This is a genomic window from Streptomyces sp. NPDC001270 (assembly GCF_042896695.1).
Taxonomy (GTDB): domain Bacteria; phylum Actinomycetota; class Actinomycetes; order Streptomycetales; family Streptomycetaceae; genus Streptomyces.
The window spans coordinates 111,777-166,983 of the sequence record NZ_JBIAXM010000006.1; the positions used below are offsets into that span (position 1 = coordinate 111,777).

Annotated in this window: 57 protein-coding genes and 3 pseudogenes (2 of these 60 only partly in view); 32 read left to right on the forward strand and 28 right to left on the reverse strand. The window is 69.2% G+C overall.

Annotated features, from left to right (window positions below):
* Window positions 1–520: the beginning of a caspase domain-containing protein gene (locus ACFY2B_RS12270; RefSeq protein WP_390763069.1), read on the reverse strand. 1,031 nt of this gene lie to the left of the window's left edge; only the first 520 of its 1,551 coding nucleotides appear in the window; it begins with the start codon at window positions 518–520; its stop codon lies off the left edge, out of view.
* A 2-nt stretch (window positions 521–522) separates the two neighbouring features.
* Window positions 523–912 carry a hypothetical protein gene (locus ACFY2B_RS12275; RefSeq protein ID WP_390763070.1) on the reverse strand — a complete coding sequence of 130 codons (390 nt, stop codon included), beginning with the start codon at window positions 910–912 and terminating at the stop codon, window positions 523–525.
* A gap of 199 nt (window positions 913–1,111) precedes the next feature.
* Between ACFY2B_RS12275 and ACFY2B_RS12280 the strand changes: the two genes are divergently transcribed.
* From ACFY2B_RS12280 to ACFY2B_RS12290, 3 genes are all read left to right on the forward strand, one after another.
* Window positions 1,112–1,381 carry a type II toxin-antitoxin system Phd/YefM family antitoxin gene (locus tag ACFY2B_RS12280; protein ID WP_389017238.1) on the forward strand — a complete coding sequence of 90 codons (270 nt, stop codon included), beginning with the start codon at window positions 1,112–1,114 and terminating at the stop codon, window positions 1,379–1,381.
* Window positions 1,374–1,637: a type II toxin-antitoxin system RelE/ParE family toxin gene (locus ACFY2B_RS12285; protein ID WP_390763071.1), complete on the forward strand. Its 264-nt coding sequence runs from the start codon at window positions 1,374–1,376 to the stop codon at window positions 1,635–1,637. The genes ACFY2B_RS12280 and ACFY2B_RS12285 overlap by 8 nt, the downstream gene beginning before the upstream one ends.
* Window positions 1,638–1,932: 295 nt before the next feature.
* The gene (locus ACFY2B_RS12290; RefSeq protein WP_390763072.1) at window positions 1,933–2,829 is read left to right on the forward strand and encodes a virginiamycin B lyase; all 897 of its coding nucleotides are present in this window, start codon (window positions 1,933–1,935) and stop codon (window positions 2,827–2,829) included.
* Between the two features lie 58 nt (window positions 2,830–2,887).
* On the opposite strand, the gene ACFY2B_RS12295 is transcribed toward ACFY2B_RS12290, so the two are convergent.
* Window positions 2,888–3,628 carry a DUF4232 domain-containing protein gene (locus ACFY2B_RS12295; protein ID WP_390763073.1) on the reverse strand — a complete coding sequence of 247 codons (741 nt, stop codon included), beginning with the start codon at window positions 3,626–3,628 and terminating at the stop codon, window positions 2,888–2,890.
* A 604-nt stretch (window positions 3,629–4,232) separates the two neighbouring features.
* Here ACFY2B_RS12295 and ACFY2B_RS12300 point away from each other — a divergent pair.
* The 6 genes and pseudogenes from ACFY2B_RS12300 to ACFY2B_RS12325 form a co-directional block, all read left to right on the forward strand.
* On the forward strand, window positions 4,233–6,521 hold the full coding sequence (locus ACFY2B_RS12300; protein ID WP_390763281.1) for a glycosyl hydrolase family 18 protein: 2,289 nt from the start codon (window positions 4,233–4,235) through the stop codon (window positions 6,519–6,521).
* Between the two features lie 446 nt (window positions 6,522–6,967).
* Window positions 6,968–7,441: a hypothetical protein gene (locus ACFY2B_RS12305; protein WP_390763074.1), complete on the forward strand. Its 474-nt coding sequence runs from the start codon at window positions 6,968–6,970 to the stop codon at window positions 7,439–7,441.
* 451 nt (window positions 7,442–7,892) lie between these two features.
* A complete protein-coding gene (locus tag ACFY2B_RS12310; protein ID WP_390763075.1) occupies window positions 7,893–8,840 on the forward strand; it encodes a hypothetical protein in 948 nt (315 codons plus the stop codon).
* Window positions 8,841–9,066: 226 nt separating this feature from the next.
* Window positions 9,067–10,011: a hypothetical protein gene (locus ACFY2B_RS12315; protein ID WP_390763076.1), complete on the forward strand. Its 945-nt coding sequence runs from the start codon at window positions 9,067–9,069 to the stop codon at window positions 10,009–10,011.
* A gap of 65 nt (window positions 10,012–10,076) precedes the next feature.
* Window positions 10,077–10,217, forward strand: a pseudogene (locus ACFY2B_RS12320) (type II toxin-antitoxin system RelE/ParE family toxin); the annotation flags it as partial.
* A 75-nt stretch (window positions 10,218–10,292) separates the two neighbouring features.
* Window positions 10,293–10,490, forward strand: a pseudogene (locus ACFY2B_RS12325) (virginiamycin B lyase); the annotation flags it as partial.
* Between the two features lie 293 nt (window positions 10,491–10,783).
* On the opposite strand, the gene ACFY2B_RS12330 reads toward ACFY2B_RS12325, so the two are convergent.
* Genes ACFY2B_RS12330 through ACFY2B_RS12340 form a run of 3 tightly spaced genes read right to left on the reverse strand, consistent with a single transcriptional unit; the run spans window position 10,784 to window position 12,020 of the window.
* A complete protein-coding gene (locus ACFY2B_RS12330; RefSeq protein ID WP_390763077.1) occupies window positions 10,784–10,963 on the reverse strand; it encodes a DUF397 domain-containing protein in 180 nt (59 codons plus the stop codon).
* On the reverse strand, window positions 10,960–11,154 hold the full coding sequence (locus tag ACFY2B_RS12335; RefSeq protein WP_390763078.1) for a DUF397 domain-containing protein: 195 nt from the start codon (window positions 11,152–11,154) through the stop codon (window positions 10,960–10,962). Before ACFY2B_RS12335 ends, ACFY2B_RS12330 begins: the two co-directional genes overlap by 4 nt.
* A complete protein-coding gene (locus ACFY2B_RS12340) occupies window positions 11,151–12,020 on the reverse strand; it encodes a helix-turn-helix domain-containing protein (RefSeq protein ID WP_390763079.1) in 870 nt (289 codons plus the stop codon). Before ACFY2B_RS12340 ends, ACFY2B_RS12335 begins: the two co-directional genes overlap by 4 nt.
* Window positions 12,021–12,208: 188 nt before the next feature.
* On the opposite strand from ACFY2B_RS12340, the gene ACFY2B_RS12345 reads away from it, so the two are divergent.
* Window positions 12,209–12,634 (forward strand): ATP-binding protein, encoded by a 426-nt coding sequence (locus ACFY2B_RS12345; RefSeq protein WP_390763080.1) that lies wholly within the window; start codon window positions 12,209–12,211, stop codon window positions 12,632–12,634.
* Window positions 12,615–12,923: a hypothetical protein gene (locus tag ACFY2B_RS12350; RefSeq protein WP_390763081.1), complete on the forward strand. Its 309-nt coding sequence runs from the start codon at window positions 12,615–12,617 to the stop codon at window positions 12,921–12,923. Before ACFY2B_RS12345 ends, ACFY2B_RS12350 begins: the two co-directional genes overlap by 20 nt.
* Window positions 12,924–13,022: 99 nt before the next feature.
* On the opposite strand, the gene ACFY2B_RS12355 is transcribed toward ACFY2B_RS12350, so the two are convergent.
* The 3 genes from ACFY2B_RS12355 to ACFY2B_RS12365 all read right to left on the reverse strand — a co-directional run bounded on the left by ACFY2B_RS12355 (window position 13,023) and on the right by ACFY2B_RS12365 (window position 15,481).
* Window positions 13,023–14,072: a hypothetical protein gene (locus ACFY2B_RS12355; RefSeq protein ID WP_390763082.1), complete on the reverse strand. Its 1,050-nt coding sequence runs from the start codon at window positions 14,070–14,072 to the stop codon at window positions 13,023–13,025.
* Between the two features lie 193 nt (window positions 14,073–14,265).
* The gene (locus ACFY2B_RS12360; RefSeq protein ID WP_390763083.1) at window positions 14,266–14,733 is read right to left on the reverse strand and encodes an NUDIX domain-containing protein; all 468 of its coding nucleotides are present in this window, start codon (window positions 14,731–14,733) and stop codon (window positions 14,266–14,268) included.
* Complete coding sequence (locus tag ACFY2B_RS12365; protein WP_390763084.1) at window positions 14,726–15,481, reverse strand: DUF5919 domain-containing protein; 756 nt, start codon at window positions 15,479–15,481, stop codon at window positions 14,726–14,728. Before ACFY2B_RS12365 ends, ACFY2B_RS12360 begins: the two co-directional genes overlap by 8 nt.
* A gap of 231 nt (window positions 15,482–15,712) precedes the next feature.
* Here ACFY2B_RS12365 and ACFY2B_RS12370 point away from each other — a divergent pair, with 231 nt between their 5' ends.
* From ACFY2B_RS12370 to ACFY2B_RS12385, 4 genes are all read left to right on the forward strand, one after another.
* Entirely contained in the window at window positions 15,713–15,907 is a 195-nt protein-coding gene (locus ACFY2B_RS12370) for a hypothetical protein (protein WP_376539134.1), read from the forward strand.
* Window positions 15,904–16,233, forward strand: a complete 330-nt coding sequence (locus ACFY2B_RS12375) for a hypothetical protein (protein WP_390763085.1) — start codon at window positions 15,904–15,906, stop codon at window positions 16,231–16,233. Before ACFY2B_RS12370 ends, ACFY2B_RS12375 begins: the two co-directional genes overlap by 4 nt.
* A 137-nt stretch (window positions 16,234–16,370) precedes the next feature.
* On the forward strand, window positions 16,371–16,676 hold the full coding sequence (locus ACFY2B_RS12380) for an ATP-binding protein (protein WP_390763086.1): 306 nt from the start codon (window positions 16,371–16,373) through the stop codon (window positions 16,674–16,676).
* A complete protein-coding gene (locus tag ACFY2B_RS12385) occupies window positions 16,657–16,965 on the forward strand; it encodes a hypothetical protein (protein ID WP_390763087.1) in 309 nt (102 codons plus the stop codon). The genes ACFY2B_RS12380 and ACFY2B_RS12385 overlap by 20 nt, the downstream gene beginning before the upstream one ends.
* Window positions 16,966–17,093: 128 nt before the next feature.
* On the opposite strand, the gene ACFY2B_RS12390 is transcribed toward ACFY2B_RS12385, so the two are convergent.
* From ACFY2B_RS12390 to ACFY2B_RS12405, 4 genes are all read right to left on the reverse strand, one after another.
* Window positions 17,094–18,536: a hypothetical protein gene (locus ACFY2B_RS12390; protein ID WP_390763088.1), complete on the reverse strand. Its 1,443-nt coding sequence runs from the start codon at window positions 18,534–18,536 to the stop codon at window positions 17,094–17,096.
* 147 nt (window positions 18,537–18,683) lie between these two features.
* Window positions 18,684–19,973, reverse strand: coding sequence for a hypothetical protein (locus ACFY2B_RS12395; protein ID WP_390763089.1), 1,290 nt, complete (start codon window positions 19,971–19,973; stop codon window positions 18,684–18,686).
* A 140-nt stretch (window positions 19,974–20,113) separates the two neighbouring features.
* Complete coding sequence (locus ACFY2B_RS12400) at window positions 20,114–20,962, reverse strand: helix-turn-helix domain-containing protein (RefSeq protein WP_390763090.1); 849 nt, start codon at window positions 20,960–20,962, stop codon at window positions 20,114–20,116.
* 18 nt (window positions 20,963–20,980) lie between these two features.
* A complete protein-coding gene (locus ACFY2B_RS12405; RefSeq protein WP_390763091.1) occupies window positions 20,981–21,733 on the reverse strand; it encodes a DUF6879 family protein in 753 nt (250 codons plus the stop codon).
* Between the two features lie 193 nt (window positions 21,734–21,926).
* On the opposite strand from ACFY2B_RS12405, the gene ACFY2B_RS12410 reads away from it, so the two are divergent.
* From ACFY2B_RS12410 to ACFY2B_RS12420, 3 genes are all read left to right on the forward strand, one after another.
* Entirely contained in the window at window positions 21,927–22,151 is a 225-nt protein-coding gene (locus ACFY2B_RS12410) for a hypothetical protein (RefSeq protein WP_390763092.1), read from the forward strand.
* Window positions 22,152–22,284: 133 nt separating this feature from the next.
* Window positions 22,285–22,512 (forward strand): DUF397 domain-containing protein, encoded by a 228-nt coding sequence (locus ACFY2B_RS12415; protein WP_390763093.1) that lies wholly within the window; start codon window positions 22,285–22,287, stop codon window positions 22,510–22,512.
* Between the two features lie 91 nt (window positions 22,513–22,603).
* Window positions 22,604–23,074 carry a hypothetical protein gene (locus ACFY2B_RS12420; protein ID WP_390763094.1) on the forward strand — a complete coding sequence of 157 codons (471 nt, stop codon included), beginning with the start codon at window positions 22,604–22,606 and terminating at the stop codon, window positions 23,072–23,074.
* A 138-nt stretch (window positions 23,075–23,212) separates the two neighbouring features.
* Here ACFY2B_RS12420 and ACFY2B_RS12425 read toward each other — a convergent pair whose 3' ends face one another.
* On the reverse strand, window positions 23,213–24,193 hold the full coding sequence (locus ACFY2B_RS12425; RefSeq protein WP_390763095.1) for a WD40 repeat domain-containing protein: 981 nt from the start codon (window positions 24,191–24,193) through the stop codon (window positions 23,213–23,215).
* A gap of 88 nt (window positions 24,194–24,281) precedes the next feature.
* Between ACFY2B_RS12425 and ACFY2B_RS12430 the strand changes: the two genes are divergently transcribed.
* Window positions 24,282–24,959 carry a GDSL-type esterase/lipase family protein gene (locus ACFY2B_RS12430; protein WP_390763096.1) on the forward strand — a complete coding sequence of 226 codons (678 nt, stop codon included), beginning with the start codon at window positions 24,282–24,284 and terminating at the stop codon, window positions 24,957–24,959.
* Between the two features lie 165 nt (window positions 24,960–25,124).
* On the opposite strand, the gene ACFY2B_RS12435 is transcribed toward ACFY2B_RS12430, so the two are convergent.
* Window positions 25,125–27,059 (reverse strand): N-acetylmuramoyl-L-alanine amidase, encoded by a 1,935-nt coding sequence (locus ACFY2B_RS12435; protein WP_390763097.1) that lies wholly within the window; start codon window positions 27,057–27,059, stop codon window positions 25,125–25,127.
* 535 nt (window positions 27,060–27,594) lie between these two features.
* Between ACFY2B_RS12435 and ACFY2B_RS12440 the strand changes: the two genes are divergently transcribed.
* On the forward strand, window positions 27,595–28,587 hold the full coding sequence (locus tag ACFY2B_RS12440) for an aldo/keto reductase (RefSeq protein ID WP_376538751.1): 993 nt from the start codon (window positions 27,595–27,597) through the stop codon (window positions 28,585–28,587).
* A gap of 303 nt (window positions 28,588–28,890) precedes the next feature.
* Here the strand turns inward: ACFY2B_RS12440 and thpR are convergent, their stop codons facing one another.
* A complete protein-coding gene (gene thpR, locus ACFY2B_RS12445) occupies window positions 28,891–29,469 on the reverse strand; it encodes an RNA 2',3'-cyclic phosphodiesterase (protein ID WP_390763098.1) in 579 nt (192 codons plus the stop codon).
* Window positions 29,470–29,513: 44 nt separating this feature from the next.
* Between thpR and ACFY2B_RS12450 the strand changes: the two genes are divergently transcribed.
* Complete coding sequence (locus ACFY2B_RS12450) at window positions 29,514–30,083, forward strand: GNAT family N-acetyltransferase (protein ID WP_390763099.1); 570 nt, start codon at window positions 29,514–29,516, stop codon at window positions 30,081–30,083.
* Between the two features lie 175 nt (window positions 30,084–30,258).
* Here ACFY2B_RS12450 and ACFY2B_RS12455 read toward each other — a convergent pair whose 3' ends face one another.
* Window positions 30,259–31,539, reverse strand: coding sequence for an MFS transporter (locus tag ACFY2B_RS12455; RefSeq protein ID WP_390763100.1), 1,281 nt, complete (start codon window positions 31,537–31,539; stop codon window positions 30,259–30,261).
* Between the two features lie 126 nt (window positions 31,540–31,665).
* Complete coding sequence (locus ACFY2B_RS12460) at window positions 31,666–32,103, reverse strand: MarR family winged helix-turn-helix transcriptional regulator (protein WP_390763101.1); 438 nt, start codon at window positions 32,101–32,103, stop codon at window positions 31,666–31,668.
* 154 nt (window positions 32,104–32,257) lie between these two features.
* On the opposite strand from ACFY2B_RS12460, the gene ACFY2B_RS12465 reads away from it, so the two are divergent.
* Window positions 32,258–32,440 carry a ribbon-helix-helix protein, CopG family gene (locus ACFY2B_RS12465; RefSeq protein ID WP_390763102.1) on the forward strand — a complete coding sequence of 61 codons (183 nt, stop codon included), beginning with the start codon at window positions 32,258–32,260 and terminating at the stop codon, window positions 32,438–32,440.
* Window positions 32,441–32,522: 82 nt separating this feature from the next.
* On the opposite strand, the gene ACFY2B_RS12470 is transcribed toward ACFY2B_RS12465, so the two are convergent.
* Complete coding sequence (locus ACFY2B_RS12470; protein ID WP_390763103.1) at window positions 32,523–33,974, reverse strand: NCS2 family permease; 1,452 nt, start codon at window positions 33,972–33,974, stop codon at window positions 32,523–32,525.
* 181 nt (window positions 33,975–34,155) lie between these two features.
* Between ACFY2B_RS12470 and ACFY2B_RS12475 the strand changes: the two genes are divergently transcribed.
* Window positions 34,156–34,440, forward strand: coding sequence for a DUF2530 domain-containing protein (locus ACFY2B_RS12475; protein ID WP_390763104.1), 285 nt, complete (start codon window positions 34,156–34,158; stop codon window positions 34,438–34,440).
* A gap of 164 nt (window positions 34,441–34,604) precedes the next feature.
* Here ACFY2B_RS12475 and ACFY2B_RS12480 read toward each other — a convergent pair whose 3' ends face one another.
* The gene (locus tag ACFY2B_RS12480) at window positions 34,605–35,585 is read right to left on the reverse strand and encodes a helix-turn-helix transcriptional regulator (protein ID WP_390763105.1); all 981 of its coding nucleotides are present in this window, start codon (window positions 35,583–35,585) and stop codon (window positions 34,605–34,607) included.
* Between the two features lie 100 nt (window positions 35,586–35,685).
* Here ACFY2B_RS12480 and ACFY2B_RS12485 point away from each other — a divergent pair, with 100 nt between their 5' ends.
* The gene (locus ACFY2B_RS12485) at window positions 35,686–36,231 is read left to right on the forward strand and encodes a DinB family protein (RefSeq protein ID WP_390763106.1); all 546 of its coding nucleotides are present in this window, start codon (window positions 35,686–35,688) and stop codon (window positions 36,229–36,231) included.
* Window positions 36,232–36,570: 339 nt separating this feature from the next.
* On the forward strand, window positions 36,571–38,967 hold the full coding sequence (locus tag ACFY2B_RS12490; protein WP_390763107.1) for a cation-translocating P-type ATPase: 2,397 nt from the start codon (window positions 36,571–36,573) through the stop codon (window positions 38,965–38,967).
* Between the two features lie 191 nt (window positions 38,968–39,158).
* Here the strand turns inward: ACFY2B_RS12490 and ACFY2B_RS12495 are convergent, their stop codons facing one another.
* The 3 genes from ACFY2B_RS12495 to ACFY2B_RS12505 form a co-directional block, all read right to left on the reverse strand.
* On the reverse strand, window positions 39,159–40,088 hold the full coding sequence (locus ACFY2B_RS12495; RefSeq protein WP_390763108.1) for a hypothetical protein: 930 nt from the start codon (window positions 40,086–40,088) through the stop codon (window positions 39,159–39,161).
* Between the two features lie 327 nt (window positions 40,089–40,415).
* Window positions 40,416–43,613, reverse strand: a complete 3,198-nt coding sequence (locus ACFY2B_RS12500) for a sacsin N-terminal ATP-binding-like domain-containing protein (protein ID WP_390763109.1) — start codon at window positions 43,611–43,613, stop codon at window positions 40,416–40,418.
* Window positions 43,614–44,085: 472 nt separating this feature from the next.
* Window positions 44,086–45,012 (reverse strand): DUF3027 domain-containing protein, encoded by a 927-nt coding sequence (locus ACFY2B_RS12505; RefSeq protein ID WP_390763110.1) that lies wholly within the window; start codon window positions 45,010–45,012, stop codon window positions 44,086–44,088.
* A gap of 468 nt (window positions 45,013–45,480) precedes the next feature.
* Here ACFY2B_RS12505 and ACFY2B_RS12510 point away from each other — a divergent pair, with 468 nt between their 5' ends.
* From ACFY2B_RS12510 to ACFY2B_RS12525, 4 genes are all read left to right on the forward strand, one after another.
* Entirely contained in the window at window positions 45,481–46,812 is a 1,332-nt protein-coding gene (locus ACFY2B_RS12510) for an MFS transporter (protein WP_390763282.1), read from the forward strand.
* A gap of 89 nt (window positions 46,813–46,901) precedes the next feature.
* On the forward strand, window positions 46,902–47,372 hold the full coding sequence (locus ACFY2B_RS12515) for a DUF2771 domain-containing protein (RefSeq protein ID WP_390763111.1): 471 nt from the start codon (window positions 46,902–46,904) through the stop codon (window positions 47,370–47,372).
* A gap of 11 nt (window positions 47,373–47,383) precedes the next feature.
* Window positions 47,384–48,097 carry a futalosine hydrolase gene (locus tag ACFY2B_RS12520; RefSeq protein ID WP_390763283.1) on the forward strand — a complete coding sequence of 238 codons (714 nt, stop codon included), beginning with the start codon at window positions 47,384–47,386 and terminating at the stop codon, window positions 48,095–48,097.
* Entirely contained in the window at window positions 48,087–48,941 is an 855-nt protein-coding gene (locus ACFY2B_RS12525) for a 1,4-dihydroxy-6-naphthoate synthase (protein ID WP_390763112.1), read from the forward strand. Before ACFY2B_RS12520 ends, ACFY2B_RS12525 begins: the two co-directional genes overlap by 11 nt.
* A gap of 46 nt (window positions 48,942–48,987) precedes the next feature.
* On the opposite strand, the gene ACFY2B_RS12530 is transcribed toward ACFY2B_RS12525, so the two are convergent.
* Both ACFY2B_RS12530 and ACFY2B_RS12535 read right to left on the reverse strand, forming a co-directional pair.
* On the reverse strand, window positions 48,988–49,371 hold the full coding sequence (locus ACFY2B_RS12530; protein WP_376532580.1) for a cold-shock protein: 384 nt from the start codon (window positions 49,369–49,371) through the stop codon (window positions 48,988–48,990).
* A gap of 238 nt (window positions 49,372–49,609) precedes the next feature.
* Window positions 49,610–49,834, reverse strand: coding sequence for a recombinase family protein (locus ACFY2B_RS12535; protein WP_390763284.1), 225 nt, complete (start codon window positions 49,832–49,834; stop codon window positions 49,610–49,612).
* 513 nt (window positions 49,835–50,347) lie between these two features.
* Between ACFY2B_RS12535 and ACFY2B_RS12540 the strand changes: the two genes are divergently transcribed.
* Entirely contained in the window at window positions 50,348–50,908 is a 561-nt protein-coding gene (locus tag ACFY2B_RS12540; RefSeq protein ID WP_390763113.1) for a hypothetical protein, read from the forward strand.
* A gap of 95 nt (window positions 50,909–51,003) precedes the next feature.
* Here the strand turns inward: ACFY2B_RS12540 and ACFY2B_RS12545 are convergent.
* Window positions 51,004–51,102 (reverse strand): annotated as a pseudogene (locus ACFY2B_RS12545) (IS630 family transposase); the annotation flags it as partial.
* A gap of 316 nt (window positions 51,103–51,418) precedes the next feature.
* Here ACFY2B_RS12545 and ACFY2B_RS12550 point away from each other — a divergent pair.
* Complete coding sequence (locus tag ACFY2B_RS12550) at window positions 51,419–51,670, forward strand: hypothetical protein (protein WP_390763114.1); 252 nt, start codon at window positions 51,419–51,421, stop codon at window positions 51,668–51,670.
* On the opposite strand, the gene ACFY2B_RS12555 is transcribed toward ACFY2B_RS12550, so the two are convergent.
* The gene (locus tag ACFY2B_RS12555; RefSeq protein ID WP_390763115.1) at window positions 51,646–52,281 is read right to left on the reverse strand and encodes an HAD family hydrolase; all 636 of its coding nucleotides are present in this window, start codon (window positions 52,279–52,281) and stop codon (window positions 51,646–51,648) included. The two genes, ACFY2B_RS12550 and ACFY2B_RS12555, sit on opposite strands and share 25 nt — an antisense overlap.
* 391 nt (window positions 52,282–52,672) lie before the next feature.
* Window positions 52,673–53,839 carry a hypothetical protein gene (locus ACFY2B_RS12560; protein ID WP_390763116.1) on the reverse strand — a complete coding sequence of 389 codons (1,167 nt, stop codon included), beginning with the start codon at window positions 53,837–53,839 and terminating at the stop codon, window positions 52,673–52,675.
* Between the two features lie 148 nt (window positions 53,840–53,987).
* On the opposite strand from ACFY2B_RS12560, the gene ACFY2B_RS12565 reads away from it, so the two are divergent.
* On the forward strand, window positions 53,988–55,207 hold the 5' portion of the coding sequence (locus ACFY2B_RS12565) for a helicase-associated domain-containing protein (RefSeq protein ID WP_390763117.1). The gene runs 1,411 nt beyond the window's last position; 1,220 of the gene's 2,631 nt are visible here — the first part of the coding sequence; its start codon is at window positions 53,988–53,990; the stop codon falls past the right edge of the window.

Here is a 55,207-nt window from a genome sequence, read left to right on the forward strand (position 1 = left end):
GGGTCTCGGCCGAGGCCGTGAGCAGGCAGCTGCCCTCGACCGCCGCCTGGTCGGCGATGTGCGCGCTGGCGCTCATCCGGCCGAGCAGCGCGCGCCCGCTGTAGCAGCAGTCGAGGATCACGACCGTCCGCCGGGCGCGCGCCCCGAGGTCCAGCACGGCCCGGCGCAGATACTCGTAGCGCAGCGAGGTGTACTCGCGTTCGGGGTCGGAGTTCGCCAGCGCGAGGTACAGCTCGTCGGTGTGCGGGTCGGTCAGACCGTGCCCCGCGTAGTACACGAGGAGGGTGTCCTCGGCCAGGCGGCCCCTCTCCCGTACGACATCCAGCACCTGATCGGTGCGCGACGGCTGCTCGATCACCGTGCAGGAGTCCTCGGGCAGCCCCCACACGGTCGGCTCCGTCAGCACCTCGCGCAGTCCCCGCAGATTGTTGGCGACCGCCGTCAGGTCTTCCAGTACGGCGTACGTGTGCACGCCCACCAGCACGGCCTGGGAAGAGGTCGGATCGGACAGCGCGACCACGACTAGACGTCGTCCCCGTCCGCGGTGGACCCCACGGGGTCGGGGATGTCGCCGAAGCGGGCGAGAACCTGCTCGACCGTCTCCGGCGATGCGTCGTGGACCGTGACCACGACGCCGTCCCGCTCCAGGGTGATCTGCGGGGGCCGTGGGCGGGAGGACCGCCAGCCGGCCAGGGCGACGAGCAGGGAACCGAGCGCGAGGGAGTTGCTCACCACGACGTTGATGACGTCCAGGCTCGCGCCTCCCATGGTGCCGGGTGCGGCGGCGCCGGACGTCGGAGCGAAGGTGACCTCGCCACGCAGCTCGGGATCAGCCGCGAGCCAGCGCTGCAAAGACGCCGTCAGCCCGCCGGAGGACGGTTGCTCCTCCCCGATGGTGATGCCGAACTCCATGCGCCCCGGCCCCCTTTTCTCTTGGTCGCCCGGCGTGGGCTCACCGATGCTCCATCGTAGAAGCCGACTCCGGCAAGGGCCTGCCGCTTCCCTGTCGGGCAGCCCCCGCGGGACGCGTACCGGGCGCCCGGACTGGCCGGCGCCTTCGAGCAACCATGAGCCGTGGTGTACACCTGCGTCACTCGGTACACTCGGACGCATGACACAACCGCTGCCCATAGAGTCCATCCGCGATGTCCGGGCGCATCTGGCCGAGGTCGTGGAGCGGGCCGACCGGGACGATGTGCCCACCGTCATCACCCGGCGCGGCAAGCAGGTCGCCGCCGTGGTGTCCATCGAGGTGCTGCGCAAGTACCAGCAGTGGGAAGAGCGCGAGATCAACCGGATCATCGACGAGCGCATGGCCGACCCCGCACCCGGCATCCCGATCGAGGACATCATGAGGGAGACGCTGGCGCGCAGTGAGTGAGTACCGCACCGTCTTCCGACCCGAGGCTCAGGCCGAACTCCGCAAGGTCCCACGAGACATGGCCCTCCGCATTCTGGCCAAGCTGACCGAGCTGGAAACCGACCCGCTGGGGTTCACCACCACCGCCCTCGTCTCACAGCCCGACCGCCGCCGCCTGCGGGTGGGCGACTACCGCGTGGTCTACACGATCGACAACGGCGAGCTGGTGGTGTGGGGGGTGACCGTCGGGCATCGCTCCACCGTCCACGACGCCTGAACGCCCCTGGAGTCAGGTCAGAACATCTGGCGCGGGGTCGACGCCCGTGCCGTCGGACCCGTGCCGTCGGACCCGTGCCGTCGGACGAGACGTTCCCGGTGTCGAAGCCGGAGTCGCAGCCGGAGCCGGAGTAGGAGGGTGAAGCGCCCGCGGGAAAAGCGGTTGCAGCCGCCTTCCGCACCCGGGCAGGGTGCGGTGGTGATCGTGCCGGCGATCGTTCAAGACCTGCTACGAGTCCGAGTCAGGGCATCATCCGGGAACAGGGCCTGAGTCCCGACCCAGCAGAGGAGTTGCTGTGCGCCCTTCCTACGCCCGGGCCGCCGTCCGGGAGATCCCCGTGGCGGACCAGGAGGCCGGGCCCTACGGCATCACGGCCGGGCCCGACGGCGCTCTGTGGCTCACCTTCGTGCACAGCGGTCGCATCGCACGGCTCACCCTCGACGGCGAACTCGACGAATTTCCTCTGGACTCGCCGACCTGTCGCCCGACCGTCATAGCCCCCGGGCCGGACGGGGCGCTGTGGTTCTCCCGGTCCCTGGACCACCGGATCGGCCGGATCACCACGGACGGCGAAACGGAATCCTGGCGCGTGCCGACGCCCGACAGCGGCCCCTTCGGTATCACCGCCGGTCCGGACGGTGCAATGTGGTTCACCCAGATGAACACCGACCGCGTCGGCCGTATCACCGCCGACGGAGAGATCACCGAGTTCGCCCTTCCCGTCGAGGGCGCGTTTCCCTCGGCGATCACCACGGGTCCCGACGGAGCCCTGTGGTTCACCCTCAACCAGGCGAACGCCATCGGCCGCCTCACCACCGACGGCGACACCGCCGTCCACCCGTTGCCCACCCCGGGCGCCGCCCCCGTGGGCATCACCAGTGACGGCGCCGCACTGTGGTTCGTCGAGATCGCCGCGGGCCAGGTCGGCAGGATCTCGACGGACGGCGACATCAAGGAGTTCCCGCTCCCCGACCCCGCGGCCCGACCCCACGCCATCGTCGCCGCCGCCACCGGGGACTGCTGGTTCACCGAATGGGGCGCGAACCGCGTCGGTCACATCACCGCGAGTGGCGAGATCACCGAGTACGACCTGCCGACGCCGTCATCCGAACCGCACGGCATCGCACTGGGCCCGGACGCTGCCCTCTGGGTGGCTCTGGAGACGGGCGGGGTGGCGCGGGTGGCACCGTGACCTCGCCGGAGCCCGACGCGCAGCTACCGCGGTTCGGGGGAGGACACTGCCGCCGGGCTCACTTGCCGTAGCCGACGTGGTAGCCGATGGGGTCGACGTAGACGTCGGGGGCGTTGCCGCCGGCGGCAGAGACGGTGATGTTCTGGCCGTTGAGGTTGACGATCTCCGAGACGGTCTCGTTGGGCGGGGTGACGGAGAGCCTGGTGTAGGTCTTGCCGGAGCCGCTGGTGTCCGGGATGTAGTCCAGCAGGAAGCGGGTCTCCTCGCCGGGCGCGATGGTGACGGTCGACGGCGAGTCCGGCGAGATGTCGGTGCGGGCGGCGTCCGGTCCGGTGTCACCCAGGCCGTCGGGGCCCACGAGCTGGACGCCCGGGAAGCCGTGCATGCTGCACGTGCTGGAACCGTTGTTCTTCAGGTTGACGACGATCTCGTTCTTGACCCCCGCGGAGGCGGCGCTGAAGCCGAGGTTGTCGGTCTTGCACAGGGAGCCCGCCGCGGACGTGCTCTTGCTGGTGACCGCGCTCCCCTTGCTGGAGCCGGACGACGAAGAACCGGACGACGAAGAACCGGACGAAGACGAACCGAACGACGAAGATGAACCGGACGACGAGGAACCCGAGGCTGAAGAACCCGAGGTCGAGTCCTGGCTCCCGGCGGCTTTGCCCACGGAGGCGGACGCGTTCGTACCGGCGGAAGCATTCGTGCCGGCGGAAGCGGTCGCGCCTGCGTTGCACGCGGTCAGCGAAAGACCGGCAGCGGCGGCGACGAGAGCGAGAGCGGAGATCTTCTTGAGGCGCATCAGTCGTACTCCTGGGAAGGGGTGCCGGTCGCTTGCTACGGCCGAACGGGCGTCGTTGCTCCATACGACGGCCGCGCACGGCCGAGTTGTTGGCGCCGAAGGCGCACCAAGACACGCCTGTGACACACGAGTCGACGCGTCGTGACGGGAAAGCGGACGAAACGGTTCCAGGCCGACCACACCTGCCGCCGGGGCGGCTGGCCGCACACCAAGTGCGTGCTCGATTCCGGGTCACGGAACGACCGAAGGCCGCCCCGGGAACCCAAAAAATCACAGGACTTGGTCTAGCCCTTTCCCGGGTCGTCCGCCAGCGACGGGGGACCGGCATGGCGAAAAGTGCGCGCGATTGGTCCAGTCCAATCCTGTACGGCGCTCATTGACGTGGATACAACAACGGGCTTTCTCTGGGACAGCACAGCCCCAGCGCACCTGCCAGGCGCCGACCACGGCACCTCGGACAGGTACGCGTCTTACGACCGTCCGGTCACCGGACGTCGGCGCACGGACACCCGACGCGGGATCCCGTTCCCGCCTCCCCACACCAAGGAGAACCGTGCTCACCAGATCCAGATCCAGCTCCAGATCGCGATCCACGTCCAGGCCGATCAGACCCCTGGCACCACCGCGGCGGCGGTTCGTCGCCGCGCTCACCACGCTCGTCCTGGCTCTGGGCGGGCTGCTGGGCATCGCCACGCCGTCACAGGCGGCGGGCGCTCTCACCGCCTCGTTCACCAGCGCCGACAACGGCCCCTGGTGGAAGGGCACGTTCGTGGTCAAGAACAACAGTGCCGCGCCGGTGACCGGTTGGACCCTGGAGTTCGACCTGCCGGCCGGGGTCGCCATCAGCCAGCACTACAACGGGACCGCAACCGTGAACGGCTCCCATGTCACCGTCACCAACGCCCACTACAACGCCACCGTCCCGGCGAACGGCAGCACCGAACCGTACAGCTACTGGTTCGTCGCCACCGGTCCGATCACCGCGCCGACCGGCTGCCTGATCAACGGTGACAAGTGCGACGGCAGCCCCGCCGCGCCCCCGTCCGCACCGGCCGGAGTGGCCGTGACCGCCACCACCGCCCGCACGGTGAGCCTGAAGTGGAACGCCTCGGCCCGCGGTGACTTCCCCGTGGCCGGGTACGAAGTGCTGCGCGGTGACGCCGTCGTGGCGGCCACCGCCACCACCTCCGCGACCGTCAGCGACCTGACCCCGGCGACCGCCTACAGCTTCACCGTCCGCGCCAAGGACACCCGCGGCAACCTCGGTACGCCGAGCGCGCCCGTCACCGCCACCACCGTGGACCCGGCGACCGACCCCGTCCCGCCGACCGCCCCCGGCGGCCTGCGCGCGACCGCCGTCACCTCCAGCACCGTCGCCCTGGCCTGGAACGCGGCGAGCGACAACAAGGGCATCGCCGCCTACGACGTGTACCAGGGCACCACGAAGGTGGCCACGGTCCCGGCGGACACCCTCACCACCACGGTCACCGGGCTGTCCCCCGCCACGGCCTACGGGTTCACCGTCAAGGCACGCGACGCCGCCGACAACGCCTCCCCGGCGAGCAACACCCTCAACGTCACCACGCAGGAGGCCGTCGGCAACGGCAGTTACGCGACCGTCGGTTACTTCGTCCAGTGGGGCATCTACGGGCGCCAGTACAACGTCAAGAACCTGGACACCTCCGGCGCCGCCGCCAAACTGGACGTGATCAACTACGCCTTCGGCAACATCGACCCCGTCAACCTCACCTGCCTCAACGGCGTGGTCAAGGGTGTCTCCGGCAACCCCCAGGACCCCGGCGAAGGCGATGGGGCGGGTGACGCCGACGCCGACTACGGCCGTGCCTTCGCCGCCTCCCAGTCCGTGGACGGCGTGGCCGACGACGGCTGGGGCAAGCTGCGCGGCAACTTCAACCAGCTCAAGAAGCTCAAGGCCAAGTACCCGAACCTGAAGATCGTCATCTCGCTCGGCGGATGGACGTTCTCCAAGTACTTCTCCGACGTCGCCGCGACCGACGCGTCGCGCCAGAAGTTCGTGAAGTCCTGCGTGGACATGTACATCAAGGGCGATCTGCCCGCGTACAACGGCGCCGGAGGACCGGGTGCCGCCGCCGGGATCTTCGACGGAATCGACCTGGACTGGGAGTGGCCCGGCTCCCCGGACGGTCACCCCGGCAACCACTGGAGCACCGCCGACAAGGCCAACAACACCGCGCTGATCGCGGAGTTCCGCAAGCAGCTCGACGCGCTCGGCGGCGACCACAAGCTGCTCACCGCGTTCACCCCGGCCGACCCGAAGAAGATCGACGCGGGCTGGGACACCTCGAAGATCTTCAAGGACCTCGACTACGCCAACGTCCAGGGCTACGACTTCCACGGCGCCGGCAGCGACAACTCCTGGGAGCCGAACCGCACCGGCCACCAGGCCAACCTCTACACCGACGCCCAGTCGCCCTACCCGAACGACTTCAGCATCGACGGTGCCGTGAAGGCGTACACCGACGCGGGTGTCAGTCCGCGCAAACTCACCATCGGCTTCCCCTTCTACGGCCGAGGCTGGAAGGAAGTCACGGACGGCGGAGCCGGCGGCGAGTGGCAGACCGCGAACGGCGCCGCCCCCGGCCAGTTCGCGGAGGAGGCCGGCACCCGCGGCTACCAGAACCTGATCACCGCCTTCCCCGCCATGACCGTCGTCCACGACCCCCAGTCGATCTCCACCTACGGCTACACGGGCAACGGCGGCCAGTGGTGGTCCTTCGACGACACCTGGTCAATCGGAAAGAAAACGGAGTACATCAAATCGAAAGGGCTGCTCGGCGGCATGATCTGGGAGATGTCAGGCGACACCCCGAACGGCACCCTGATGAACTCCCTGTACACCGGCCTGCACTAACGCTGCAATAACACCCTCGCCACCTGCTCGTCGACACGGCGCCCGGCGGTCCACCGCCGGGCGCCCTTCGTCGTGCCCGCGCGGGCGTCCACGCCGCAACCATCCTGCAAGGACGTCAGGCACGCCCTGCCTCGCCGCCGTCGCACAGACCCTGCACGCGCGAACGATGCGGTGCCCGCCGGGGTGCGACCGGGGCACGGTGGCCGTAACGAGTCGGTGAGGTTGAACTTTTGTGGCGCCTCCTCCGTTGTGGAGCCTGGGGGCACGGCCAGGGGAGACGGTGGGCCGGGGAGAGGCCCGCCCAGCAGCAGGTCCGATTCCGATGTGAAGTCCGGTGTCGCCACACCGCTGCCGCACCCGCTCGTCCGTTCTCACTTGTTCCTTGCCCCGCGCACTCCCAGCCGGTTGCCGGCCTGAACTGCACCGTTTCAAGCAAAGGATGGAAAATGGCACCGAACTCCGCGCAGAGGGATTCCGGCTCGCAGCGAGAATCCCAGCCAAACCAGGGCTCCGCTGCCGCGCACCCTGAGGCGGACACCTATCACTTTGCCAATTTTGTGCGTAGTTCGGTTGAATCGTTTGTGCGTGATGCTCAGCGTCCAACCACCGATCCGGGGGCTTCTCGGGCTGATCTGACAGCCATGCGGCGGTCCATGGGTGTAGCTGATGGCACCGGCCCCGGCTACGGTTTCGCCGACAACCTACGACGCAACATGCCCCGGGCGCAGCCCGATGGGAGTGAGAACGCGGAACGCCCCACTTCCGGCACCGGCCCCGGCTACAACTTCGCTGACGTCATACGAGCCAGCGTGCTCAGGAACCAGAGCGGTATGCATTCGGGCGCGGCTTCCGGTGCAGCCACCGACAACAAGAAGTACGAAGCACCGGGCAACCAGGCCAAGAAGGCGCGTGGGCGCTGACGGGAGTGTCCGATGGACGGCGGATCCGATGATCAAGGAGACGCCTGGTGATCGAGGCCATCACCGAGTACGGGGCCGTGGAGGAGCCGAGGGTGTCTCCGGCAATCCCCAGGACCCGAGCGAAGGCGATGGCTCGTCGACACGGCGCCCGGCGGTCCACCGCCGGGCGCCCTTCGTCGTGCCCGATCCCGAAAACACGGCAACGCATGCTCGGCCGACTGCCGGCCGGCGGTTCTTCCTTTCGACGCCCTGGGCATCGGACCGAGCAGGTGGACATGAACACCGGCCGCAGCCCGTGGCTCAACCCACTCGGACCTGCCCGCGAGATCACCCGGTCGGCCACGGAGAGCACGAACCCCTAGCATGTAGCCGCCACCGTGGTTATTGCTGCCCGTCAGAGACCAAAAAGCATCCGTGATGGAACCCCAGAAAAATCCTGAGGAGACCCTACATGCCGAGACAAATTCCGCAAGCTGTTTACGCGGCTGAACTGATGGCCCGGGACCGAGGTGATCTTCCCCGGCCGTCTGCACAGCAAGAGGTGAACGTGGACGGGACGCTTTACAAAATCGATCTCGGTGCATTTCTGAGAGCCATCCGAACCCGTGGTCTGATCGAATACCCGGATGCCGTGCTGGTCGACGCACTGAAAAAGCACGGCGGTGAAATCGAGCAAAAAAATGACTCACAGAAGTGGTTTGTAACGAATCTTTCCGAAGCAGTACAAGATTTTAAAGATGCTCCTTACGTGGCCGCATTGAACGCCCGAGCACCCGGCAACCTGCCGAAGCTTAGGGAGGGGCTCGAAAAAGTGCTCCTGGACGACGGTTCGTCGAAAGATGTAGATCTAGGCACCTGGCTGCACAATATACGAAATCAGGGACGCGAAAAACTCGGGCAGGCCGCGATCAGCGCGCTGGAACGGCACAGGGAGAACGTCTACCGGAGCCAGGAAACCGGCAGATGGAAGCTGCTACCTACCCGGATAAAGATGACCTGGCATGATTCTGATTATGCGGCCGCACTGCGCACGCGACCACAATTCGACCTACCTTCCCAGCACCAGAAAGACACGCTGACACTGGACGGAATAGAATTCGATATCCCCACCGGCTCATTCCTGCATGAATTGAGACACCGCCCACGAAAGAAACCTGTAGAGGATGATCTGGCGGCGGTGCTGGAATGGCACGGACTGAGGTTGGACGAGACGACGAGGAAATGGTTGCCGTCCAACAGCGGCCACGACCCAAGCGACCTGGTCGGCAATCCCTTGGACGTGCGCCTCGCCGACCTACAGCCCCCTCTCGAGGAGTCCAACTATGCGTCCAGCTCTTCCCAAGGACTCCCCCGGACGCAGTCCGCGGGGAGCCAGCAGGCAACCCAGAAGAGAAAATGACCGTCCCACCGACGGGCCTGTAACGGCAGCCGAGAAGACAAGGCCCTGAACACGAACACGGGCCGTAGCCCGTGACTCAACCCGCTTTGACCTGCCCACGAGGGCACCCGGTCGGCCACCGTGAGCACGAATCCGTAGAATGTAGCCGCCCCGTGGTCATCGCTGCCCGTCAGAGACCAAAAAGCATCCGTGATGGAACCCCAGAAAATTTCTGAGGAGGCCCTACATGCCTGCAACAATTCCGCAAGCTGCTTACGCGGCTGAACTGATGGCCCGGGACCGAGGTGATCTTCCCCTGCCATCTGCACGGCAAGAGGTGTACGTGGACGGGGCGCATTACGAAATTGATCTCGGTCGATTTCTGAAAAGATTCCGGAACGATGGGCTGAGCAAGTATCCGGATGCTGTGCTGGTCGAAGCACTGAAAAAGCACGGCGGTGAAATCGAGCAAAAAAATGATTCACAGAAGTGGTTTGTAACGAATCTTTCCGAAGCAGTGCAAGATTTTAAAGATGCTCCTTACGTGGCCGCATTGAACGCCCGGGAACCCGGCGACCTGCCGAAGATTAGGGAGGGGCTCGAAACCGTGCTCCTGGGCGATGGTTCGGTTGAAGATGTAGATCTAGGCTCCTGGCTGCACACTATGCGAAGTCTGGGACGAGAAAAATCTTTCGGGCAGGCCGCGATCAGTGCGCTGGAACGGCACGGGGAGAACGTCTACTGGAGCCAGAAAACCGGCAGATGGAAGCTGGAACCTAGCGGGACAAAGATGACCTGGCGTGATTCTGATTATGCGGCCGCACTACGCACGCGACCACGATTCGACCTACCTTCCAAGGGCCAGAACGACCCGCTGACACTGGGCGGAATGGAATTCAATATCCCCACCGGCAACTTGGTGGATAAATTGAGATACTACCAACGAAAGAAACCTGTAGAGGATGATCTGGCGGCGGTGCTGGAATGGCACGGACTGAGGTTGGACGAGACGACGAGGAAATGGTCGCCGTTCAACAGCGGCCACGACCCAAGCGACCTGGTCGGCAATCCCTTGGACGTGCGCCTCGCCGACCTACAGCCCCCTCTCGGGGAGTCCAACTATGCGTCCAGTTCCCAAGGACTCCCCCGGACGCAGTCCGCGGGGAGCCAGCAGGCAACCCGGAAGAGATGACCGTCCCGCCGACGGGCCTGTAACGGCGGCCGAGAAGGCAAGGCGGAGGAGAAGGCCGCTCCTGCCACGCCTTCGCCTGTGTCTCCCAGCCCGACCACCGCCGCCTACGAGTGCGCGACTACCGCATGGTGTACACGACCGACAACGGCGAGCTGACGGTATGGGCGGTACACGCCGTGCATCGCTCCACCGCCTACGACGCCTGAACACTGCCCGAACGCCCCTGCCGTCAGCTCAGAACATCCCGCGCTTTCCTCCCCCTCCCCGCGCAAGGAGTTGCCGTGCCCCCTTCCGACACCCCGCCCGTCACCCAGATCCCGGTGGCGGACGAGGAAGCCGGGCCCTACGGCATCACCGCCGGCCCCGACGGTGCTTTGTGGCTCACCCTCGTGCACGGCGGTCGCATCGCGCGACTCACCCTCGACGGCAAACTCGACGAATTTCCCCTGGACTCGCCGACCTGTCGCCGGATGGTCATCGCCCATCCGTACCCAGCCGTCCTCCCCGGCCTCCGCCCGGTGCACGGGTTCCCATCCCCTGCCGGTGGGCTGGAAGACCGATGAGCCGAGGAAGAGTTCGCGGGGGACCGCCGCGACGGCATCGCGCCACCCGGTGTCCAGGGCCGGATTGGCGGCGGCGATCTCCTCGGCCAGGGCGCGGCGGAGCACGGCGGGGTCAGCGGGCACGGTGTTCTCGTGCGTGCTGAAGCTGGTCGGCGACGGCGAAGGGCGCCCGGCGAGTCCCGCCGGGCGCCCTTCGTCCTGCGCGATCCCTACGCGAACTGTCGGATGAACGCCTGCCAGGTCTCGCGGGAGACGGTGAGGAGGGGGCCGTGCTGGCGCTTGCTGTCGCGCACGGCTCGGCCGCCGGGAGCGGTGTCGGCGACCTCTACGCAGGCGTTCTCCTGGCCTGAGTACGACGACTTCCAGAAGGGGCCTACCGCCACTGTCACGATGCTTCTTCCTGCGAGAACTGGCGGACGAAAGTGTGCCAGGTCTCGCGAGAGACGGTGAGAAGATCGCCGTGCTGGTGCTTGCTGTCGCGGATGGCTCGGCCGTTGCCGGTTGTGTCGGCGACCTCTACGCAGTTGTTCTCCTGTCCCGAGTACGACGACTTCCGGAAGGGGCTTATCACCTCGGTCACAATGTGTCTTCCTTCAAGCTCCGCAGTATGCCCTGGATGAGCTTCGCGCTCGCGTCCGGCGCCAACGCCGACGATCGTAGTAGGTCGAATACGTTGGCGTAAGCGGCAAGGTCCTCGGTTCCTTCAAGGACCGACGTGCCTCGCAGATTGTCCATGGTGACCGCTTCGACCGTCGGCTCCTCATCGAAGCTGAAGGACGAGAAGGCGGAGGTACAACCAGTCAGCACACCGGCACTGAACGGCAGCACCTGCACAGTGACGTTCTTCCGCATTCCGATCTCAAGGATCGTGCTGAGCTGCTCCCGGTGGACCTCAACGCTCACCAGTGGGTGCCTGACAGCTGATTCCCCGAGGATGGCCGTGTACGACGTTCCGCCCTCCTCGATCTTCGTCTGCCGTCCCACGCGCACCTTCACCAAATGGGCGACCCGTTCCAGATCAATGGAGTGGGGGCCGTCGGAGATAGCCGCTTCCGCATAGGCCGGAGTCTGCAAGAGCCCTGGAACCATGACCGGCTGCCACTCACGGATATAGGTCGCGTCGTCCTCCAAGGCAATGTGATCGACGTAGTCCGACCGCAGGTGCGCCGCGTGCTCTAGCCACCAACCCCGCTTCTTGGAGTGCTTCGCCAACTCCTCAAGCCGTGACCGCACTTCAGGGTCCGTGACGCCGTACGCATCCAGAAGCAGCCGCACCTCGATCACCCGCGCGGTGAAGTGACCGCTTTCAAGTCGACTGATCCTCGCCTGACTTGACGCAATCACCTCGGCGGCCTGCGGCTGATCGAACTTCGCGGCCTGCCGGTACTGCTTGAGCGCGGTACCCAGACGCCTGCTGCGCACTGTCGGACGTCCACCTGCGGGCATGAGACCTCCCCTTTCCCGCGGCAACGATGCCACACCGGCTGTCACCCCGAGCACGCATCACCCGATCGGATGAACGGGTGAATGCATTCACTTTAGCGGGTTGTACACGCACCATATTCGGCCGTAGCTTCCTGAAGGCGCCGCAATAAAACGGATCTTGACTCGACGTCAGGAGGTACGGCACCCCCATGCCCGAAACCGAAACCTTCCGCATCCCCAACCGCAGAGACCACGTCCCCGCCGCCCGCCACCGCATCCGCAAGGCCCTCGCGGACTGGGGGATCACCGGTGACATCGCCGACGCCGTCGCACTTTCCGCGAACGAACTCGTCACCAACGCCGTGACCCACTGCCGTACTTCCCGCGCCGATGTCGAGGTCACGCTCACCCGCCACGGACCGGCGCTGGTACTGGAGGTCTCGGACCCGGACCGGGATCTGCTACCCCGGCCCCACGACTCCGGACCGGACGAGGAGTGCGGACGCGGACTCGCGCTCGTGGCCGGCCTCGCGGAGGAATGGGGTCACCGGCAGGAGCCGGACGCGAAATGCGTGTGGGCCCGCTTCACGGTCGTGGAAAGGCTGGAGGGGGCTCATGTTCCGGCGGATTTATAACGCGCTCGCACGCCTCCTCGGCCCACCACGCTCCAACGGCCCCGCGACCGACTGCACCGACTTCATGGACCTCGCGCGGAAGGTCAGGCCCCCGGACCCCTACGTCTGGCGGCTGCCCAACCCGTACGACGCCCGCTGGCGCCGCTGGGCCAAGCGCAACCGCGCGACCGGCCGGTATCTACCGGTCCCACGCGAAGAAGAATGCTGGCAGGCCCCAGCCCGCACCCGCCCGCCACCCACCTGGCAGACCGACGACGACATGGTACGGCCCTACATCCTCAGCCCCTGATGCTCCGGCGACCGTCAACCACTGCCAACAGAACAACGCCACCACCGGGCCACCAGCCAAAACCGCCCGCCGACCGTGCCACGACGAACGCCCCACACCTCACGAACGACGGAACTGGTTACCCGCCCCCTGTCCGGACAGATTATTCGACCAACCACCCCACCGAGACGAGTGGTCCCGGGACTGGCCCGATCCGGTGGACAGATGATGAGACGCGACCCCAGGTGGCAGCAAATACTGATCGTACGCATCGCTGTCGAGGGCCGGAGCGGATGAGGAATCCGGCAGGAACTCCTGCGGGGAGACGGCAGCGTGGGCAGCCACGGCCGACGAGTCCCAACCGAACCCCGTGACCTCATCCTGCTGCGAATGCCCTTGGAATGCGCCGTAATCCACGTACTGCTCCCAGTCTTCCAGAGAGGGCGAAATGACCCGCTCTGCCACCTGGGACGGATCGGCCTGGGATGCATCAGTATGACCGAACGGAGCGGGAAACTGAGCCGGGCCTGTAGCCGGACTCAGTTGAGGCAAAAAGTTCAGGGGATCCTGGAGCCCGCGCTCTTGCGCCTCCTGCCCGTTCCTCAAGGCGAGATCCACCCGCCGCTTTTCCCAGCCATATCCCTCTGCATTCTTCACCCAATTCTTGAGTGTGTCACGCGGGACGCCCTCAGTTCGCGCATACGTTTCCAGTGAGTCACTTTGACCAAAAAACCTGTCTACATACCCCTTCTTCTCGTCATATGTATATGCCCTTTCGCTGCGTTTCTTGCGCCGAATCTCCCGGCATTCATCCACCGCCCGCTGCGGCAGGCCATATTTACTCGCATTCTTCGCCCAATTCTGCATGGTCCTTTCAGTGATGACGGAATCGGTCCATTCACGAGCGAAATCGGCCAACGCCCGCCCCTCCGCGTCTTCCATCCACGCCTTGAGGATCTGCCCGACCTTCTCTTTAGAATGTTTATTGAAGTGACGATTCCGGAACTCAAGGTCCACGCCATGCTTCTCCGATTTGACCACCCATCTACCGAAAGTCGTGGGTGCCAGTCCATTTTCTTTGGCGAATTTTTGCCAGCTACCTTTGCCGCTTTCATAGAAATCCTTGAACTGCTCCAGATAGTGTTTCTTTTCTTCAGGGGTATATTGCATTTTCTCTCCTTGTCGGCTCGTGACTACAACGGGAAGGCGCAGGGTCTGGTTCACCGGGAGGCCGGGCGGGGACGACGTCGGCGTCGTGACGGGCAGCGAGGCCGGAGGACCCACGACGACGTGGTACGGCCGCACGTCCTCAGCTCAGACCTTGATGCTCCGGCGGACGCGGGCAATCACCTGCGGGTACCGGCTACCGGACGGCAGGCATGTTGCCATCACGCCAGTCGTTCACTCGCTTCCGGATGCCGGCGACCATGGGGAGTGCGTCGACCGCTGTGGGTTCGAACCAGCGGACATCGGTGGATTCCCCGGACACGGCCAGTTGCCCGGCCACGGGCCGAGCCAGGAAGCAGACGGAGAACTCCTGCCGGACCTCGCCATCGTCGTAGGCGAAGACGTGACGGGGATTGGTGTAGGTCCCGACGATTCCGGTGATCTCCACGTCGAGCCCGGTCTCCTCACGGGTCTCCCGAATCGCGCAGTCCGGCAACGACTCACCGATGTTCATGGCGCCACCGGGAAGCGCCCACATGCCGTTGTCGCGCCGACGCTGAAGCAGAATGCGCCCGGAGCCGTCGACAACGACGGCGGAAGCAGCCGGAACCAAGCTGTTCGCGACCGGGGCGTGCGGGTCGTCCTCGTAGTCGCGCCTACTCATGCCCCTCCTCGTCCCATACCGGAGTGCCCCGCTTCCACAGTTCCTCGGCGTGCGCGGCAAAGCGATCAAACATGCCGTCGTCCTGATGACGGCGCAGATGCAGCGTAGGAGCGTCGTGGCCGACGCTGTGCGTCAGCAACGGCGTGACGATCATGTCGTCATCGAAGCGGAACACGGACAGGTGCGCGTGCCCGTCGCTGAACCTCGCGTCGATGCCCGGTTGGCTTTTGATCTTCTCCAACTCGGCCAGTGTCACGCGGATACGCGTCGAGAGCGTGAGCGCAACAGCTTCGTCTTGCTCGCGGGACCGTGTGAGATCACTGTCAGGGTCACCGAGCAGGAAACGAACTCGGCATCCCAGAGCGGCTTTGCGTCGCAACGCGCTGCCGAACCGGGCCTGTTCGAGCCACAGGAAGTAGTTGGTGTAACCGGCGAAGGTCAGCTCTCGCTCCGCTTTGGTGATCAACGACCGCCACAGGGAAGCTGGGCAGCTCGACCGATACGGGTAGACGGAAACCACCTCACGGTCGGGACCGACCTTGATCGCCTTCTTTGTGGCTGCTGGCCACAGCGTCACCTCGTCCTCCCCAAGTGCCTCGCAGATGGCCCACCGATGGCGGGCCCGGGGAACCCGCCCGCTCTCTGTGATCCATCGGCCGACCGTCTTGATGTCGACGCCGCACTTTTCAGCTAACTGACGGTCTGTCATTCGCGCCTGAAGCATGGCACGGCGCAGCGCTTCGTTCACAAGTACCCCCTGGGACGTTAGGCACGCTTCTCACGGTAGACGTACTCCGTACCTAACGGTCATGGAACGAAGTAGGAACGCGCCGCCAGAGGCGGAAGTGTGGTGGGTCACTGAAAGACCCCCGCGACCGTGGCGACGGTCCGGGGGCGTGGACACCAACCAGTAAGGGGTTGATGACGTGACCCATACAACCAGAATCCTCCGTCGGCGCCAGCGAGCGGGGACCAGCCGATGACCAAGGCGGACACCGACGCCGGGCAGTGGGAGTACACGACGTACGCACCCAAGGACGAAACATGCCCCTCGTGCCTGAAGCCGATCAAGAGCCTTGAGGTCTGCCGCCGGGGCATGCTCGCCCGCGGGGACACCTCCCCGGTCGTGGCCTACTGGCACTCGGACTGCGCCCAGAAGGAGATGGCACGGTGACCCGGCCGCAGCAGCACAAGGGCGGGCGACCGCAACTGCCGCAAGGCTGGACCTCCTTCGCCTCGACGCCTGACGGCAAGCACACGGCCCACTGGTACGCGACCTCCCCGTACCCCGTGGATGCCCTCAAGGAGGAATACGGCCAGACCGCGCAGCCGCTGTGCCGCACGGTCACTGCTGCCACGTGGTCCGAACTGCACACGGAAGTAGCCGCCCAGGCCGAACTGTACGAGCGGCTTACCGGCGCACAGCCGAACAACCCCGTGCGTCAGAGCGCCACCACGGCCGAAGTGCCTGCCGCCCTACGCGGCACCCGCACCACCTGACGTACGGAACCCCCATGGCAGCCGCATCGGGTCAGGGCTGCGCACAACAAGCGGCCACCCTTCGGCATCAGCGCGGAGGGTGGCCGCCCTGTCTGAATCGAGAGACCCCTCCGACCAGCGACGACTAGGACACACTTTTGAAAGTAGCTTGCGAACTCGTCACCAACGCCGTGACCCACTGCCGTACTTCCCGCGCGGGCGTCGAGGTCACGCTCACCCGCCACGGACCGGCGCTGGTACTGGAGGTCTCGGACCCGGACCGGGATCTGCTACCCCGGCCCCACGACTCCGGACCGGACGAGGAGTGCGGACGCGGACTCGCACTCGTGGCCCGGCTCGCGGAGGAGTGGGGTCACCGGCAGGAGCCGGACGCGAAATGCGTGTGGGCCCGCTTCACGGTCGTGGAAAGGCTGGAGGGGGCTCATGTTCCGGCGGCTTTATAACGCGCTCGCACGCCTCCTCGGCCCACCACGCTCCAACGGCCCCGCGACCGACCACACCGACTACATCGACCTCGCACGAGACGCCAGAACCCCGGACCCCTACGTCTGGCGACTCCCGAACCCGTACGACGCCCGCTGGCGCCGCTGGGCCAAACGCAGCCGCGCAGCCGGCCGATATCTCCCGGTCCCACGCGAGGAGGAATGCTGGCAGGCCCCGGCCCGCACCCAGCCGCCGCCTACCTGGCAGACCGACGACGACGTGGTACGGCCGTACATCCTCAGACCCTGATGCTCCGGCGACCGTCAACCACAGGATGCCGGTGCCGGTGCAGTTCGTGCCGGTCGGGGCTGCCGGGGTCCCGTGACAGATACCGCGTCCGTCGGCGGCATCCCTGCGGACTGCCGCCGACGGGCTCTTCAGCGTCCGCCTCTCGCCGGCCCTTTCGAGCCGGCGTACTGGGAGAAGTAATCCGCTCGTGGGACAACATCTTTCGGCAGCGCGGGAAGTGACCCCGTGCCGCTGCCGTTGCCGGAGCCAGGGGCGGAGGCGCCGGGCCCGCGGAGGTAGTCCGACGGGACGCTCGGCAATGGAGAAGGAGAGGGAGGCGTGCTGTTGTCCCAGCTGCCGTGAAAATCGAAGGAGGTAATGCCAGGCAGGGCAGTACCGCCCGTGGCGGCAGCTACCAAAGCAGGGGAACCGAGGGGTCCGGCCGAGTCCTCCAGGGCGCGCAGGCCACCAGTTGCGTACTCCGCGAGGGACGGCTGAGTATGAGACTCCCACGCCTGCTGCGCCGGAACCGCCGCAGCAGGCGACCCGGCGGCCTCCTGTGGCAATTCTTCCACCGGAGCACTCACGCCAGCGCCCGCCACCTCCTGGTCCTGCCGGGGCACCCTCCCCTCTTCCAGCTTCGCCCGCTCCTTGGGGGTCAAACCCACACGAGCACCCGCCTTCAAGGCGAGATCCACCCGCCACTTTTCCCAGCCATACATCTCCCCATCCTTCACCCAATTCTTGAGTGTTTTGCGCGGGATTTCCATAAGTCGCGCATACTCTTCCAGTGATTCATTTTGACCAAAAAATCCATCTACATAGCCCTTCCTCTCGCTATCTCCATATTCCCTGTTTTCGCGCGTCTTAAGCCGCTTCGCCCTGCATTTATCCACCGACTCCTGTGACAGGCCATATTTAATTGCATTCTTGGCCCAATTCTGGATGGTCCTTTCAGTGATGGGATCGGACCATGCACGACCGAAATCGACCAACGTGCGCTCCTCCCAGTCCTCCATCCACGCCTCGAGGATCTCCCTGATCTGCTCTGGACTTTTTCTCTTGTTGAGCGGACGACTCTGGACATCAAGGTCTACACCATACTTCTTCGCTTCTACTACCCATTCACAGAAAACTGAGGACGCCAGTCCTTTTTCTTTGGCGAATTTATCCCGGCCACCTTTGCCGCTTTCATAGTACTCCTTGAACTCCTCCAGATGGGCACGCTTTTCTTCATCGATATAAAAATCATTAACCTCAATGTCCACACCATACTTCTCCGATTCGGCCACCCATTTGCCGAAAGTATTGGGCAACAGCCCCTTTTCTTCGGCGAAATCTTTCCGGGTGCCTTCGCCGCTTTCATAGAACTCCTTGAACTCCTCCAGATAGGCGCGCTTTTCTTCATCGGTATGACGATTACGAAGCTCAATGTCCACACCATACTTCTCCGATTCGGCCACCCATTTGCCGAAAGTATTGGGCAACAGCCCCTTTTCTTTGGCGAATTTATCCAGGCTGCCTTTGCCGCTTTCATAGAACTTCTTGAACTCCTCCAGATGGGCAGTCTTTTCTTCACGGGAATATCTCATTCTTCTCTCCTTGTCGGCTCGTGACTTCAACGGGAAGGCGCCAGGTCTGGTTCACCGGGAGGCCGGGGCGGGGACGACGTCAGCGTCCCGTGACAGATACCGCGTCCGTCGGCGGCACATCCCTGCGGACTGCCGCCGACGGGCTCTTCAGCGTCCGCCTCTCGCCGGCCCCTTCGAGCCGGCGGGCCCGTAGAAGTAATCCTGTCGTGGGACAACATCTTTCGGCAGCGCGGGAAGTGGCCCCGTGACGTGGCCGTTGTCGGAGCCAGGGGCGGAGGCGCCGGGCCCGCGGAGGTAGTCCGACGGGACGCTCGGCAATGGAGAAGGAGAGGGAGGCGCGCTGTCGCCCCAGCTGCCGTGAAAATCGAAGGAGGTAATGCCAGGCAGGGCAGTACCGCCCGTGGCGGCAGCTACCAAAGCAGGGGAACCGAGGGGTCCGGCCGGGTCCTCCAGGGCGCGCAGGCCACCAGTTGCGTACTCCGCGAGGGACGGCTGAGTATGGGATTCCCACGCCTGCTGCGGCGGAACCGCTTCAGCAGGCGACCCGGCGGCCTCCTGTGGCATTTCTTCCACCGGAGCACTCACACCGGTGCCCGCCACCTCCTGGTCCTGCCGGGGCCCCCTCCCCTCGTCCAGCATCGCCCGCTCCTTCGAGGTCAAACCCCCACGACTACCCGCCTTCAAGGCGAGATCCACCCGCCACTTTTCCCAGCCATACATCTCCCCATTCTTCACCCAATTCTTGAGTGTTTTACGCGGGATGTCCTTAAGTCGCGCATACTCTTCCAGCGATTCACTTTGACCAAAAAACCCATCTACATATCTCTTCTTCTCGCCATCCAAATATTCCCTGTCGTCGCGCGTCTTAAGCCGCTTCTTCCGGCAACTATCCACTGCCCGCTGCGACAGGCCATATTTACTTGCATTCGTGGCCCAATTCTGGATGGTCCTTTCAGTGATGGGATCGGGATCGGGATCGGACCATGCACGACCGAAATCGACCAACGTGCGCTCCTCCGAGTCCTCCATCCACGCCTCGAGGATATGCCTGATCTGCTCTGGACTTTTTCTCTTGTTGAGCTGACGATTCTGGACCTCAAGGTCTACACCATACTTCTTCGCTTCCGCTACCCATCCACAGAAAACTGAGCGCGCCAGTCCATTTTCTTTGGCGAATTTACCCTGGCCACCTTTGCCGCTTGCATGGAACTCCTTGAACTGCTTCAGATAGGCAGTCTTTTCTTCATCGGTATAATGATTACGAACCTCAATATCAAGTTCCACACCATACTTCTCCGATTCAGCTACCCATCCTTGGAGAGTATTGGGCGCCAGTCCATTTTCTTTGGCGAATTTACCCTGGCCACCTTTGCCGCTTGCATGGAACTCCTTGAACTGCTTCAGATAGGCAGTCTTTTCTTCACTGGAATATTTCATTTTCTCTCCTTGTCGGCTCGTGACTTCAACGGGAAGGCGCCGGGTCTGGTTCACCGGGAGGCCGGGGCGGGGACGACGTCGGCGTCGTGACGGGCAGCGAGGCCGGAGGACCCACGACGACGTGGTACGGCCGCACGCCCTCAGACCTTGATGCTCCGGCGGACGCGGGCGATCACCTGCTGGGCGTCGGCGCCGAAGACGGCCGACTCCGCGAGGGTGTCCCAGACCCGACGGTAGAGAGCGATCGTTTCGGCGTCGTCGAGCCAGAGTTCGGCGTGCCAGTTCTCGACGATGGCCAAGCGATCGTCGAGGATCCAGAATCCATTGCCCGGTGGCAGCCGCAGCTCCGCGTCCAAGGGGACAATGCCCAGGTGGACGGTGTCCATACCTACCACGCCGAGGAGTCGATCCAGTTGCGCCGCCAGCACTTTGGGCGGACACACTTGGGTCCGTAGCACGCCCTCCCACATGAGTACCTGCAATTGCTTACCTGGCTGGTAGAGCCATTCCTGCCGCTTCATGCGGGCTCGCACCGCGGCCTCGGCGTCCCGTGGAGAGCGCCGGAAATCCGCCAGGTTCTCGAAGAGGCTCCGCGCATAGTCAGCGGTCTGAAGCATGCCGTTGACGACGCTGTTGTCCCACGCGTAGACGGTCCGGGAATCGCCGATGATGGTGTTCCACATCTCCTGCACAGGGGCATGCCCTGCCACCAACTGGCGCCGCCAGGACCGGATGTGGCTCTCAAAACCCTTCAGACGGGCACACAGTTCCGCGGAGACGGCAGGCTGCCCAACAGCCTCGGCCCACGCCCTGAGGTCGGCGTCCGTGGGCGTCTGCCTGCCGTTCTCCAGTTTGCTGACCTTGGACTGCGGCCACCCCAGGCGCTGGGCCAGTTCGGTACCGGTGAGTTGGCCGTGAGGACTCTCGACACGTAGTTCCCTGAGCCTTCGGCCCAGTTCCTCACGCGCTCTCTGATAGTCCGTACTCACCGGTGCCCATTCTGACTCCTACGCTTCGCTGCCCATCTCCGCCGTGAACTGCTTCCACGGTACGGCGTGATGCCAAGCAGCATCCCGGATCATGGCGCAGCGCACCACCTCTGCCGGCTCCGTGATGAGGTCCACGTGCGTGAGCTGATCGTCGTCGTCGAACTGAAGGAGCGCGATGAGCCGGCTGTCGAACAGCCAGAAGTCCTCAGCCGGGAGACGGAGTCGATCCGCGTCGGCACGCCACATGTTGCGGATGTCCTCGCCCATTCGGCTGTTCCGCTTGGCGTTGTCGAGAAGGTAGAGCTGGCCCGCGGTCGGCGGCTGGTCCACGATGCGCACCCGCTCGACGCGCTTGCCCTGGCCTGTCTGCTCGCGGATGGTCTGGCAGTACGGGTGGTCGAATGTCCAATCCGCCTCACCGGTCGCGACGAACTGGCGGTAGGTGTCGGTTACTTCGTCACTCGCATACCGGCAACGTGTCTCCAGCCGCCATGCGGTGTGCTCGAACTTGCTGAACAGGCCGTTGAACTCATCCAGACCGATCGTCCGTACCTGCCGTGTCCGCTCCTTCGGAGTCCAGTCCACCAGGAGCTCACGTGGGACAACGATCGCGACCTCTCCCTTCGAGAGATGCTGGAGCTGTGACATGTCCTCCGAGTCGGCGAGCGGAGGGCCGTGCACGATCACCTCTCCGCTGTCCAAGTCCTCGTGTACAGACGGGCATCCGCCGTCACCACTCCCAGTCCCGTTGAACCGCAACCTGCGCGCCATGTACGACAACCCCCTGGGTCTTGACGATGTTCGCGCCCCCAGCATGTCGGTGCCTCTGAGTGAAAGTCCATGCATCCAGAGTGACCAGGGAAGAATAGTCGAGAATATTCCACTCCGTGCTTTCCTCCCCCCGCCTACGGTCATCACCCGAAGCCGAACCACTCGGCGAGACCCCGGGGAGACCGTGACAGCCATGGCGAACACGCAGCAGACACACCCGCAGCAGAAGCGCTCGCCACAGCTCCCCCGTGGCTTCGACGCCTGGCTGTTGGACTGCGTACCCGTCCCCGGCTGTTCCGTGTGCGGCGCGAACTGGCGGCAACTCCTCGCCCGCAAGCAGACCGGTGACCTCACGCAGGCCGCACGCCACGCCACCGAGATCCGGGACCACACCTCGGGCGTGCACGAACAGCCATAGACCTGGCGGATCGGATCGCCCACCTCCCCTCATGAACTCCTCCCCTCATGAACTCCTCCCCTCATGGACTCCCGTCTGTCACAGGCGGCGGCGGTCGGTCACGGCCGCGTCAGCAGAGCAGGAAGGCACAGCGATGGTGAACGGAACCGACCTGTACGCGCTCGACATCGGCGGAGCCTCGTTCGTGAAGGCTTGCGGCGGCCCCTGCACCGAAGGGTGCGTGACGCCGGCCCGGATCGGCGAGGACGTCTGGGCCCTCGGCGACAGCAAGCGGCCTCAGGCCCAGCCGTTGAGGTTCACCACGGCGGAACTGGACGCGGCCGGAATCGACCCGGCGCGGTTCGGCCCGCACGTCGTCTGACCCGACCCCGCCCCAGCTGGTCCTGGCACGCCCTCGGCAGGCCAGGACCGGCCGGCTCTCCGATCCGCCGACACCCCGAACTGGACGCCCCGTGCACCACCACGGCTACCTGTGGACCGGCCCGAAGGCCCGCTTCGACCAGGAAGCGCTGCGCCGCCCGCCCCATCCCGAACCGCCGCCCGCCGGAAGCAGACCCGAGCTGATCCAGCGGTACCGCGAGGTGGCCACGGAGTTCCCCAGGTCGGACCTGCCGCCGCTGGAGACGGCCCACTGGCTGGTCAAACCCGGTTCTCTGGTGCGGGGCACCTGGCCGGAACCCGCTGCGGCGGCCGGGTGGCTGCATGAGCGGCTGGCCGAGTACGCGTCCCGGTTCGCCTCCGAGGCCCAGGGCGACGACGGACACCGCGCCTTCCTCGTCAGCTCCGCTCGTGAGCAGCTGGCCTCGGGCGGCGACGTGTCGCTCGGCTTCTACCTCGAACGTCCCCCGTATCTTTCCCTGGCCCTGGTCAGCTGCTCCCCGAATCGCGCCCGACCCGAACTCCCGTGCCCGCTGGGCGAGTAGTCCCCCATACCCATCGGCTGGTAGCACCCGTACCCGTCAACGCGTAGCCCCCATACGCGTCGGCCGCCTGGCCCCCGTACCCGGCGGCGCGTAGCGTGCCCGTCGGGTACGTAGCCCCCATACCCGTCGGCCGCGCGGTCAGTCCCGCCGCCGCAACCGCCGCAGCCACAGCAGCGCCCCCACGGCCAGTGCGACCACCGCCGCGACCTTCAGGCCGGAACTCGTGCTCAGGCCGGCGCCCGTGTTGTCGGACGAGGCGTTCCCGGTGCTGGAGGGCGAGGCGGACCCGCCCCCGGCCGGTGCGGGCGCGTCCTGCGCCGTCACCTCGCTCTGCTCGCCCTCGCTGCCGTACAGGAGCTTGGTCCCGTCGACGGAGTACGTCACGGATTCCCCCTGGCGCTGCAACGGCACGTCGAGCCGCTGCCGGCGCTTGATGCCGCCGTCCTTCCAGTCGTACAGGATCCCGCCGAGGTAGCCGCGCACCGCGAGTTGCGTGCCGTCCGGGGAGAACGCGGCGTCGGTCGCCCACAGGTCGACGGGCGCGACCGGCTTGAAGACGTTGCTGCCGGACGTCGACAGCTGCGCCGGGCCCTCGTACAGGTGCCCGCCGTCCTCCTTCTTGTCGATGATGTAGACCCGCCCCGTCTTGGGGTGCACGACCAGCGACTCGGCGTTGCGGGCGCCGTCGGAGTACTTCACCACGTACTGCGTGGCGCGGATCGTCTGATCCTTGAGCACCTTGGGCTCGGGCAGCCGGTAGATCCAGACGTAGGGCCAGCTGCCGTCGAGGTTGTCGCCGATGTCACCGACGTAGATCTGGTTGCCGGGTCCGATGGAGATCGCCTCGACGTCGCGCGGGGAGCCGATGCCGCTCAGGGTCACCGTGGCGACGGTCTGCCCGGTGGCGCTGTCCACGGCGTAGATGTACGGCCCGTCGTCGCTGTCGTTGTGCGTCCAGTAGATGCCGGGGTGCAGGCGGGAGGCGGCGAGGCCGCTGGACTCGGTGATCCGCGGGTCCTTGATGGTGAAGCCGTGGTCGCCGTCGGCCGCGGCGGCGGGCGGCGCCACGAGGGCACCCGTGAGCAGGGCCCCGGCGATGAGGGCCAACGAGAGACGCATGCGCCAAGCCTGCCATCCCGCCGCGGGGTCGGCCCGACGTGGTGGGCCTCACACCCCGCCGGGCGCCGTGATCGACCATCATGAGCGGATGCTCAGGCTCATGCCCGTCGGTGATTCCACCACGATCGGAAGCGCGGGCGATCACACATGGCGGTACCGGCTCTGGCAGCACCTGTGCGCGACCTACGGCGGCCCGTTCACCCTGGTCGGCCCGCGCGAGACGCTCTACGACAAGGCGGCGGACGCGCCGGTCTCCCTCGCCTACGCCGACCCCGGCTTCCCGCGCGGCCACCTGGCCGGCTGGGGCGAGGGCTTCCTGCATATGGCCCCGCTGATCGGCGAGGCGATACGGGACCGGCGGCCGGACATACTCCTGGTGTCGCTCGGCCTGATCGACCTCGGCTTCTACACGGACGCCGAGCAGACGGACCGCAACGCCCGCGCCTTCATCAGCGCCGCGCGCGAGGCCGACCCGCGCATCCGCATGGTGCTGCTGCCGGTCGTCCCCAACATCCGCGCGCAGGCGGACGCCCTCTTCGGGGACGAGGTGGCCCACTTCAACGTCCTGCTGGCGAAGACGGTCGCCGACCTCGACCGGCCCGGCTCCCCGCTGCTGCTGGCCGAGCCGCCGCCGTCGTTCGACATCGACTCCGACACCTACGACGGCACCCATCCGAGCCCCGACGGCGAGCGCAAGATCGCGTCGGCGTTCGCGGAGGCGATGTGGCTGGGGTGGGGGGTGGGTGAGCGGTACGCGGGGGCATGAGCCCGAACCCCGGCCCCGACCCCGACCCCGACCACAGCCCTGACCACAGCCCCGACCACGGCCACAGCCCCGACCGCGGTGGACACGGGTCGACCCCGCCCCGGCGTGGCACCGGGACGGGGTCGGGGTCGGGGCCGTGGTCGGCGGGGTCGAACCGACGGCTCGTCAGTTCTGCGCGGTGCCGGGCCGCGGGCGCACCCGGACCTTGTGGACGGTGACGTCCGAGGCGTCGACCAGCGCCACGCGGTGGTTGTACTGGATCGTGTAGAGCTTTCCGGCGCCCTTCACCAGGACGTCGCCGGTCTTGAAGAAGTCGTCCGTGGAGACCGGCTCCTGGGTGGCGACGTACGCCTGGCCCGCGGGGATCGAGTACGCGCTCAGCGGGGCCTCGGTGGAGGGCTTCAGGTCCGCCGGGTACTCGGACGGCTGCGGGTAGCCCGAGCCGTACACGTCCACCGCGGAGTCACCCGCCGCGCCGACCACCTTCACGCCCGTCGCCGGCGAGGTGTTGACGCCGCCCGGGTTGTAGAACCACACCTTGGCACCCGCGTACCAGATGGCCGTCCAGTCGCCGCTCACGTCCGCGACCACGAACTGCTGGCCCTGGGAGACGGTGCTGCCCCAGTCGCTGATCTCGTCCGTGCCCTTGGCGTCGGCCTTGTGCAGGCCGGGGTCGGTGAACAGCGGCGCGTCCGTGCTCGGTTCGGTGCGTACGTACAGGAAGTTCGACGGCTCGGTCTGATCGGTGCACTCGGTGATCTCACCGGTCGGGTCGTCGTACGGGCAGACCTTGGTGGTCTGCTTGTTGGCGGCGAACTCGGGGTTGATCGTCACGGCGGTGCCGACCTGGCCGACCCCGTGCGGGGTGTCGTCGACGGGGGCGTCGACCATGGCCATGAAGGTGTTCCAGTCCCAGTACGGACCCGGGTCCCAGTGCATGCCGGCGACGTAGTCGTCCAGCGGGCCGGGCACGTTGTCGTGGCCGATGACGTGCTCGCGGTCCAGCGGGATGTCGTACTTGGCGGCGAGGTACTTCACCAGGTCGGCCGTGTCCTGGTACACGCTCTGGGTGTACCAGGTGGCACCGTGGGCGGCGAAGCCCTCGTGCTCGATGCCGATGGAGTGCATGTTGAACCAGTAGTTGCCCGCGTGGAGGGCGACGTTCTGGTTGGGCACCATCTGGGTGACCCTGCCGTCGGCGGCCATGATGTAGTTCGCCGCGTCACCGTTGCCCGCCTTCTGGAAGGCGCTGACCGCGGCGTCGTAGGACGACTCCGTGTCGTGGATGACGATGTACTTGACGTCCAGGTCGTCGGCGGGACGGTTCGCCACCTGGTAGTTCGACGGGTCCGCCGGCAGGAACGTGCACGGCAGGTCGGGCGGGCACTCGGCCTGCGGGGTGGTCGACGTGGTGTTCAGTTTCAGCCCTTGCAGCTGACCCGGGCTGGGCTTCAGGGACGGATCGGAGTCCAGGCTGACCCGGTCGCCCTCCGCGGTCGTCCGCTTGGCGCCCTTCTTCATCTGCGCGAACACCCGGTCGGCGAACGCACCGGCCACCGCCTGGTCCGAGGAGCCGCTGTAGCGGGCGACCGCGCCGTACCAGGCGGCCGGGTCCGACGACGTCTCCCCGGTCAACTCCTTCTGGTACGAGGCGAGCAGCGCCGCGCCGCCGAGGATGTTCGTCCGGGAGTCCTTCCGGACCTCCTCGGGCGAGACGTCGAGGAGCTTCGCCGCCTTCGTCAGGGTGTGCATGGCCGGGTCCGAGGCGATGTCGCTGAGTCCGGCGCGCCCGGCCTCACCCGCACCGCCGCCCGCCAGCATCTTGGCCGTCACGTCGGTGAGGCTCATGGGCCCGTATCCACCGGAGGTGTTGTACTGCCCCTTGTGCTCGTCCCACTGGGACTCGGCGTAGGCCACGCCGAGCAGGACCGACTCGGGGACCTTGAATTTCGACGCGGCGTCGGCGTAATCGGCTTGTTGGCCGGAATCACCCGAATCGCCGGGACCGGCCGCCTGGGCTATGGCGGGCAGGGCGAAGCCGGCCGCAGCCACCGCGACGACGGCTGCGAGCAGCTTCTTTCGCGACTTCCTTTTATGCAAGAAAATTTCCCCTTCATGACTGAGCGTCAATGGGTCCGGAACGTCTCACACCGCCCTGCGAGAACACGCCCAGCACAGCGGAATTGATTAGACACCACTGGCCTCACAACGGGTCAACTGCCCCTTGGGTTCAGGTCTCCCGGGAATCCACATCGTTACTCGCACGTCGGGGAATGGGGCCGCCCAGCCCGCATGCAGCAACAGCGCGAGAAATCTGCGTGGCTGGTGAAAAGATCCCGACAGGTTCTTCGCACGAAGGTCTGACGAAGACCACAAGAACGTAAACTCACCCACCCCCGATCTTCACAAAAGACCCGCAATTCACCCCGTGTCCGCCCCCGCCGTCCGCATTCACGGACGACGGACGCCGACCATCGGATTCCCGCGCACCCTCACCACGGACGAATTCCCCCGCGACGCCCGCGACCGGCACCACCGTCCCTGACGTTTCGGCGGAGCACCCGCTTCCGCCCGCCTCCATGCGCTCCTCCATGCGCTTGCGTAGAGCGCACTCGAAGTCGTTGGCTTGGGTCCCATGGAGTACACGCAGCTCGGACGCACCGGACTCAAGGTCAGCCGACTCGTCCTCGGCACCATGAACTTCGGCCCGCTCACCAATGAAGCCGACAGTCACGCGATCATGGACGCGGCGCTGGACGCGGGCATCAACTTCTTCGACACCGCGAACGTCTACGGGTGGGGCGAGAACAAGGGCCGCACCGAGGAGATCATCGGCACTTGGTTCGCGAAGGGCGGCGAGCGGCGCGACAAGGTGGTGCTCGCCACCAAGGTGAACGGCAACATGGCCGGCGACGGCCCGGCCTGGCCCAACCACGACAAGCTCTCCGCGGTGAACATCCGGCGGGCGGTGGACGCCAGCCTGAAGCGGTTGCAGACCGACTACATCGACCTGTACCAGTTCCACCACATCGACCGGAACACCCCGTTCGAGGAGATCTGGCAGGCGATCGACGTCCTCGTCCAGCAGGGCAAGATCCTCTACGCCGGATCCAGCAACTTCCCCGGCTACAAGATCGCCCAGGCCAACGAGATCGCCGAGCGGCGGGGCGGAACCATCGGGCTGGTCAGCGAGCAGTGCCTGTACAACCTCGCCGAGCGACGCGCCGAGATGGAGGTCATTCCGGCCGCACGGGAGTACGGCCTGGGTGTCATCCCGTGGTCGCCGCTCCAGGGCGGGCTGCTCGGCGGTGTGATCAAGAAGGAGGTCGAGGGCGGCAGGCGGGCCAGTGGACGCTCCGCGGACGCCCTCGCCAACACGGCCGTACGCGCGCAGATCCAGGCGTACGAGGACCTGCTCGACAAGCACGGCGTCGACCCGGGCGAGGCGGCGCTCGCCTGGCTGCTCACCCGGCCCGGCGTGACCGGCCCGATCGTCGGCCCGCGCACCGCGGGGCAGCTGGAGTCGGCCCTGCGCGCCCTGGAGCTGGAGCTGTCCCAGGAACTGCTGGACGGACTCGAAGAGATCTTCCCCGGCCCGGGTCCGTCCCCGGAGGCATTCGCCTGGTGATCGGTCCCCGCGCCGACGGCACGGGATGACGGGCGCCTGACCGTTCGACGCCTGGTCCCCGCCACCGGCCCGGGACGGAGTCCGGCGCCGAGTCGGAGAACAGTACGCGGCCGGCCGCAGCTCGCGGTCGGCCGCGTCACGGTGGCGGGCCGCGTCACCGTGACGGGCCGCGTCGTGGCGACGGGCCGCGTCGTGGCGGCGGGCTACCTGCCGAGGGCCGCCGCCAGCGCCACCACCACGAATATCAGCACGAGCGCACCGGCCATGATCCGGTTCCGGGTTTTCGGGTCCACGCGGTCGAGGTTAACCGGCCCCGCCGAGCGCCCAGCGGGCGACCGTCTCGTAGCGGGGCTGTTCGCCAGGGACGCCGGACCTCGGCAGGTTGCTGCGGACCAGGACGAGGTCGGCCACCGTCCAGGTGCGGCTCGTGAAGGCGGCGAGCGACTCCAGGTACGACTGGACGTCCACATCCGCCCGGTCCCGGGCGCGGGCCAGCGTCAGATGGGCCCGGTAGCGCCGGTGCTCCGCCATCGGCACGCCCGCCCTGCGCGCCGCCGCCTCCGCCCGCTCGGCCAGCAGCCGCAGCGCCGCCAGGTCGCCCCGTACCCCGGTCCACAGGGCCCGCCCGCCGCCGAACTGCCCGCCGCCCGAGAGGGCGAGCGGAAAGGGGGCCCCACGGCGGGCCGCGCGGGCCAGGCGGGCCGAGAGGTCCGGTACGAGCGTGTCGTCGACCTCGCCGTAGAAGGCGAGGGTGAGGTGCCAGCCGGGCCGGCCGGTCCAGCGCAGCGCGTCCGCGCCGGGCAGCCCGCGCAACCCGTCGGCCGCAGCGGCCAGTTCACCGGCGACGTCCTGAGGGGGCAGCACGGCGGCGAAGAGTCTCATGGCCTCACCCTCCCAGACGGGTGGGCCGGGGCATCATGGCGGCCATGGAGCAGAGCGAGAAGATCACGATCAGGGCCGGAAAGCCCGCCGACGTCCCGTTGATCCTCGGCATGTTCGACAGCGGCGTGGCCTGGCTGGCCGCCCGGGGCCGCACCGCGCAGTGGGGGCGGACCCCTTGGTCGGCGGACCCCCGGTCGGTGGCGTTGGTCGAGCGGTACGTCACCGAGGGCGCTCCGTTCATCGCCGAGTACGAGGGGGTCCCGGCGGCCACGCTCACCCTCACCGACGCGCCCGGACCGTATGTCCGGCCCGCGGACGAACCCGAGCGCTACATCCACCTCCTGGCCTCCGACCGCCGTTTCCAGGGCCTCGGCGTCGGGTCCGCCCTGCTGGCGCACGCGGCGGCGGAGACCCGCAGCGGCGGGGTGTCACTGCTCCGGGTGGACTGCTACGCGGGCGGCGACCGCAAGCTGGTCGCCTACTACGAGCGCAACGGCTTCACGCCGACCGAGTCCTTCACGGTCGGCCGGGACGCCTGGCCGGGGCAGACCGAGGCGGCCTGGCCGGGGCAGGTGCTGGCCCGCAGGGTGGGAACGGCGGGCGGCGAGGCATGAACCCGCAGCACATCAGCGGCGGACGGCAGGCAGGGTCCGGAGGACCTGAGCGGCGGACGGCAGGCAGGGTCCGGAGGACCTGAGCGGCGGACGGCAGGCAGGGCCGGAGGTCCTGAGCGGCCATGAGCCGGCCGGGCCGGGGCGGGCCCCGGCCCGGCTCGTCCCGGGCGGGGGATCAGGCCGCCGGTGACAGCTCCGGCTCGGCCTCCGGCTCGGGCCGGACGAACCGCACGTGCGGGTGGCCGTGGTTCCAGCCCACCGACAGGCGCAGCCCGCCCATGCGGACCAGGACCAGTCCGATGGCGGCGGCCGACAGCGTCGAGACGACACCGCCGAAGAGGAAGCCGATCCGCGGGCCGTAGGCGTCGGTGATCCAGCCGACGATCGGGGCGCCCAGCGGCGTACCGCCCATGAAGACCATCATGAACAGGGCCATCACCCGGCCGCGCATCGCCGGATCGGTGGCCATCTGGACCGAGGTGTTCGCGGTGACGTTGATGGTCATGCCGAAGATCCCGATCGGGACCATGAGCAGCGCGAACAGCCAGTACGACGGGGCGAGCGCGGCCACCGTCTCCAGGACGCCGAAGGCCACCGCGGCGGCGATCAGCAGCCGCAGCCGGGCGGTGCCCCGGCGGGCGGCGAGCAGCGCGCCGGCCACCGAGCCGACCGCCATCAGCGTGTTGAGGAGGCTGTAGCCGCCGGCGCCGGCGTGGAAGACGTCGTCCGCGTAGGCCGAGAGCCAGACCGGGAAGTTGAAGCCGAAGGTGCCGATGAAGCCGACCAGGACGATCGGCCAGATCAGCTCGGGGCGGCCGGCGACATGCCGCAGGCCCTCCCGCAGCTGGCCCTTGCCCCGCGGGGTCCGCCGGCCGACGTGCAGTTCACGGCCGCGCATCAGCAGCAGCCCGGCGACGGGGGCGACGAAGGACAGGCCGTTGAAGAGGAACGCCCAGCCGGTGCCGACACCGGTGATGAGGACGCCCGCGACGGCGGGGCCGACCAGCCGGGCCGACTGGAAGTTCGCGGAGTTCAGGCTGACCGCGTTCTGCAACTGGTCCGGGCCGACCATCTCGGAGACGAAGGACTGCCGGGCCGGGTTGTCGACGACCGTGGCGAGGCCGGTGGCGAAGGCGGCCACGTAGACCTGCCACACCTGCACGTGACCGGAGAGGGTCAGCACGGCGAGGGCGAGACCGGCGAGGCCCATCCAGGTCTGGGTGACGAGGAGGACGGGCCGCTTGGGCAGGCGGTCGACGAGGACGCCGCCGTAGAGACCGAACAGCAGCATCGGCAGGAACTGGAGGGCCGTGGTGACGCCGACGGCGGTGGAGGAGCCGGTGATGCTGAGCACCAGCCAGTCCTGGGCGATGCGCTGCATCCAGGTGCCGGTGTTGGATATGACCTGGCCGGCGAAGAAGAAGCGATAGTTCCTGACTCTGAGTGAGCTGAACATCGAGGACCGGCGGGCGGTGCCGCCGGCGGTGGAAGTGATAGGTGCGGGGGCGGAAGCTGCTCCGGGTCCCGAACTCAAAGGTGTCCCCTCCTTGCGACGAGCGATGCGCTGGTGCGCGGCACGTGGTTACAGGTTTGCGAGCTTCTCCAGTACGGGGGCGGCTGCGCGGACTTTCGCCCACTCGTCCTCGTCGAGGCCGTCGGCCAGTCCGGCCAGGAAGGCGTTGCGCTTGCGGCGGCTTTCCTCCAACATCACCTCGGCCTGCTCGGTCCTGGTGACGACCTTCTGGCGCCGGTCCTCGGGATGCGGCTCCAGCCGGACCAGTCCCTTGGCTTCCAGCAGGGCCACGATGCGGGTCATCGAGGGCGGCTGGACGTGCTCCTTGCGGGCGAGTTCACCCGGGGTCGCCTTGCCGCAGGTGGACAGGGTGCCGAGCACCGACATCTCGGTGGGGCTCAGCGACTCGTCGACCCGCTGGTGCTTGAGCCGACGGGACAGCCGCATCACGGCGGAGCGGAGAGAGTTCACGGCGGCAACGTCGTCGCCATGGGTGAGGTCCGGCATGTTCTTTAGAGTAACTCATTACCCTGACTAAAGACCACCGCCCGCGCACAGGATGCCCGTGACTCCGGCCACTCATTCCAGACATCACTCATATGGGTGATGTGGATGCGGAACGTGACACCCCGCGCGCACGGCTGCCGCGACCCTCGACTGCATGGGGACCAGCGTGCTCAGCCTGCGGATAGACCACGACCTGCTGGAACGGCTCCGTCACCACGCCGCCAGGAGGGGAATGAGCGTCCAGGACTATGTGATCGGGACGCTCATCCGGGACGACTTCGACGAGCGGTTCCAGACCGCCGTCGAGGAGACGGAGAAGTTCTACGGGGTCACCTGAGCCCGGACCGCGCCCGAGACGGGACCGCCCGACACCGGGCCGCCCGAGCCGGGACCGCGTGCGGCGGCCGGCTCAGCTCAGGTCAGGTCAGGCCGAGCGCCGGCATCAGGTAGGAGAAGGCGAAGACCACCGAGACGACGTACATCGGTACGGGGATCTCCCGGCCGCGGCCGGCCGCGAGGCGCAGCACCACGAAGGTGAGGAAGCCCATGCCGATGCCGTTGGTGATCGAGTACGTGAACGGCATCATCAGCATGGTGACGAAGGCCGGGATCGCGATGGTGTGATCGGCCCAGTCGATCTCCTTGACCGAGCCCGACAGGATGAGGAAGCCGACCGCGAGCAGCGCGGGCGTGGCCGCCTGGGACGGCACCATCGTGGCGACCGGCGTCAGGAACAGGGCGAGCGCGAACAGCACGCCGGTGACGACGTTGGCGAAGCCGGTGCGCGCCCCCTCGCCGACCCCCGCCGTGGACTCGACGAAGCAGGTGGTGGCCGAGGAGGAGCTGGCCCCGCCGACGGCCACGGCGATGCCGTCCACGAAGAGGACCTTGTTGATGCCGGGCAGCTGGCCCTGGGCGTCGGTCAGCTTGGCCTCGTCGCCGACGCCCATGATCGTGCCCATGGCGTCGAAGAAGCAGGACAGCAGGACGGTGAAGACGAAGAGGACGCCCGTCAGGACGCCGACCTTGCCGAACCCGCCGAACAGGCTGACCTTGCCGAGCAGCCCGAAGTCCGGGGTGGAGACCGGGTTGCCCGGCCACTTCGGGGTGGTCAGGCCCCAGGAGGGCACCTTGGCGACGGCGTTGATGATCAGCGCGAGCACGGTCATCGAGACGATGGAGATGAGGATCGCGCCGGACACCTTGCGCACGATCAGCGCCAGGGTGAGCAGCGAGCCGAGCACGAAGACCAGGACCGGCCAGCCGTTGAGGTGCCCGTCCCCGCCGAGCTGGAGCGGGACGGTGGTCTGCGCGACGTCCGGGATGCGGCTGACGAAGCCGGAGTCGATGAGCCCGATCAGCATGATGAACAGGCCGATGCCGATGGAGATGGCCTTGCGCAGGCCGTAGGGCACGGCGTTCATCACGCGTTCGCGCAGGCCGGTGGCGACGAGCAGCATGACGACGAAACCGGCGAGGACGACCATGCCCATGGCGTCCGGCCAGGACATCCGGGGCGCGAGCTGGAGCGCGACGACGGAGTTCACGCCGAGGCCGGCGGCGAGGGCGATCGGCACGTTGCCGATCACGCCCATCAGCAGGGTGGTGAACGCGGCGGTCACCGCGGTCGCCGTCACCAGCTGGCCGTGATCGAGGTGATGCCCGTACATGTCCTTCGCGCTGCCGAGGATGATCGGGTTCAGCACGATGATGTACGCCATGGCGAAGAACGTGGCGAAGCCGCCCCGGACCTCGCGCGCCAGGCTGCTGCCGCGCTCGGAGATCTTGAAGTACCGGTCGAGGGCGCCGAAGACCGGCGCCCCGCCCGGCTGTTCCGGGGCCGGGACCTTGGCAGCTGCCGAGGTGGACATACGAGACCTCATCACCAACGGACTCCCCCCACCGCGTTGGAGTTTCCTACGAAAAGAAACGGCCAGAGACAAACGGGTTCAGTATGAACGTATGAGGTTCTAGATCGCTATCTTCGCGCGTAGAGTCGTGTGGTGACAGGCCACGGCGGACTGCCCCGCGGGCTGCTCGTAAGCTGTGCGCATGGCCGCTCTCGATTCGGGAACCCCCAAGCACGAGGCACCGGAGCCCCTGGAAGGCCCCGTGGTCGCCACCATCACCGGCGGCACGATCATCTGGTTCGTCCTCTTCCTCGTCCAGCTCCCCTTCTACGGCTGGTTCGCCGACCATGGCCACACCTGGTGGCTGTGGACCTGTCTGACCGGCGGCGGCCTCGGCCTGATCGGCGTCTGGTACGTCCGCAGGCGGGACGCGGCGATCAAGCGGGCGACGGGACAGCAGACGGCGCAGGCGGCCCCCACGGAGTGATCCAGGGGGCGACCCCACGGACGGTTCGCGATGTCCATCCCCGAGGGCCGACCCCGCGAACCGGCCCGACCGACGCGGCCCCGGAGTCCCGCCCCCGGACACCAGCCGCTCAGTGGGTCGCGGGCAGCCAGGCCCCTGCCCCGTACCGCCGTGCCGAGGCCGGATCAGCCCTGCGGTTGACCGTCGGCCCGCACCGCCCGGTCGAACCGGGCCGCCCAGTCGCGGAGCCGGTCGACCAGTTCGGCCGGTTCGAGCACGCGGAACTCGGCGCCGAGAGCGCCCAGGGCCAGGGCCGGCCAGTCCAGCGAATCGGCGGCCATGCGGACCCGGCAGTGTTCGGCGTCCACCTCCTCGACCGTGCCCCACCGCCCGATCCGTTCCCGTACGGTCGCGGCCGGGGCGTACACCAGGGCCGCCACCCGGTACGGGCGCGGCAGGTTGCCGATCCCGGCGCGGACGAACTCCGCGGCGTCGGCGGCGGGCAGGGTGCGCGGGCGGAACGGAGCGCCGGTGCCCTCCGGCCCCGTGAGCCGGTCGACCCGGAAGGTGCGCCAGTCCTGCCGGGTGAGGTCGTACGCGACCAGATACCAGCGGCGCTCCAGGCAGACCAGCCGGTGCGGCTCGACGTGCCGGTCGGTGCGGCGGCCGTCGGCGGCGGTGTGGACGAAGCGCAGCTGTTCGCTGTCCCGGCAGGTCAGCGCGAGTGTGGTGAGCACGCCCGGGTCGACACCCGTCGGGGCCGGGGTGCCCCAGCCGGCGGGTACGGTCATCGCGCGCAGCGCCTCGACCCGGCGGCGCAGCCGGGTGGGCATCACCTGCACCACCTTGGCCAGCACCCGGACCGAGGACTCGGCGATGCCCTCCACCGCGCCCTCCGCGGCGGTGTGCAACCCGACGGCCAGGGCGACCGCCTCGTCGTCGTCGATCACCAGGGGCGGCAGCGCCGCGCCCGCGGCGAGCTGGTAGCCGCCGTCGACGCCGCGCTGCGCCTCCACCGGGTAGCCGAGTTCGCGCAGCCGGTCGATGTCCCGGCGCAGCGTGCGGACCGAGACGGCGAGCCGGTCGGCCAGCTCGGCGCCCGGCCAGTAGCGGTGGGTCTGCAAGAGGGACAGCAGTCGCAGCGTCCGGGTGCTGGTGTTCGCCATGCCTCCGATTCTTTCCGGAATTCAGGACAGAAACTGTCCGCTGTGACTCCTACCGTCGTTGTCGACCGAGGAACACGGGACCAACCGAAGGCGGAAGACCATGGCCGAGACCCTGAACCTGAGCGAGTCGGCGAGCCTCACCGGCGAGCGTGCCGACCTGCTGCGGACGCTGAGCAAGCAACGGCACTTCCTGCGCTTCACCACCCGCGACCTCACCGACGAGCAGGCAGGGCGGCGGACCACCGTCAGCGCGCTGTGCCTGGGCGGCCTGATCAAGCACGTCACCGCGGTGGAGCGGAGCTGGGTGGACTTCATCCTGGACGGCCCGTCGGCCATGCCCGACTTCACCGCCATGACCGAGGCCGACTTCGCCGAGCGGGCCGACGAGTTCCGGCTGCTGCCCGGCGAGACGCTGGCCGGCGTGCTGGCCGGGTACGCGGCCGTGGCCGACCGGACCGACGAACTGATCGCCGCCCTGCCCGACCTGGACGCGACCCAGCCGCTGCCGAAGGCCCCGTGGTTCGAGCCCGGCGTCCGCTGGTCGGCCCGCCAGGTGCTGCTGCACCTCGTCGCCGAGACCGCGCAGCACGCCGGGCACGCCGACATCATTCGCGAGTCCCTGGACGGCGCCAAGTCCATGGGCTGAACGGGGAACGCCGCAAGAATCCAGAAGCCAGGTCACGCCCCGGCGGAGCGCACGAAAGGAAGAAGAGGCCCCTTGGCCACGGCCTCGGGCACGCAGCGGGCCTCGGGAGAACCCGCGGGAGAACCCGCGGGAAGAACTCGCGGGAAGTCACGCCCGCTCCCGGGGCCGCCCCGACCGGCTGCCCGCCCGTCAACCGACCGGCGTACCCCGCCGACCGCCCCCCGGGTCCGATCCCCGGCACCGGCCCCTACTACCACCGCACGACCCGGGTCCTCCCCAGGTCGGATCTTCTGGCCACTCGGCGGGTGAAGCCGCAAAACCGCACGTACCGTCGATTGCATGACGCACATCGACGCGGGCGCCGAACTCGACCCGGTGCACCCGGTACCCGTCCCGTCGACCCCCTCGACCGGTCTGACCACCGCCGAAGTCGCCGAGCGGGTCAGCCGTGGCCAGGTCAACGACGTACCGGTCCGCTCCAGTCGTTCCCTCGCCGAGATCGTCCGCGCGAACGTCTTCACCCGCTTCAACGCGATCATCGGCGTCCTGTGGCTGGTCATGCTGTTCGTCGCCCCGATCCAGGACAGCCTCTTCGGCTTCGTGATCCTGGCCAACACCGGCATCGGCATCATCCAGGAGTGGCGCGCCAAGCAGACCCTCGACTCGCTCGCGGTCGTCGGCGAGGCCCGGCCGACCGTCCGCCGCGACGGCGGCGCCGTCGAGATCAGCACCTCCGAGATCGTCCTCGACGACCTCATCGAGATCGGCCCCGGGGACAAGATCGCCGTCGACGGCGTGTGCGCCGAGGCCGACGGCCTTGAGGTCGACGAGTCCCTGCTCACCGGCGAGGCCGACCCCGTCGTCAAACACCCCGGCGACCGGGTCATGTCCGGCAGCTTCGTCGTCGCCGGCGGCGGCGCCTTCGTCGCCACCAAGGTCGGCCGCGAGGCGTACGCCGCCCAGCTCGCCGAGGAAGCCTCCCGCTTCACCCTCGTCCACTCCGAGCTGCGCACCGGCATCTCGACCATCCTCAAGTACGTCACCTGGATGATGGTCCCGGCCGCCGTCGGCCTGGTGATCACCCAGCTGGTCGTCAAGAACAACAACCTGAAGGACGCCGTCGCCCGCACCGTCGGCGGCATCGTCCCGATGGTCCCTGAGGGCCTGGTCCTGCTCACCTCCGTCGCCTTCGCGATCGGCGTGATCCGACTCGGCCGCAAGCAGTGCCTGGTCCAGGAGCTGCCCGCCATCGAGGGCCTCGCCCGCATCGACACCGTCTGCCTCGACAAGACCGGCACGCTCACCGAGGGCGGCATGGACGTCACCGAGCTGCGCCCGCTCGACGGCAGCGACGAGACGTACGTACGCAAGGTGCTCGGCGCGCTCGGCGAATCGGATCCCCGGCCCAACGCCTCCCTCCAGGCGATCATCGACGCCTACCCGGACAGCGAGGACTGGCGCTGCGTGGAGTCGCTGCCCTTCTCCTCCGCCCGCAAGTACAGCGGCGCCACCTTCAGCGAGGGCGGCGGCGAGAGCAGCACCTGGCTGCTCGGCGCCCCGGACGTGCTGCTCACCGACGGCGACCCGGCGCTGGCCGAGACCGAACGGCTCAACGAGCAGGGCCTGAGGGTGCTGCTGCTCACCCGGGCCGTGCGGGACCTGGACGACACCGACGTCGCCAAGGGCGCCCACGCCGCCGCCCTGGTCGTCCTGGAGCAGCGGCTGCGGCCCGACGCCGCCGACACCCTGGGCTACTTCGCCGACCAGAACGTCCGCGCCAAGGTCATCTCCGGCGACAACGCGGTGTCGGTCGGGGCGGTCGCCGCCAAGCTCGGGCTCAGCGGGGCGGCGGTGGACGCGCGCCGGCTGCCCGCCGAGCGGACCGAGATGGCCGACGCGCTCGACCGGGCGACCGTCTTCGGCCGGGTCACCCCGCAGCAGAAGCGGGACATGGTCGGCGCGCTCCAGTACCACGGGCACACGGTGGCGATGACCGGCGACGGCGTGAACGACGTCCTCGCCCTCAAGGACGCCGACATCGGCGTCGCGATGGGCTCCGGCTCCGAGGCCACCCGCGCGGTCGCCCAGATCGTGCTGCTGAACAACAGCTTCGCCACGCTGCCATCGGTGGTCGCCGAGGGCCGCCGGGTCATCGGCAACATCACCCGGGTGGCGACGCTGTTCCTGGTGAAGACCGTCTACTCGGTCCTGCTGGCGCTGCTGGTGGTGTGCTGGCAGGTCGAGTACCCCTTCCTGCCCCGCCACCTGACCCTGCTGTCCACCCTGACCATCGGCGTCCCGGCCTTCTTCCTGGCGCTCGCCCCCAACAACGAACGGGCCCAGCCCCACTTCGTACGGCGGGTGATGCGCTACTCGATCCCCGGCGGGGTGGTGGCCGGTCTCGCGACCTTCGTGACGTACCTGCTCGCCCGGCACTACTACACCGGTCCGGACGCGCTGCCCGCGCAGACCAGCGCGGCGACCCTCACGCTGTTCCTGATCTCGATGTGGGTGCTGGCGATCATCGCCCGCCCCTATACCTGGTGGCGGGTGGCCCTGGTCGCCGCGATGGGCGTGGCCTTCCTCTTCGTCCTGGCGGTGCCCGCGCTGCAGAGTTTCTTCGCGCTGAAGCTGGTCGGGGTCACCATGCCGTGGACGGCGGTGGGCGTCGCGGTGATCGCCTGCGCGGTCCTGGAGTTCCTGTGGCGGTGGGTGGACCGCCGGGCCCGGACCTGACCGCACCACCCGGCCGGGAGGGATCGGAAGGGGACGGGGGCCGGAACGGGCCGGGCCGCGTCCGGCCGATGACACCGACCGGACGCGGCCCGCACCGCCGCTGCTGCTGCTTCACGTCGACTTCTGCTTGAGGTCGACTACTGCTTGAGGTCGACTACTGCTTCAGGTCGACTACTACCTCACGTCGACTACTACCTCACGTCGACGTAGTCACCGGCGGCGCTGACCGCGGCGGTGTTCGTGGTGCCCGCGAAGCTGTAGCGGTAGTAACCGTCGGCGGACGCCGTGACCGTGGTCTTCAGCGTGCCCGTGGAGCTGGTCTTGATGGTCTTCAGCGTGGTGTAGGTGCTGGAGCCCGCCTTGCGGAACTGGAGCTTGACCGGCTGCGCGGCGTAGCCCTGGTAGATGCTCCGGTCCCAGTTGGCCCGGGTCAGCTTGCCGGTGACCGTGAGGGTCCGGCCCTTCTTGACCGGCTCGGGCGAGGCGTCGGCCGTCAGCATGGCGTTGTGCAGGACCTGCGTGCTGGCGAGGTTGCCCTGGTCCGCGTAGCCGACCTTGCTGATGTCGAAGGTGCTGGAGCCCGGGTTCTGGCCGTTGTACGCGATGGCCAGCGCCGCGCCCTTCCAGGTGCCCGCCTCCGTGTTCGCCAGGTCGCCCTCGCCGGGGTACACGTCGATCTTGCCGGTGCAGGCGGCGGTGGTGGCGGAGGTCACCTTGCACGTGGCGGGGTTGTCGCCGGACAGCATGTTGGTCGGCGTGTCGAACGAGCCGCGGTAGATGTAGGGGCCGGTGACGAAGTCGGTGGCCGTGATGTCGACGTCCGCGCCGTGGGTCATCGTGTAGGAGGCCGTGAAGACGACGTGGCCGCCGATACCGAACTTGACCGACTTCGCGACCTTGAAGTTGGAGAAGGAGGCGTTCAAGGCGTACGGAGCGTCGGCGGCGGTCGCGGCGGCGCGGAACGCGGTCTTGCCGGGGGTCGCCGAGTGCGCGGCCCGGAGGACAGCCGCGGTGTCCGCCTTGTACGACGAGTCGGCCGTGGCGGCGTGCGCGCCCGGCATGGCGAACGCGGAGAGGGCCAGGGCGCCGGAGACGGCGGCCACGGTGGCACGAATACGCATGTGTGTTTCCCCAGTGGAGAAAAGGGCCCGGCGCCGGTGGTTCCGCACGGTCCGACGTCGGCGCTGGGCCGCAGTGACGGTGGAGTCTGTTGACTCCACGTCGTGAGATCAACGGGCGGGGCGAAGGGTTGTAGGGGGCTATAAAGATTTTGTGAGCGCCTTACCCGTACGTCGTTACCCGTACGGCCTGCCCGTGCGCCTTGCCTCGCTCCTCACCCGTACGCCTCGCCGCGCCCCTTACCCGTGCCCCTTAGCCGTGCCCCTTGCCCCGCGCCCTGCGCGCGCCCTGCCCGTGCGCCTGACCCGGCGGCTCGGGCGGCGGCGCCCTCAGTCGAACCAGCGGTCCCGGGCCAGTTCCTCCGTACGGGACGGGTCCTCCAGCAGCGCCGCCACCTCGAAGCGGCGCGGCCACTGCCCGGCCGCCCAGGCGAGACCCGCGGCCACGCCCTCCAGGGTGGCGGCGTGCAGCACGCCGTCGGCGGTGAGGCGCCAGTCGATCCCGACGCCGTCCACGACGAGTTCGTCGTGCTCGACGTAGGTGTCCGGGGTGCGCGGGCCGAGCAGCACCCGCACCGGGTCCGGCACCTCGCGCCCGGTGCCCGCCGAGTCCACCTGCCCGGTGACGGACTCGCTCAGCCGCCGCACCTGGAAGAGGTCGGCCAGCTCCACGGCCCGGGCCGGCCGCACCGGCAGCAGCGGGACGCCGGAGGTGAAGGGCAGCAGGTCGGGCGAGTCGACGACCACGGCGTCGGCCGCGTCCACCACCTCGACCCGGCCGTCGACGACCGCCCGCAGCTCGTCCGGCAGGGTCACCTGCTCCGGGTCCAGCTCGGCCAGCGCGCTGTACAGGCCGTGCAGTTGGGCCGGGGTGACGGTCCGCTCCGGGTCGGCGAGCCGGTCCAGCAGCTCGGCCGCGCCGCCGGGCTCGTCGAGCAGCGCCGCGACGGAGGTCCGCACACCCAGCGCCCGCAGCACCTGCTCGTCCTCGAAGCCGGTCGCGTCGGCCTCGTCGTACAGCCCGCGCAGCAGCGGGTCGCCGCCCGCCGCGAGCAGCCCGGCGGGCCGCCGGCCGGCCAGCACCGGGTGTCCGCGCAGCCACCAGGCCGTGTAGGGCCGTACGACCTCGTGGGTGCCGTCCGGCAGCAGGATCCGCACCGGCTGGATGAGCGCGTCGCGCAGCGGCGGGCGGGCGAGCAGGGCGAGGGCCTCGGGCCACTGGTCGTCGTCGACGAGGTCGAGGTCGCGCACGGCGACCAGTTCGGTGGCGACCGGGGGGACCGGGGTGTCCGGGAAGCGGTCGAGGATGTCCTCGCACCACACGTCCACGGCGTCCAGCAGGCCCGCGTCGTCCGGTTCGGCGAAGTCGCCTTCGCGGGGCTCCAGCTCGTCCGGGTCGAGGACCACGTCCGTGGCCCGCACCAGCGCGAAGTCGGCCAGTACGCCGCAGGCGGCCAGCGGCTGCTCGCCCCACTTCTCGGCCAGTTCGGCGTCCACGGCGGCCAGTTCGTCCTCGCGGACGACCTGGGCGAACGGGCTGCCGGGCAGCACCAGTTCACCGGCCGGGGCGAGTTCGCCGTCCTCGTCGGGCAGCGCCAGGGCGCCCAGCCAGGGCTCGTCGCCCGGTTCCAGGCCCGCGTCCCGGACCAGGGCGAGGACGGTGTCCGCCAGTTCCTCGGCGTCGAGCGCGTCCTCCTCCCAGCCGAGGCCGCCCCCGTCGTCCAGGGAGGCGGCGACCGCGGCCCGCACCTGGGGCGTGGTCAGCACGGCGCGCGGGGTCGCGGGCAGCGCGCCGAGCTTCTCCAGGATCGGATGCGCGGCGTCCGGATGGGCGACCTTCAGGCCGAGCCGGGCCAGCGTGCCCGGGTCGATGCGGGCGGCGTCCGGGGTGGGCAGCAGCACCTGGCGGGGGCCGATGGTGGTCCGTCCGCCCCCGGGGCCCTGGGAGGCGTCCCCGGCGAGCGGTACGGGCAGCCCGGACAGCCGGTCCGGGTCCACCCCGGCCAGGCTGTCGTAGAGCCGCCGCCACCAGTCGGGCTCCTTCTCCAGACCGGCCAGCCGGTCGACGGCCTCGGCGAGCGGGAGCCGGGCGACGCCCAGCGTGCGCAGTTCGACGCGGCGTTCGAGGCCGGCGGGCAGCAGGGTCGGCAGCACCTCGGCCAGCACCCGTACGGTGTCGGCGCCCGCGCCCTCGACGACCTCGGCGTCCCGGGGGCGCAGCGCCTCGGACAGCGCCTCCGGCAGTTCCTCGGGCAACTCCGAGTCCTGCTCGGCGGACGGTACGGCAGGCGGTACGGCGGGCGGCAGGAACGGCGTGCGCGGCAGCCGGTCGAGGATCGCCTGCCGCAGCGTGCCGTCGAGTTCGCCCTTGCCCAGCGGTCCGGGCACCAGGTCGATGATGCCCTCGGTCACCGGCCGCCAGCCGGCCAGGAGTTCGGCGTACGCGTCCGCCGCGCGCTCGGCCAGGAAGTCGGTGAGCGGGCCCGGGGCGGCGTGCCGGCGGGTGGGGTCCAGCGGGAACGAGGCGATGAGCAGGGCGGGCACGCCGAGCGGTTCGTCGCTGGGGGTGGGCGCGTGCACGACGGGCGCGGTGCGCGGCCGGACCGGCCGCTGGTCCTCGTCCACGGGGACGGCCCAGGTCACCGACCAGTGCGGGCGCAGCCGTTCCTCCACCGGGCGGTCGGCGAGCAGGTCGGGGGTGAGCGGGCCGTGCGCCTCGGTGGTACGCCAGCGGGTCGTGCCCCCGCGGGAGTCCTCCACGACGGTGAAGGCGCCCTCGCCGCGGCGGCGCAGGGTGCGCACGGTGTCCGTCTCGACGACGACCTCCGCCAGTCCTGGCAGGGCGAGCAGCAGGGCGTCGTCGACGGCGTCCAGGAGGCGTTCGGCGAGATCGGTGGCGGCGGCGTCGCGCAGCGGCAGGATCACGACCGTGTCGTACGGGTCGGGGGCGGTGCCCTCCGCGGTGAACGGCAGGCGCAGCAGGGGCACGTGGCCGTCGCGGCGGCGGATCTCGTCGCCGAGGCCGGGGCTGCGCGCGGCGGTGTCGGCGGCCAGTTCGCGGGCCTCGGCGAGGGACCAGCGGACGCCGCCGTGGCGGCCCACGACGGCGGGTTCGTCGGTGACGGCGAGCACGGCGGCGAAGCCGACGCCGAAGCGGCCTACGGTGCCGTGGGCGGCGTCTTCGGCGGCGTCGGCGTCGCGTTTCGCGGAGGCGCGGAGGGTGGCGAGGGATTCGACGCCGGGCGCGTCCAGCGGGGCGCCGGTGTTGGCGGCGAACAGGACGCCGTCGCGGAGGGTGAGCCGGAGCCGGCCGGGCACCTGGGCGCGGGCCGCGGCGTCGGCGGCGTTCTGGGCGAGTTCGATGACGAGCCGGTCGCGGTAGCCGCCGAGGACGAGGTCTTCCTCCGCGTTGGCGTCCTCGCGGAAGCGGGCGGGGCTGGTGGCCCAGGCGTCGAGTACACCGCGGCGCAGACGAGCCGTGCCGAAGGGATCGGCGCCCTCGGCCGCGGGCCGCACGAACTTGCTCACGTTCACTCTCCATCGTCGGCGTGACGACGAAGGTACCGCCTGCCGGGTGCGGCCGCGCCATCTGTCCGGCGGCGGCTCATCGCCCGGCCACCGGGCCGCCGCCGTCGGCACACCGCCCGGCCGACGGCCCACCGCCGTCGGCCGGCGCCGGGGAGCGCCCGGTCGCCGGGCCGTCCTTGGACTTCGCTACCGCGGTACTCCGTGCGCCCTGCCGGGTCCCGGTCGAGGACCGGATCGCGGACCGTAGGAGCGGCGAAGAACCGCTCCCCCTCGGCGAGCTGCTCTCCCGCGGCGAACCCCTCCCCTCGGCGTCCGCGCGGGCCGGGCGCCCCGGCCGGCGTCCACCGGCCTCCCGCCCTGCCCCGGCCCTCACCCGGCGTACCGAGGCACCGCTCACGGCGGGCACCGGCCGCCACGCCGGTCAGGCGAACGGGGGAATCGTCACCCTCCCGAACCGGGCCGGGAACGACCGCTAGGAATGACCGAGTTCCGCCGTGTCCTCGTCGGAGACCGCCGGGACCGAACCCGAGTCCGGGGACGGGCGCAGCGGGAAGACGTCGACCCGCGTCTCGTCGATCACCGGGGCCGGCGGCTGGGGCGGCTTCGGCATGACCGCCGCCTCCGAGTGGCCGCCGCAGCCGTACGTGAGGGCGACGATCCGGCCGTCCGCCGGGGAGAACTCGTTCGCGCACAGGCCGAACGCCTGGCCCAGGGAGCCGCCGATCGGGACCAGGAAGCCACAGGTGACGCAGGCCGCGGGCGCCGCCTGGGCCATGGGGGTCTGCGGGCCGAACGCCTCCTCCCAGCGGTCGGCGGCGACATGCAGGCCGTAGCGGGACAGGACCCGGGCGCGGCGCATGCCCAGTTCCTCGGCGACCGCCGCGATGGAGCCCCGGCTGGGCACCGTCGGGAGGGTCGCCGGGGCGCCCGCGGTGACCTCGGCGTCCTCCGCCTCCGCCAGTTCCGCCAGTTCGTGCGACACGGCGGAGTCCGCCGGCGGCTGGTCCTCGCCGGTGTAGCCGGGCTCCAGGCGCGGGTCCTCGGCCTCGGTCGGCAGGAGGTCACCGGGGCCCAGGTCGCCGGGGCGCAGGCGCTCGCTCCACGGCACCCACTCGGGGGCGAGCAGCGCGTCCGGGCCGGGCAGCAGGACCGCCTCGTCGAGCGTGACCACCTTGGCCCGGGAGGCGCGGGCCACCGTCACCGCCCAGCGCCAGCCGCGGTAGCCCAGCTCCTTGCACTCGAAGAAGTGCGTGACAACACGATCGCCCTCGGATACCAGTCCGGAGTGCTCGCCGACCACGCCGGGCGCGGCCGCCTCCTCGGCGGCGGCACGGGCGAGGTCGACGGCCTCGGCGCACAGGCGGTCGGGGGTGCGGCTTCGCGTTGTCGCTGCGCTCACAGGTATCGCTTCTCTCCTACGCCGTCTCATGGATGCGCTGCCGGAAGGCGGTGGAGCGGACGGAGCGGACCTGTGGGCCGCATCGACGTCCGCGTCCGATCGCGCTCGGACGCACCTCTGCCATCCATTCTGCGGGATGGCTGAGATACGCACGCTACCTGTTCGCGTGCCTTCGGCCTACACCGACGGCCGCTTCCCGGCCCCGCCATGCCGTTTCCGGCCCGTCGGCCAGGGCCGCGAACCGCGAGAAACCCCCGAGGAGCCCCCGGGGAATCCCGGCGGGCCCCGGCCGCGCGCGCCGTCCGGACGGCGCGCCGACTGTGACGTCACCGACTCGCTAGGCCGACCACTGCTCTGGAAACGCGTTCTCGGGGCACTATGAACGTCGTGGCAGCCGCGAGGTCGTCCCAGAGCACCGTCCGCACCGGCGGGGTCAAGGGGAGCAGGCGAGGTGGCGGTGCGGGCCGGATGGGCGGTGCCGCTCGCGCGGTCGGCCATGCCCTGCACGGCCCGGCCCGCTCCATCCGGAAGGCCACGAACGCGAACGGCGCCGGCGAGTCCGGGCTCGGCAAACTGATCGAGCTGCACGCCGTCAACGGCGCCGGTGACGTGATGATCACCGTGGCGCTCGCCTCCACGGTGTTCTTCTCGGTGCCGACGGACGAGGCCCGCGGCCGGGTCGCGCTGTACCTCGCGATCACCATGGCCCCCTTCACCGTCCTGGCACCGGTGATCGGCCCGCTCCTGGACCGGCTGCCGCACGGCCGCCGCGCCGCGATGGCCGCCGCGATGCTGGCCCGCGCCCTGCTGGCGCTGATCATCGCCGGGGCGGTGGCGACCGGCGGCCTGGAGCTGTACCCGGCCGCGCTCGGGGTGCTCGTGGCGTCGAAGGCGTACGGCGTCATCCGCAGCGCCGTCGTGCCCCGGCTGCTGCCGCCCCGCTTCTCCCTGGTGAAGGCGAACTCGCGGGTCACCCTCGCCGGGCTGCTGGCCACCGGGGTGGCCGCGCCGATCGGCGCGGGACTGCACGCCATCGGCGACCCCTGGCCGCTGTACGGCGCCTTCGTGATCTTCGTGGCGGGTACGGTCCTGTCGTTCTCCCTGCCGCGGAAGGTGGACTCCGCCAGGGGCGAGGACACCGCGCTGCTCGCCGCGGACGAGGAGCATCTGCGGGGCCCGCGGCGCTCCCGGGCGAAGCGTCCGGGGCTGCGCACGGTCGGCCGGGCGGTCACCCACGCGCTGGGCGCGAACGCCGCCCTGCGCTGCCTCTCCGGCTTCCTGATCTTCTTCCTCGCCTTCCTGCTGCGCGAGCATCCGCTGACCGGCGAGAGCGCGGCGGTGTCGCTCGGGATAGTCGGCGTGGCGGCCGGTGCGGGCAACGCGCTCGGCACGGCGGTCGGGGCCTGGCTGCGGAACCGGGCGCCGGAGATCATCATCGTGACCGTGGTCGCGGTGGCGCTCGGCACGGTGGTCGTCGCGGCGGTCTTCTTCGGCGCGTTCCTGGTGGCCTGCCTGGCCGCGGTCGCCGGGTTCGCCCAGGCGCTGGCCAAGCTGTCCCTGGACGCGCTGATCCAGCGGGACGTGCCGGAGCCGGTGCGCACCTCGGCGTTCGCGCGCTCGGAGACGCTGTTGCAGGTGGCCTGGGTGTTCGGCGGCGCCATCGGCATCGTGATGCCGCTCAACGGCACCCTCGGCCTGGCGGTGGCCGCGGTCCTGGTGGCCGCGGGCTGGCTGGCCACGCTGCGGGGTCTGCTCGACTCGGCCCGGCACGGCGGAGCGCCCCGGCCGCGAGTGGCGTAACGACGTGGCGTAACGAAGTGGGCGTAACGAACCGGGCACGCCGCACCCCACGTGGAAAGTCGGCCGAGGACGCCCGATAGCCTTCGGCCATGACCATGCAATCCGCTCCGCGACGCCGCCGCGCCGTCGCCGCCGCCGGCGCCGTCTGCGCCGGACTGCTCGTCCTCACGGCGTGTGAGAAGCCGACCCCGATCGCCACGATCACCGTCGGCACCAACTCGGTCAACTCCGAAGCCACCTGCTACAACGACGGTAAGGCTCTGGACCAGAACACCCTCACCAAGTGCCTCCAGGCCAAGGACATCAAGTCCATCACCGTGGACCCGGACGACACCGTCCGCTTCGGCGTCGACCCGAAGATCGCGGACAACAAGTGGACGATCCTGATGAACGGCCAGCCGCTCACCGACGCCAGCGCGAAGACGTACCGCACCGTCCCCGGCAGTGTCTTCTTCAACGCTCAGTACGGCGCGCAGGGCAACTCGACCCTGGTGTCGATCAAGGAGGGCGACAAGGACGTCACCGGGCTGTGGAACTTCAAGCTGAAGAAGGCCTCCTGACCACGTCCGGGATGCGCTGCCTGGTGGCCACCGCGGTCCCCGCCGAACGGGACGCGGTGGCCAGGGCGCTGCACGGCACCGCCCGCGACGTGCACCTGCCGGGCGCCACGCTCCAGCGGCTCACCGGCCCCCACCCGTACGACCTGCTCGTCGCCGGTGTCGGCCCCGGCCGCGCCGCCGCCTCCACCGCCGCCGCCCTCACCGCCGCGACCCTGGACGGCACCCCGTACACCCTGGTCGTGTGCGCCGGTATCGCGGGCGGCTTCGGGCCCGCGGCACCCGTCGGATCGCTCGTCGTCGCCGACGAGATCACCACGGCGGACCTGGGCGCCGAGACCGCCGACGGCTTCCTCCCGGTCACCGAACTCGGCTTCGGAACCGTCAGCCACCGTCCACCGGAATCACTCGTACGGGCCGTGACCGCCGCGCTCGAAGCGCCCGCCGGGGCCGTGCTCACCGTCTCGACCGTGACCGGCAGCGCCGCCCGCGCCGACGCGCTGCGCGCCCGTCACCCCCGGGCGCTGGCCGAGGGCATGGAGGGCTTCGGGGTCGCCGAGGCCGCCGCCGCGCACCGGGTGCCCGTCCTCGAAGTACGCGCGGTGTCCAACCAGGTCGGTCCGCGCGACCGCGCCGCCTGGCGCATCGGCGACGCCCTCGCCGCCCTCACCGAGGGCTTCGGGAAGCTCGCGCCCGCACTGGAGAGTTGGAACCCACATGAGCCCTGAGAGCCGACCGCTGCAGATCGCCTACTCCCCCTGCCCGAACGACACCTTCGTCTTCGACGCCCTCGCCCACGGCCGCGTCCCCGGCGCACCCGCCCTCGACGTCACCTTCGCCGACATCGACATCACCAACGGCATGGCCGAACGCGGCGAGTTCGACGTGCTGAAGGTGTCGTACGCGGTGCTGCCGTACATCCTCGGCGACTACGCGCTGCTGCCCTCCGGCGGCGCGCTGGGCCGGGGCTGCGGGCCCCTCGTCCTCACCCGCGAGGCCGACGCGGACCTCACCGGCCGCACGGTGGCCGTGCCGAGCGAGAAGTCGACCGCGTACCTGCTGTTCCGGCTGTGGGCCGCGGACACCCTGCCGGGCGGCGTCGGCGAGATCGTCGTGATGCCGTTCCACGAGATCATGCCGGCCGTGCGGGACGGGAAGGTCGACGCCGGACTCGTCATCCACGAGGCACGGTTCACCTACCACACCTACGGCCTGCACAAGCTCGCGGACATGGGCGAGCACTGGGAGGCCACCACCGGCCTGCCGATCCCGCTGGGCGCCATCGTCGCCAAGCGGTCGCTGGGCGCGGACACGCTGCGGCTGCTCGCCGAGTCGATCCACACCTCCGTGCACACCGCCTGGGATGACCCGGAGGTCTCCCGGCCGTACGTCATGGAGCACGCCCAGGAGATGGACCCGGCCGTCGCCGACCAGCACATCGGGCTGTACGTCAACGAGTTCACGTCCGGCCTCGGCGAGGACGGATACGCGGCGATCCGGGGCCTGCTCACCCGCGCGGCGGCCGAAGGGCTCGTCCCGCCCCTCGGCCCGACCGCACTCGCTTTCCCCTGACGCGCCCGGTTTCCCCGACGCGCCCGGATTTCCCCCGGGGCCGCCGCTATACGTCCAGTTGATCGGCGACCGCGCGCAGCAGTCCGGCGATCTGCTTACCGGCGGCCTTGTCGGGGTAACGGCCCTTCTCCAGCATCGGCGTGATGTTCTCAAGGAGGGTCGTCAGGTCCTGCACGATGGAGGCCAATTCGTCCGGCTTCTTGCGCTGCGCCGCCGCGACCGACGGCGTCGGATCGAGGATGACCACCGAGAGGGCCTGGTCGCCGCGTTGACCGGCGACCACGCCGAACTCCACGCGCTGTCCCGGCTTGAGCGAATCGACTCCGGCGGGGAGAACCGAGGAATGGACGAAGACGTCACCGCCGTCGTCACGGGAGAGAAAGCCGAAGCCCTTCTCGCTGTTGAACCACTTGACCTTGCCAGTCGGCAAAGCACACACTCCCTCGATCCGTCGCCGGACTGGCCGGACGCCCTTGAACTGCCGTCATGACAGCCTACCGGGGGTCTCTCCAGCCGAACACGCCTTAAAACGGGAGAGAGCCCCTGCCTGTGCCGCCAGGGGCCCGAAGTGGTGGGGGGAGCGCGGCGCGGGAGACTCCAAGGGCCTTGGCAATGGCACTGACGCTCTCCCTCTTGGCCTTACGAGCCTTGGCCACGGTGAGCAGATCCTAAGTGATGACGGTAGGACGTCGACTAGTACGCCCTTGAGCCTTGGCCGCATCCAATCCGGCACGGGTGTGCTCTACGATCATGTCTCGCTCAAGCTCAGCGAAAGCAGCCATCACCATGAAGAGGAACTTCCCCTCACCGGTAGGCGAGTAGGTACCGGAGAAAGTTCCCGGGAGGATACGGAGCGCGATTCCACGGGAGTGCGGATCCTCAGCGATGGCCAGAACATCCCTGGCTTGCGGACCTTGTTCTGCACGGGGCCCGGCCGGAGAACGACGCCGGCACCGCCCGCTCCAGCGGGCTGACGTGGCCGTCGTCGCGGACGGTCCACCCGGAGCCGCGCGGGGCCCAGCGGTGCTGGGCGATCACCACCCGGCGTCACCACGCCGTCGATGCGGCGGCGCCACTCGTCCATCCGGACGGCCAGCTTCCCGACACCGGACTGGGCCTGGACCACGGTCAGCCCACCGGGAACCGTGCACCACCAGCGTCGCCTCGTCCAGGGGTGTGGGAGGACTACAGGATCGTAGATTCGTCGCCGCCTTGAACTGGTACGCACACGGGCACGTTGTGGAGGACGTGGTTCAACTTGCCAGCTAGTGACACTCCGTATGTGAAGGCCGCCGACGCCGATGCGGAACCAGCACGCGGTGGAATCGAATGACCGTTCACAGTCGTGAAACGGTCGAATGCGACGGGAGGAGAACTCCGTCGCACAACCGAGAACAGGAGACGCCATGCCCACACCCGAACCCGAATTGCAGATCGATCCTCGCATTCTGGAGTGGAGGCGGAGCGACGCATTCGAGCTGGAATTGAAAATGCAAAGAGGCGACTACACGAGAGAAGAAGTAGAGGAAATCCACCGCAACGATATGTACGTCATCCAGAAATATCATGATGAGATAGTGTCACTGCTCCCGCATGTAGATGTCGCTGTCGCGATGGACGAAGTGGGGTATTACTACCAAAATTACCGGGACGCCAGGAGGCCGATTATACGGTACCTTGAGGCGGGTAACGGCGAGCCGCCGCGCATCAATTTGCCCCCGGCGTTTGCTCCCGGCGGGACCCCACCGCCGTATATTGAGGAGCCTGCGCAGGATCCGGCCGCCGTCCGGCCGCCTGCCTATCCGGTTGCGCAAGCTGCGAATGCTGATGTGGCCCGGGTCGCTGCGCTGGGGCAGGAAGGGCGGGTGTCTCCTCGCCGGTCGCCGCGGATTGCCGCCCTGCAGGCCGCACGGAATGCCCGGGGGAGCACGCAGGGCGGAAGCCCCGGGACACCAGGCCGGCGTTGACCGTCGAAAGCTGTGATCGTGCTGGGCGTGCGTCGCTGCTCCCGTAAGACCGACCCCTTGGTGATCCCGCGTGAATCACTGACTTCGGCTCGTCGGGGTAACGCTCGATTTTCGAGAGTCAGGCCGGTGCCTGCTATGAATCCGTCAAGGGTGTCGGGCCGGTACTGGAGGCGTTTGAGCCGGTTGCGGACGAGGGCGGCTTCGCTCTGGGAGATTCCGCTGTCCGCGCCAAGGGCCTTGGCCAGTTCGTCGGCAGCAGAACACCGAATGAACCCGTCGCCTCCAGGCCGGGTACTTCACGGTGCGCCCCCGCCCGCCAATGCGGACTCATCGCCGCCTGCGACCAGCCGCCGCCCACCGGGGCCTTCGTCGAACGCCCCGGCCCTGTGGCGGAATTCACCCTGGATTCGGTGATCAGGAGGAGCATCCGGGCCTGTTCGTGGCCAGGCAGCACTGCCCAGTCCGGGTCGGCTCGGTCCGGGGCGGCGCGCCGGGAACTACCCTGGTCCGGTGCGTGACAAAACCCAAACGAATTCCGCCGCGCCCGGAGACGGACTGATCCGCGCCGGTACCGTGGTCTTCTTCCTCGGCGCCGTGGCCACCCTCGTCACCGTGGCCCCGCTGTTCCTGGGCGCGAAGCCTTTTCCGGCGTACATGTACGGCTTGTGCATGCTCATGGGCGTCGGATTCCTGGTGGCCGGCGCGGGCGTCCTGCGGTCGGTCGCCGCGGGGCGGCGTCAGGCGCGGGGCGCCGCGCGGTAACCGGCCAGCCAGCGCGGGAACGCGGACAGGTCGTCGAGGACGACGTCCGCGCCCGCGGTGTGCAGTTCGTCCGCACCGCACGGGCCGGTGGCCACCGCCACGGAGACCGCGCCGGCGGTGCGCGCGCCGCGTACGTCGCCGACGTGATCGCCCACGTAGACGCTCGCCCCGTGCTCGCGCAGCGCCTCCGCCTTGCGCTCGGCCCACAGGTCGCCGACGACCGCGTCGGGCTCGATGCCGAGGTGGCTCAGGTGCAGCTTGGCGTTGGGCTCGTACTTCGCGGTGACCACGATCGCCCGGCCGCCCGCCGCACGCACCGCCTCGACCGCCGCGCGGGCACCGGGCATCGCGGGGGTCGCGGTGATGGCGATCGCCGGGTACATCTCGCGGTACAGGTCGGACATCGGGGCGATCTGTTCGGCCGGAAACCAGTTGATCAGCTCATCGGCGAGCGGCGGACCCAGTCGGGTGACGGCCAGATCGGCGTCGATATAGGTCCCCGTCCGCTCCGCCAGCGCCGTGTAGCAGGCGTGGATGCCGGGCCGGGAGTCGATCAGGGTCATGTCGAGGTCGAATCCGACGGTGAGCACACGAGAAGTCATATGGGCCATTGTGCCGACCCCCACCCCCATAGGAGCGCCAGGGCCGCGGGAGCCCCAGGGCGCCAACCGCGCCAGGGGCGCGAGGAACTGCGCGACCAGCCCCACCACACCCGCACCCGACAAACACCACAACCCCCACGGCCCCCCGTCCCACGTCACTACCCCACCCCGTGAGCCCCAACGCCCCAAAGGGGCGCGGGGAACTGCGCAACCAACCACGACGCACCCGCACCCAACAAACACCCCCAAACCCCCCGCAGCCCCCGTCCCACCCCACCACTCCACCCCGCAAACCCCAACACCCCCAAAGGGGCGCGGGGAACTGCGCAACCAGCCCCAACACACCCGCACCCGAATAACACCCCAAACCCCAAAAAACCCCACCGCCCAAGCCCAGCGCTCAGCGCCCCCGTTGGGAACGCCAAACCACATACAACGCCGACCCCAAAGCCGCCGCCCGCACGACCCACGGCCACGTCTCGCCCAGGGCATCGCTCATGTGGCCCTGCGCGATGGGCGCCCCCCAACGGCCCTCGTTCCTGCCCCACAGCCAGACCAGCCCGCCCGCCAGCGCCAGACCGGGCACCACCATGACGGCCCATTTGCTCTCCGCCGGAGTGAGCCGGCGGGAGCCGTAGGCAATGATCCAGCCGAGGATCAGCGCGAACCAGTTGCCGAGCACCGCCCCGGCGACGAGGGCCGCCGCGGCGAGCAGGAGCAGCGGGTTGGTCCAGCCCGCGGCGGGACCGGGCAGGGACAGCCGACGGCGGGCGGACGAACCGGCCGCCCCGGCCGCGGGCTCGGCCTCCGCTTCTCCGGAATTCCGCCGCTGCCCGACCTTCCCGCGGGCCTCCTTCTCGGACTTCCCGTCGGACTTCCCGTCGGCCTTCCCGGCCGTTTTCCCTACCGACTTCCCTGCCGACTTCCCTGCCGCCCTGCCTTCGGCCGTCTCCTCGGCCTCCGGTTCCTCTTCCTGCGGCGGCGGCTTGAGCAGTTCGGGGATCTCCACGCCCCCGACGAACCCGGGCACGTCGTCACCGGGCCCGAACGGGCTGTCGCCCACCCTCCACCAGTCGGGCCGGAGCGCGCCGTCGCCGAAGCCGCCCGTCTGGGGGAAGTGCGGCGGGGACGGGAGGTCGGGGCGGTCCGGCGCCTCCGGCTCGGCCGACCGCGGCCGGGGCACGACCCGGCGCAGCCCCCTGCCCCTCTCCTTGGGCGCTCGCTCCCTCGGCTTTCTCTCCCGGGCGCCCTTGTCGCGGCCGAGCAGCCCCTTCGGCTCGGGGTCGCGCGGCGCGGGCTGCACGGGCACGGCCGCGGGTGGCGGCTGCGGCACCCCGGCGTCCCCGCCCGCCGCCGCGACGACCTCGTCCGGCGTGCCCAGCCGGTCGAGGATGCGGCGGACGGCGGCGGGACTGTCCACGGAGACCTTGGCCCGGTGCTGGTCGATCTCGTTGCGCAGCCCCGAGACCAGCCGCATCCGGGTGGCGGACGGCAACTGCTGCTGCTGCGCCACGTCGCCGACCCGGCTCAGATACTCGAAGACGACCTGGTCGCTCTCGATCCCCACTAAGCCCCTCCGGGGGTTGGCCGTAAAGAACCCCGACGGTTGACGTTACCGCGAGTCCCGCGCCGCCCGGGACGGCGGCCGGGTCGCGGCGCACGCCGACCCGCACCGTACGGCCGCGACCGGGGGCGACGCCGGTACCGTAAGTCAGATGAGCACCGAGGACCGCCCGGCGCCCCGTTCGCTCGCGGAAGCGCTCCGCGTGCGCGACGACGCCTCACTGGCCGCGCTGCTGCGCGGCCGCCCCGACCTCATCACCCCCGTGCCCACCGACCTCACCCAGCTCGCCACCCGGGCGGGCACCCGGGCCTCGGTCCTGCGCGCCCTGGAACGCCTGGACCTCTTCACCCTCCAGACGGCGCAGGCCCTGGCCGTGGCGCCGGACCCGGCGGCCTACGGCGAACTGCTGGGCCTGCTGGCGGGCGACGCCGGTGACCGGGCCGTCGCCGCCGTCCTGCCCGGCGCCCTCGCCGTATTGCGCGAGCAGGCCCTGGTGTGGGGCGACGACGACCGGCTGCGCCTGGTGCGTACGGCCCGCGAGGTGCTCGCCCCGTCGGCGCAGCATCCGTCGCCGACCGGTCTCGGGCCGACCGTGCAGGAGGCCACGGCGGGCATGTCGCCGGGCCGGATCCAGGAGATCGTGACGGCCGCGGGCCTGCCCTCGACCCATGACTCGGTCTCCGCCGTGACCGCGCTGGCCGGCCTGTTCACCGACCGCGGGCGGCTGGCCGCCCTGCTCGCCGAGGCTCCGGAGGGCTCCCGCGAGGTGCTGGCCCGGCTCGTCTGGGGGCCGCCGTACGGGCAGGTCACCGCCGAGCCGGGCAGTCATCTGCGCTGGCTGCTGGACCGGGGTCTGCTGCTGCCGACGGCGCCCGGCACGGTCGTCCTGCCCCGCGAGGTCGCCCTGCATCTGCGGGCGGGCCGGGCCCACCGCACGCCCGAGGCGGTACCGCCGCCCGTGGAACCGGCCGCGACGCATCCCGCGCGGATCGTGGACGCGACGGCGGCCGGGCAGGCGTACACCGCGCTGGCGACCGTGGAGGAGCTGCTGACGTACTGGGACGAGGGCGGCCCGGCGGTGCTGCGGGCCGGCGGGCTCAGCGTCCGGGACCTGAAGCGGACGGCCGTCGCCCTCGACGTGTCCGAACCGGTCGCCGCCCACTGGGTCGAACTGGCCTACGCCGCGGGCCTGCTGGCCTCCGACGGCGAGGCCGACGAACGGTACGCGGCGACCCCGGCCTACGACGAGTGGCTGGAGCGGCCCCCGGCCGAGCGCTGGGTGCGGCTCGCGCAGGCGTGGCTGACGGCGACCCGGACGCCGGGGCTGGTCGGCGGGCGGGACGCGAAGGACCGTACGTTGTCGGCGCTGGG

Coding starts and splice junctions, on each gene's coding strand:
- ACFY2B_RS12275 (WP_390763070.1), bottom strand. CDS start 912: ATGGAGTTCGGCATCACCATCGGGGAGGAGCAACCGTCCTCCGGCGGG.
- ACFY2B_RS12280 (WP_389017238.1), top strand. CDS start 1,112: ATGACACAACCGCTGCCCATAGAGTCCATCCGCGATGTCCGGGCGCAT.
- ACFY2B_RS12295 (WP_390763073.1), bottom strand. CDS start 3,628: ATGCGCCTCAAGAAGATCTCCGCTCTCGCTCTCGTCGCCGCCGCTGCC.
- ACFY2B_RS12305 (WP_390763074.1), top strand. CDS start 6,968: ATGGCACCGAACTCCGCGCAGAGGGATTCCGGCTCGCAGCGAGAATCC.
- ACFY2B_RS12310 (WP_390763075.1), top strand. CDS start 7,893: ATGCCGAGACAAATTCCGCAAGCTGTTTACGCGGCTGAACTGATGGCC.
- ACFY2B_RS12315 (WP_390763076.1), top strand. CDS start 9,067: ATGCCTGCAACAATTCCGCAAGCTGCTTACGCGGCTGAACTGATGGCC.
- ACFY2B_RS12340 (WP_390763079.1), bottom strand. CDS start 12,020: ATGCCCGCAGGTGGACGTCCGACAGTGCGCAGCAGGCGTCTGGGTACC.
- ACFY2B_RS12345 (WP_390763080.1), top strand. CDS start 12,209: ATGCCCGAAACCGAAACCTTCCGCATCCCCAACCGCAGAGACCACGTC.
- ACFY2B_RS12350 (WP_390763081.1), top strand. CDS start 12,615: ATGTTCCGGCGGATTTATAACGCGCTCGCACGCCTCCTCGGCCCACCA.
- ACFY2B_RS12355 (WP_390763082.1), bottom strand. CDS start 14,072: ATGCAATATACCCCTGAAGAAAAGAAACACTATCTGGAGCAGTTCAAG.
- ACFY2B_RS12360 (WP_390763083.1), bottom strand. CDS start 14,733: ATGAGTAGGCGCGACTACGAGGACGACCCGCACGCCCCGGTCGCGAAC.
- ACFY2B_RS12370 (WP_376539134.1), top strand. CDS start 15,713: ATGACCAAGGCGGACACCGACGCCGGGCAGTGGGAGTACACGACGTAC.
- ACFY2B_RS12385 (WP_390763087.1), top strand. CDS start 16,657: ATGTTCCGGCGGCTTTATAACGCGCTCGCACGCCTCCTCGGCCCACCA.
- ACFY2B_RS12390 (WP_390763088.1), bottom strand. CDS start 18,536: ATGAGATATTCCCGTGAAGAAAAGACTGCCCATCTGGAGGAGTTCAAG.
- ACFY2B_RS12395 (WP_390763089.1), bottom strand. CDS start 19,973: ATGAAATATTCCAGTGAAGAAAAGACTGCCTATCTGAAGCAGTTCAAG.
- ACFY2B_RS12405 (WP_390763091.1), bottom strand. CDS start 21,733: ATGGCGCGCAGGTTGCGGTTCAACGGGACTGGGAGTGGTGACGGCGGA.
- ACFY2B_RS12410 (WP_390763092.1), top strand. CDS start 21,927: ATGGCGAACACGCAGCAGACACACCCGCAGCAGAAGCGCTCGCCACAG.
- ACFY2B_RS12415 (WP_390763093.1), top strand. CDS start 22,285: ATGGTGAACGGAACCGACCTGTACGCGCTCGACATCGGCGGAGCCTCG.
- ACFY2B_RS12425 (WP_390763095.1), bottom strand. CDS start 24,193: ATGCGTCTCTCGTTGGCCCTCATCGCCGGGGCCCTGCTCACGGGTGCC.
- ACFY2B_RS12430 (WP_390763096.1), top strand. CDS start 24,282: ATGCTCAGGCTCATGCCCGTCGGTGATTCCACCACGATCGGAAGCGCG.
- ACFY2B_RS12440 (WP_376538751.1), top strand. CDS start 27,595: ATGGAGTACACGCAGCTCGGACGCACCGGACTCAAGGTCAGCCGACTC.
- thpR (WP_390763098.1), bottom strand. CDS start 29,469: ATGAGACTCTTCGCCGCCGTGCTGCCCCCTCAGGACGTCGCCGGTGAA.
- ACFY2B_RS12450 (WP_390763099.1), top strand. CDS start 29,514: ATGGAGCAGAGCGAGAAGATCACGATCAGGGCCGGAAAGCCCGCCGAC.
- ACFY2B_RS12455 (WP_390763100.1), bottom strand. CDS start 31,539: ATGTTCAGCTCACTCAGAGTCAGGAACTATCGCTTCTTCTTCGCCGGC.
- ACFY2B_RS12460 (WP_390763101.1), bottom strand. CDS start 32,103: ATGCCGGACCTCACCCATGGCGACGACGTTGCCGCCGTGAACTCTCTC.
- ACFY2B_RS12465 (WP_390763102.1), top strand. CDS start 32,258: ATGGGGACCAGCGTGCTCAGCCTGCGGATAGACCACGACCTGCTGGAA.
- ACFY2B_RS12470 (WP_390763103.1), bottom strand. CDS start 33,974: ATGTCCACCTCGGCAGCTGCCAAGGTCCCGGCCCCGGAACAGCCGGGC.
- ACFY2B_RS12475 (WP_390763104.1), top strand. CDS start 34,156: ATGGCCGCTCTCGATTCGGGAACCCCCAAGCACGAGGCACCGGAGCCC.
- ACFY2B_RS12480 (WP_390763105.1), bottom strand. CDS start 35,585: ATGGCGAACACCAGCACCCGGACGCTGCGACTGCTGTCCCTCTTGCAG.
- ACFY2B_RS12485 (WP_390763106.1), top strand. CDS start 35,686: ATGGCCGAGACCCTGAACCTGAGCGAGTCGGCGAGCCTCACCGGCGAG.
- ACFY2B_RS12490 (WP_390763107.1), top strand. CDS start 36,571: ATGACGCACATCGACGCGGGCGCCGAACTCGACCCGGTGCACCCGGTA.
- ACFY2B_RS12495 (WP_390763108.1), bottom strand. CDS start 40,088: ATGCGTATTCGTGCCACCGTGGCCGCCGTCTCCGGCGCCCTGGCCCTC.
- ACFY2B_RS12510 (WP_390763282.1), top strand. CDS start 45,481: ATGGGCGGTGCCGCTCGCGCGGTCGGCCATGCCCTGCACGGCCCGGCC.
- ACFY2B_RS12515 (WP_390763111.1), top strand. CDS start 46,902: ATGACCATGCAATCCGCTCCGCGACGCCGCCGCGCCGTCGCCGCCGCC.
- ACFY2B_RS12520 (WP_390763283.1), top strand. CDS start 47,384: ATGCGCTGCCTGGTGGCCACCGCGGTCCCCGCCGAACGGGACGCGGTG.
- ACFY2B_RS12525 (WP_390763112.1), top strand. CDS start 48,087: ATGAGCCCTGAGAGCCGACCGCTGCAGATCGCCTACTCCCCCTGCCCG.
- ACFY2B_RS12540 (WP_390763113.1), top strand. CDS start 50,348: ATGCCCACACCCGAACCCGAATTGCAGATCGATCCTCGCATTCTGGAG.
- ACFY2B_RS12555 (WP_390763115.1), bottom strand. CDS start 52,281: ATGGCCCATATGACTTCTCGTGTGCTCACCGTCGGATTCGACCTCGAC.